The organism is Microbulbifer maximicatervae (SeqCode) (genome assembly GCF_052466985.1).
Genome location: NZ_CP174298.1, coordinates 1,098,259 through 1,155,929 on the forward strand (window position 1 = coordinate 1,098,259; position 57,671 = coordinate 1,155,929).

Sequence of the window (57,671 nt, forward strand, 5' to 3'; positions counted from 1 at the left end):
CGTGGGGGTTTCGTCCATATGTTTCACTAAATGGTGGAGTTAATAGGCTGGAGGTTAAGCAGGATTATCGTACTGTAGGGGTACTTTATGACCCATACTACTACTACGATTATTTTTACGAATATAGTTACTACAAAACCTCAAGTTCAGGAAGTGAGCCTTGGGGCAGCGTCGATATCGGGATCGACTTCAATGGCTACCCGTTTGAACTTCGCTTTAGCTATGGCAGAACAAATTTAGGGCGATCGACATCGATAGAAAATATCGATTATATTGATGACGAAGTTACAGTTATTGAGCGATACCAGGTCAATCAGAAACATCGCTTGGATGTATTTTCAATTACAGGAACTTTGGATTTATCTTGGTATTGCGACAGGTCCTGTATGTATTTGTTGTTGGGCTATAGTTTTGCGGAGCTGGACTGGTCATATACCATGGATGAATTTTACGCTGGTGGTAACTATTATGGGTCAAATGAATTCAGTAAAAGCTATTTCCATGTAGGTCTAGGTGCGCGATACAACTTTAATAACTCTTTCCGTATAAGTGCCGAATACATGCTGCATAATGTTGGTAAGGTGGGGGAGTATTATATAAATGACTTTGACCATATAGAATTTGATTTAAGGAACCTTAATGTGTTGCAAGTTGGTATATCCTTTATATTCTGATTTATACTTCTTGTTCATTTAAAATGAAAGTATGGGTTAAAGCCATACTTTCATGAATATGGGTGCTCAATCTCTCAAATAGTACTAATCGATAAGATCTAAGAGCTTCCTCTTATCAACTTTCCCGACTGCGGTAACCGGCAGACGAGATAACACTTTAAGCTGCTCAGGTAGCTTAAAGCTGGCCAGGCCCCTTTCGGTTAAGAAGTCGCTCAACGTTTGCAAGCTTGGCGCTTTATCCGTACATACGATAGTCGCTCCAACTTGCTCTCCCATCTCTTGGTCTGGCAAAGCAATGATAGCTGCTTGTTGGATGCTGGGGTGGGCGAGTAGATGCTCTTCAATTTCGTCACATGCAAATGTTTCCCCGCCCCGATTTACAACATCTTTTAGTCGTCCAGTAACTACAATATTGCCATTGTCCAGAATGCGTACACGATCCCCGCTGCAATAGAATCCATCTGGGGTAAAAGCGCGTCGGTTATGTTCTTCTGCACGGTAATAGCCTCTCAGTGTATAGGGGCCGCGAGTAAGCAGTTCTCCTTCTTCTCCGGCTTTCACTTCCTGCCCGTACTCATCAACCACTTTTAGAGTATCGAGGGAACTCATAGGTCTTCCTTGAGTATTGGTGATGGTTTCATTGTTATCTTCGCGATGGGTGTAACAAATCAACCCTTCGGCCATACCGAATACCTGCTGTAGTGCACCGGGAAAAGCATCTATCGCAGCATTGGCGTCAGTTGGACTCAGCTTTGAGCCACCAACTTGAAGTAAGCGGAGAGAGCTTAAATCAGCATCTTCCCATTCTGTCGCTGCAGTCCAGACTTGAGCCAGTGCTGGGACCAGGGCTGTGGCGGTTACGCCGTAGCGCTCTATCAGCTCGAAGCAGTAGTCCGGGCTTGCATCTTTGGTGAATATGACTTGCCCACCCATGGATAGCGTGCCCAGAATGCCGGGGCAACCCAGTGGAAAATTATGGGCGGCGGGGAGTACTGCCAGATAGATTTCATCTTTTCCTAAATTACAAGCAGCCGTGGCGCAGGTAATGTTGTAGCGATAGTCATTGTGGGTGCGTGGAATAAGTTTCGGAAGTCCTGTAGTGCCACCGGAAACGAGGAATAGAGCTGGGGCGTTGGGGTCTACTGGAACAGGGGTGAAACCTTGGCATTCTCTTCTGGGCAGGGGGCGGAATGTGTCATTTTCATCTGAGCTGTATATGCCTCGCAAGGTCGGAGATTGCGAAGCAATTTGTTCTATCATGCTGGGGCGACTTCCATCAGTTTCAGCTCCTGAAGTGATATAGATACTGGCACCCGAGACTTGTGCAAAATGGCATATTTCATTTTGGCGATGTGCTGGCAAAGCTAATACAGGAACCATTCCCGCTCGAAATAAACCGAGTAGGGCTGTGATGAAACTGACTTGATTGCTCCACTGGAGTATTGCCCGCTCCCCAGCTTTGTAGCCTTGTTCCACCAGGCCTGCGGCAATACTATCGGCCTCGTTAACTAATTCTGCGTAAGTTAATTGATCCGATAGGTCCCGAACTGCGCATCGATTGGGAAAGTTTTTCGCATTACGCGTGATCAGCTCCCAAATAGGTTGGTTATCCCAAATTCCTTGTTGCTGATAGAAAGCCTCTAGTTCCTTTGGGTGAGGCGTGTAGCCATTAAGTAAATTATTTTCCATGCTGGTCTCTTGAAATGTTTGAGTGGAGCAGGCGGGTGATTTTTTGAATCTTCTTCAGATTTCTAAATTAAGAATTAACAGTTAGTATTCACGGCTTCAAATTTCTTATTGAGATAAATCTATGTCCGGCGCTTGGCTACAAATCCCTCGCCCTCAACCTAAAGCGGCTATCCGACTTTTGTGTTTGCCTCATGCTGGTGGTACAGCATCACTTTACCGGCCCTGGGCGAAATTATTGCCAGATTCCATAGAATTGGTTCTCGTATGTTTACCGGGTAGGGAGCAACGCTGTAATGAAGCTATGCCCGCAGATATGCAAACTTTAATTGCTTTGTTAAGTAGGGCTATCAAACCTGTCATCGATAAACCCTGGGCAGTATTTGGGCACAGTATGGGAGCTACAGTTGCTCATGAATTGGCTCTCTCCTTGTATCGCGAAAAATTGCACGGTCCTGAACACATATTTGTCTCTGCGCGCGAAGCGCCACAATTTCAAAATAGTGGAAACATACACCAGTTAAGTGATGAATCTCTGTGCCAACAACTCATTGAGCTTGGCGGCACCTCTCCTGAGTTATTGGAAATTCCTGAGTTAAGGGCTCTACTACTTCCTGCTATACGCCAGGATTATCGATTGATCGAAACCAGCAATATGTCCTCGGACCAACTTCTAGATTGCCCCATCACCGCGATGCTAGGACGGGATGATCCTGAGTTGAGTACCGTTGAAGCTCAGGGTTGGCAGCAGTGGACCAATGGTGAGTTCCAATTGAATGAATACGCAGGTAACCATTTTTATCTGTCAGATTGCCCCGATCTGGTGGTTGGCCATATTGTTCAGAAGCTCCGCTTGGCCTAACTGTATGTGAAGTTATGTTGGCCGTATAAAATATTTCTGTTTCTTGTAACGCTATCGAAATTAATTGTTGGGAGAATAGGGCTGTTGAGCGGCTCTATATTCTCCATTGTTCAATAGATAGCGGATCTCTACTTCGATTAATCCGGGATCGTTATTTTTAATGATGTTCGAATTATTTCTCTTTAGTAACAAGTAGCACACTCTCTCTCCACCCTGACGCCCAAATCCAAAACAAACATCCCGTTGATTTCGCAAATGATATGTTATAACGTTTCATTATTGATGGGAAGATGAACTGCTTAGGTGATGGAGTTTCTATGCAAGCAACGAAGCTACCAATGGAGTGTGAAAATCTGAATGAGATCCGCCAAGGTATCGATTCCATTGATCGCGAGATCATCAGGCTGTTGCAGCGGCGTATGGGGTATGTTTTGTCAGCAGCCCAGTTCAAGCCGGATGAAACGAGTATTCCTGCTCCAGACCGGGTTGCGGATATGTTGATTGACCGCCGTCGTTGGGCTGAGAAAGAACAACTTTGCGCAGATTATATAGAGCAGCTTTTTACCGGGATTATTCACTGGTTTATCAATCAGCAAAAGCTGCATTGGCGCGCTGAGCGCGGCTTGCCCGTTGAGGAAGGTGTATGAAGGGCCGATCTAAATATGCTGGCCTGGAAGCCTGTTTGCAGGAAGCCAAGTCCAGGGTAAGCCAGGGACAGCCAGAGGTTCTGGCATCGTTTTCATCTCCATGTCATAGACGCAACCCAATAGGGTTGTTTGCCACCGGCTATCAGCACGAAAGGCTCGCGTCTCTGTGGGGTGTGCCCTCTAGAGATGAATATGCTGTGACCTTTGGCTCTGCCTGCGAATTTAGTTGTGCTCCAGGGGAATCTTGGTCTGAAATCCAAGCCAATTGGCAAAAATTGATGTCCTCCGCTGTGGTAAGCGGGGGGCATCGGCCGGTTTTGTGTGGTGGGTTTGCTTTTGATAGCCAAAAAGATTCCTCATCCTTGTGGCAAGACTTTCCCGCAGGGGCGCTTACGTTGCCCGAGTTGGCCCTTTACTGTGAAGGGGATCGCAGTTATCTGGTAATGAATTTTATCGTTACCGATCAAACAGAATGCAATCAGACTGCGGAGCGGGTGAAGGCGCGGTGGCAGCATATTTTGTCTCGTAGCTCTGACCTTTCTGCGAATGACAATTTGTTTTCGGTGGAGTCTGATTTTAGCCAAAATTATGCAGGCCAGATGGCTTGGCAGCAGCGTGTAGTAGGCGCGGTCGAATCAATCAAGCGCAACGAATTCCAAAAAGTAGTTCTCGCTCGTTCTGAATCACTGAGCGCGGATTGCTGCCCGGGAAGTATTCTCGGATATTTACAAGAATCTTACCCCGATGCCTATTTATTTGCCTTTTCCCGCGGAAAAAGTTGCTTTCTTGGGGCTTCGCCTGAGCGCTTAGCGGCTGGCAAAGACGGGCGTATCAGTACCGTTGCTTTGGCCGGTAGCGCACCTCGGGGAAAAGACCCGGCAACTGATTATAAATTGGGGATATCTCTGCTTGACAGCGAGAAGGACCGATTTGAACACGACCTGGTTGTCCAACATCTCCTTTCTATTTTGCGCAAATACTGCCACAGCGTAGCGGAACCTGAACCGCCCCAACTCTGTAAATTAAAGCAAATTCAGCATTTGCTGACGCCTCTAGAGGGCTTGGTGAAAGATGGTGTAAATCTGTTGGATATCTTATCGGATTTACACCCAAGTGCTGCGGTGGGAGGCCTGCCGAGGAAAAAAGCACTGAAGTATATCCGTGAAAATGAAGACCTGGATCGCGGTTGGTATGCCGGACCTGTTGGTTGGCTCAATGCCGAGGGGGAAGGGGAGTTTGCTGTTGCGCTGCGCTCTGCACTTACTACTCCGGGCAAGGTAACACTATTTGCCGGTTGTGGCCTGGTTGAGGCTTCCCTTCCTGCCCACGAGTATCGTGAAAGTTGTATCAAAATGCGTGTTATCCGAGACGCAATAAGGAGCGTATCTCTTGTCGCCGAAGCCGCAGAATAAATCAGAGCCAATCAGTCCGGCCAGTTTGTTAAAGGATTTAGTTTGTCAGGCTATTGATGCCGATATTAATGGCATTCATCCGCAAGCTGACTTAATTGCACTGGGGCTTAACTCAGTACAAATCATGAAGATAGCTGGTCAATTAAGGCAGAAAAAGATCAAAGTAAAATTTGCTGATCTTATTGCAGTGCCTCAATTGGAAGCCTGGCTTTCTCTACCTCAGTTGGCTACTGGAACTGAAGAAAGTACCAGTGAACATTTATCTGTGCAGGGAGTCTTTGATGAAGGCACTCCCTTTGATTTGGCACCGATGCAACATGCCTATTGGATTGGACGAGACCCGAACCAATATTTAGGGGGTGTAGCCGCACATTTTTATCATGAGTTTGATGGCCAGGATGTAGTACCTGAGCAACTGGAACAGGCTGTGCGCTCCCTATTCGAGCGGCATGGGATGCTGCGTGTTCAAATCCTCGATGATGGTCGACAGCAGATTCCCACAGAAGTGAGCTGGCCCGGTTTAAAGGTTCATGATTTCAGGCATCAGGCTGCCGCAGAAGCGGAGCAGAGTCTTATCGCTGTTAGGGAGCAACTCTCCCATCGGCAGCTGGATATATCGCAGGGCGAGGTTTTTGATGTACAGCTCTCATTGTTACCTGCGGAATTAAAAGCTGGCGGCACACGCCTGCATATTAATCTGGATATGGTAGCTGCAGATGCCTTTAGTCTGCGTGTGTTACTGAATGACCTGGCCAAGCTTTACCTGGAACCAGAGCAGTCTCTGGTACCGCTTAATTACAGTTATCCGCGCTACCAGGCTGACCGCAGCGCTCTTCACTCAAAGGAAGAGCGCCGAGCTGAGAAGCAGCAGGCCAAAGAACACTGGCAGGGTCGCCTGGCAGATTTGCCCGGTGCCCCTCAGTTGCCAACCGCAATAGGTGCTGAGTCCAAAGACACTCGTCGAGTTGTTCGTCGCCACTATAGTCTGTCTGCTTACCAGAAAAACCAGCTAGCGGAATTTGCGAGCCGTCACGGTATTACTTTGTCCATGACCCTGGCAGCGGCGCTTGCTGAAGTGCTTACGGTCTATAGCGAAGAATCAGACTTCCTGCTGAATCTCCCCCTGTTCGACCGGGAATCCCTGCACCGGGATGTCAACTCCCTGGTGGGAGACTTTACTTCTTCGATCTTGCTTGCCTGGCAGGGCAGCCAGAGTGGAACCTTTGTTGAGCGCGCACAGCGTTTGCAACATAACTTCCGTCAGGATGTGGCGCACGGGAGTTATTCCGGCGTAGAGGTGCTGCGTGACCTTAGCAGACAACAGGGACAAACAGTGTTTGCGCCGGTCGTCTTTACCAGTGCGCTTGGGTTGGGAGAATTATTTGGCGAGTCAGTTCGCAGCGCCTTCGGAGATGTCAATTGGATTATCTCCCAAGGGCCACAAGTGTGGCTGGACGTACAGGTTATGGAGCTCAAAGGCGGCCTGTCCGTAAACTGGGATGCGCGGGAAGCTGCTTTTGCTCCCGGCGTCCTGGATGGCATGTTTGCGGCCTTTACGCAGTTACTGGAATGCCTGATCGGTAGCCCGGAATTTTGGGCCCAGCCCATACCATCGCTGCTACCAGCGGAGCAAAAGCACCAGCGCCAGCAGGTTAATTCCACAGCCAAGCCATACCAGTCTCACCAATTACACGAACATTTTTTTAGCAATGCCAAAAACTGCCCGGAAGCAGTGGCTCTCTATTGGAACGGTGAACAAATCCGTTACGGGGAGTTGGCCCACAGTGCTTTGGCGATGGCCGCGTATTTACAGCTTCAAAGTGTTGAGCCCGGTGATTTGGTCGGTATTTTATTACCCAAGGGGCCGGAGCAGATTATTGCAGCCTTGGGCGTATTAGCGGCAGGAGCGGTTTATCTGCCACTGGGTATAGACCAGCCACCGTTGCGTAGAGAGCGCGTACTCAAACTTGCTGGAGCCAAGCTGGTTATAGATAACTTGTCTGTGCTCTCTGGTGTCGCGCCTTTATCCAAGCCTGTTGTGGGAGAGGCAAAAGATCTCGCCTATACCATTTTTACCTCTGGCTCTACCGGTGAACCTAAGGGCGTCGAAATTAGTCACGGGAGTGCCTGGAACACCATAGCGGACATTAACGCGCGCTTTTCGGTTAATGAAAATGATCGCGTGCTGGCCGTATCGGCATTGGATTTTGACCTTTCCGTTTACGATATTTTTGGGCTGCTGTCCGCAGGTGGTGCACTGGTATTGGTTGAAGAGGAATCTCGGCGGGATGCAGAGCGCTGGCACCAGCTGGTGTGTCAACATAACGTTACTGTTTGGAATACAGTACCGGCCCTTTTGGATATGCTATTAACCACCGGTGGTGATACTCCAGCGGGAGAGCTGCGCCTGGTATTAAATTCCGGAGACTGGATCAGCCTCGACCTGCCGGAACGGTTAAAACGAGTAAACCCCGGTTGCCGCTTTATCGCTTTGGGTGGCGCCACTGAAGCTTCTATCTGGTCGAACAGTTTTGAAGTCAAAGAAGTTGATTCCTCTTGGCGATCTATTCCCTATGGTTACCCCTTAGCCAACCAGCAATTCAGAGTGGTGGATGCCTTGGGGCGCGATTGCCCCAACTGGGTGACAGGGGAGTTGTGGATCGGTGGTGCTGGCGTTGCTTTGGGGTATCGCGGTGCTCCCGGTATCACCGCAGCCCGTTTTGTGACAGACGAAGGCGAGCGCTGGTACCGCACCGGAGACTTGGGTCGCTACTGGCCAAATGGTTGTCTGGAATTTTTGGGCCGCGCCGATAACCAGATCAAAGTGCGTGGACACCGCATCGAACTCGGTGAGATTGAAGCCGCGCTGACTGCGCACAATGCGATTGCGCAAGCGGTCGCTCTGCTGACCCAGCGAGGTGTGGTTGCGGTTGTAGTTCCAGAGCCCAAAGTGGCGAAATCCAGCACCGCTTCAGAAAAGTGCTTTGTTGATTTGCAGCAATTGCAGGAACCCTTGAGCGACTTGCGGGAATTCCTGACCCAGCGATTGACCAGCGCCATGCTTCCCAGTGAGCTTTGCTGTCTCACTGAGATCCCCCTTACCGCCAATGGCAAAATTGATCGCGGTAGTTTGCAGCAGCTTGCCGATGAATCCCTAGCGCAGCATCAGGCAAAGCAGAACCCGCCGCAAGGTAAATTAGAGCAGCAGGTGGCTGCCGCCTGGAGTAAATTCCTCAATGTTGCTGATATCGCCCGGGACGACAACTTCTTCGCACTCGGTGGAGACTCCCTGTTAGCAACCCGTGTTGTGCGAGATCTGCGTGAGTTTGGTTTTGAAGGTGTCACACTGTCGGAATTGTTTAGCCAGCCAAGCCTGGCCGCCTTTGCTGCGACATTAGCTCAAGACCCTGCTGAGAACCCAGAGCAGAATAACAGCGCCACCGAAATTGCCACTACGCCTTGGCAATCGGATACGGCCAATCGCCACGAGCTTTTTGAACCTACTGAGGTTCAACGGGCCTATTGGCTGGGAAGGGACCCAGAATTTGTTTTGGGTGGCATTGGTTGTCATTTTTATCGCGAATATGACGTTGTTGATCTCGATCTGGAGCGTTTGGAATCTGCGCTGAACGACATGATTGCCCGGCATGAGATGCTGCGGGCTGTATTCGACAGTGAGGGGCGACAGCGCATCCTTACGGATGTGCCGAGATTTTCCATCAATGTTACAGAGATAGACAGTGATCCGACTTCTGCTTTAGCGGAACTGCGGCAGGAATATGCGCAGCAGGTGTTTGAGCCAAGCCGATGGCCGCTGTTTGATGTCCGTGCAGTGCGCTGTGAGCGCAATACCCGATTGGCTATCGGGTTGGATAATTTAATTCTCGACGCTTTCAGTATTCTGCTGTTTTACCGAGAGTTAAATATCCTCTATCAGAGCCCTGAAACTGATCTACCTGCAATCGATCTATCTTTCCGCGACTATGTGCGCAATGTGTTGCCGCAAACTACCGCGGTATTTGATAGTGATCTTGAAGAAGGTCCCCTGGCTGCCGCAAAAACATTTTGGCAGCACAAATTATCAGAGCTACCCCCCGCGCCCCAATTACCCATTATTCGGGAGCCGGCATCCATTGAACGGCCGCATTTCGTGCGTCATCAACAGCATATCGACAAGAGTACCTGGCAAAGCCTGGTTGCACGTGCTGCTGAACAGGGAATCACGCCTTCGAGTCTGCTTCTAACTGCATTTGCCGAAGTGCTTAGCCGCTGGAGCAGTCGCCCTGATTTGAGCCTGAACCTTACCTTATTCGACCGCCGTGAGGTTCACCCGGATATTTATCGGGTAATGGGCGACTTTACCTCTTTGACCCTGGTGGGTTACTGGCCAGAAGCCAGCGACAGTTGGTTGGCAAGAGCGCGAAAAATACAAGGGGAAGTTGGCGCGGCCCTGGAACATCGCGAAATTTCCAGTGTAAGCCTGATGCGGGAATTAGCCCGCCGGCAGAGCGACGCGGAAGCCACAATGCCCGTGGTTTTCACCAGTGCACTGGGTATTCCCGGTGGCACAGCGGCACCGGAGGATGGGCCTCTGCGGGAACCCATCTGGGCCCTGACACAAACGCCGCAAGTCTGGTTGGATCACCAGGTGGTCGAAGTCGAGGGAGGCGTTTTCTTAAATTGGGATGTGGTCGAAGCGCTTTTCCCTGAGGGGATGTGCGCGGAAATGTTCCAGGCCTATATCGGCTTACTCCAATGGGCGGGTGACGCTGAATGGGATTCCACACCGCCTGATTTATTACCCAAGGCTCAACGGGAACTGAGAACCCAGCTTGAAAAGCGTACCGCAATTGACCCAACGGATAATTTGTCGCAGCGATTTTTCCAGCGGGCAAAAGCAAATCCCGACAATATCGCCTTATATTGGGGAGACGATAATTCTCTGAGTTATGGCGTTCTGGCAGAACGTGCTTTGCGTATCGCTGCCTGGTTATTGGAAAGCCAGGTTTCACCTGCCGAGGTGGTGGCCGTTAACCTGCCGAAAGGACCCGACCAGATTGCCGCTGTTTTGGGCGTACTCGCAGCGGGAGCCACTTATTTACCTGTCGGTATCGATCAACCGCAGGCGAGGCGTGAGTCAATGTTGCGCCGTGCCGATGTAAAAGTGGTGCTCGACCAAAGTGCAATTCAACAGGCCGAACAGTTCGCTCCTATAGATGAGCCTATTGCAACAGAAGCTGAGCAACTGGCTTATATCATTTTCACTTCCGGCTCCACAGGTGAACCCAAGGGCGTCGAAATTAGTCATGGTGCCGCCTGGAATACCATTGCGGATATCAACGAACGTTTCTCTGTTGATGAAAATGATCGTGTACTGGCCATTTCAGCCCTGGATTTTGACCTCTCTGTTTACGATATTTTCGGACTGCTATCGGTCGGTGGTGCGCTGGTATTGATTGAAGAAGAGGACCGACGGGATGCCGAGCGCTGGCATCAATGGGTATGTCACTACGGCGTCACCATCTGGAATACGGTACCGGCACTACTGGACATGTTACTCACTGTCGGTGCCGGTACACCGCCTGGCAATTTGCGTTTGGTATTAAATTCCGGCGATTGGATTGGCCTGGATTTACCCCAGCGATTAAAACAAATACAGCCCGATTGCCGTTTTATCGCACTGGGGGGCGCCACGGAAGCTTCTATTTGGTCCAACAGTTTTGAAGTTATAGACGTTGACCCAAGCTGGCACTCGATCCCCTACGGATACCCCCTGGCTAACCAGAAATTCAGGGTAATGGATACCCAGAGGCGCGACTGCCCTGACTGGACAACGGGTGAGCTGTGGATTGGCGGTGACGGAGTCGCCATGGGCTATCGCGCGGCTCCCGAGTTAACCGAAACGCGCTTTGTCACTGTCAATGGTGAGCGCTGGTATCGCACAGGGGATCTTGGGCGCTATTGGCCGAATGCCTGCCTGGAATTTTTGGGACGTGCCGATAGCCAGGTCAAAGTGCGTGGCCATCGTATTGAGTTGGGTGAAATCGAAAGCGTACTTACTCGCCAAGTGTTTGTGCAGCAGGCCTTGGTGCTGGTTAATGCACAAAAGTTGGTTGCTGCCGTTGTGCTCGGGCCCCAGTGCCCAACAGATTTTAATACTGACGACCTACGGGAATACCTTCGCTCCCAGCTGCCTTCTTATATGGTCCCGGATTTCGTTGTGACTTTGCCGGAAATGCCCCTGAGTGCAAATGGCAAAGTGGATCGCGCTCTAGTTTTAAAGCAAGTAAATGCAGCAGAAAAGCCGGAACAACAGAAAGCCCCTGAACTGGTAACAGACAACGAACGCTTGGTGGCGCAGATTTGGCAGGAGCTTCTCAGCTTGCCAAAGATTAACCGCGATCAAAATTTCTTTGAATTGGGTGGCGATAGTTTATTGGCAACCCGGTTTATTGACCGCCTAAAACAGCAGCACCGTTTGCTCCTTCCCCTCAGACGTTTATTTGCCTCTCCGAGACTGGCAGATGTTGCCGGTGCCCTAAGCACAATGGAACCGCCAGTGGATATAGATGCGGATATGGTGGAAGAGGGCGTGATATGAATTTGATAAGTAAATTATTTTTCAGCGATTGGACGGAGTTTTAACCCCATGACGGCTATGGAACTGATCGACGAACTACAAGGGCTTGGGGTTGAACTTTGGACCGAGTCTGAACAATTGCGTTTCCGCGCAGCCAAAGGCCTGCTGACCGAGCAGCACAAGCAAAGGTTACGGGAGCATAAGTTACAAATTATTGAAATATTAAACGCTGCTCAATCAGGCGCTGACAATGACTCTGGTTTGGGGGTGGTGGTCGAGGCCGACACAGAAAATCGGCATGAGCCTTTCCCTTTAACCGATGTACAGACTGCCTATTTGTTGGGGCGGCAAAATGCATTTGGCTATGGTGGCGTTGCCTGTCACGGCTACCTGGAGCTGGAATATCCCGGATTAAACCCAAAAGGTTTGCAGGAAGCCTGGAACCAGCTGATTGAGCGTCACCCTATGTTGAGGGCGGTTATTGAGCAGGAGGGATATCAGCGGGTCCTCCAGGAAGTGCCGCACTACCAGATGATCAGTCAGGACCTCACCGGCATGGATGAGGAAGCCTTGGAACTCGCCCTTAAATCGGTGAGAGATGAACTGGACCACCGTGTGTACACCATTGGTGAGTGGCCGATGTTCGAGCTGCGCCATACCCGCACGGATAAAGGACATATCGTACATTTCTCTATGGATGCACTGATCGCAGATTGGGCCAGTGCGGGCATACTGTTCAGCGAGCTTGATACTCTGCTAGCGAATCCCAGTGCCTCCCTACCTGCACTGGAAATTGATTTTCGCGATTACCTACTGGCCGAACGGAGTCTACTGGACAGCCAAGGCTACCAAAACGATCGCCGCTATTGGTTGGACCGCCTCGATCAACTGCCGGCAGCACCTGAGCTACCGGTATTGCCGCCAGCCTCAGAAGCGGAATCTGTGCGCTTTAATCGCCATCACTACCGCTTGGATATTACCCATTGGCAGAAACTGAAGCAGCGAGCCGGTGCTGCTGGACTGACCGCATCAGTTGCCGTACTGGCTGCCTACGCCGGGGTATTGCAGCGTTGGAGTCGTCAGCCACGCTTCAGCCTGAGTCTTACATTATTAAATCGATTGCCCTTACACCCTCAGGTCAACCAGTTGATCGGGGACTTTACTTCGGTCAGTGTGTTGGCGATTGGTGATTCCAATGGAAAAACCTTTCGCGATTGGGCGGCAGGCATTGGCGAACAGTTGTTCAATGATATTGATCACCGCTTGTTCTCCGGCGTGGAATTACTGCGGGAGCTATCCCGTGCACGAGGACCGGAGGCCGCATTGATGCCGGTGGTATTTACCAGTGCTATTGGCCTGGGAGATACAGAAAAACCTGCCAGCGGTAGAGAGTCTGGCAGAGGAATTACCCAGACACCGCAAGTCACCTTGGACTGCCAAGTGAGAGATGACGCCGATGGTCTGGAAATCAACTGGGATGTGCGCCAGGGCGTTTTTCCATCGGGCCTGGTGGAAGATATGTTCGCGGCATTTACCGGCTTGTTGAATGAGCTTTCCACGAGTGGCGATGGGCAATGGCTGAGTACATCTCCGGTTTCTTTACCCGAGTGGCAGCAACAGGAGAGGCATCAGGTTAATCAGACCGATGGACCTGTTCCTTCAGAGTTATTGCATCAGGGCGTATTTGTACAGGCAGCGGCGACGCCGGAAGCTATCGCCATTATTGATTGCAATGGCAGTGTGAGTTATGGCGACCTGGCAAAAAAAGCGGCGGGCATCGCCAAAGCTCTGGCTAAAGAAGGTTTCCAGCTGGGTAGCCGTGTCGCTATTGCAATGCCGAAAGGGCGAGAGCAAATAGCGGCGACTCTTGGTGTGCTCCTGGCCGGTGGTATCTATTTGCCACTGGATGCGGCACAACCGGAAATACGGCTCAATAAATTATTGCTCAGTGTAGAGGCGGAACAGGTCCTGACTCTCAGTGACCTCGCCAGCCAAGTTCAGTGGCCATCAGAAGTGCAGGTGATCAGTGTCGATACCCTGGCTCCTGAAACTGAAATTCCGCTGGCCAGCAACGGTGACCCGGAGCAGCTCGCTTACGTTATCTATACGTCCGGTTCTACCGGCGATCCCAAAGGGGTGATGATTAATCATCGGGCCGCTTTGAATACGGTGCTGGATATTAATCGGCGTTTCGAGGTGGGCTCGAGCGATCGTATCTTGGGTTTGGCTCAACTCAGTTTTGATTTGTCGGTCTACGATATTTTCGGCCCCTTGGCAGTGGGTGCGACTTTGGTATTGACCGATCCGGCCCGTGGCGCAGACCCTTCGCACTGGGCGGAGGTCATGGATGAGCACCGGGTGACATTGTGGAACTCTGTTCCTGCGCAGTTACAAATGCTGGCTACCTATTTGGATACAGAACCTCGTCCATTGTCTGAGTGGCGATTGGCAATGCTGTCGGGAGACTGGATTCCGGTTACTTTACCGGAACATATCAGGCGCCATGTGCCAGCACTCGACCTGATCGGTATGGGTGGGGCTACAGAAGCTGCGATTTGGTCCAATTACCACCGTATTGAGAGAGTCGACCCTGCTTGGAGCAGTATTCCCTATGGCGTGCCGCTGACGAACCAGGGCTTCAGGGTATTGGATAGCCAATTGCGCGATGCCCCTGTGTGGGTAGCGGGTGAGCTGATGATTACTGGCCTCGGATTGGCCGATGGTTATCTCGGTGATGCGGCGCTCTCTGAACAGAAGTTCTTTTCTCATCCGGTGGATGGCCAGCGCCTTTATCGCACTGGTGACTTGGGCCGCTATTTACCCGGTGGTGAACTCGAGTTCCTGGGCCGTGAAGACGGACAGGTAAAAATTCGCGGACACCGTATTGAGCTGGGAGAAGTGGAGTCTGCATTGCTGGCCCACCCCGCAGTGTCAACAGCGGCGACGGTGATTGAAAAGAAAGAGGGAGACTCGCGAGCGGATTTAAATCTGTTGGGTTTTGTGGAAAGCCGTCGCTTAGATGATGCAGAACCGGCGACTATTGATCCCGAGCTGGTAAATTCAGTGCGTCAGTTTGCGCACTATCAGGCTGGTGAGCCAGAAGCTGTCAGTGTCGGCGATTATGTCCAGGCACTTGAAAATGCATCCCTGTTATCGATGCTTCACGGTCTGGTGGAATTAGGGGCGTTTACAAATTGTGAGCAGGGATATAGTTCAGAAGAAGTTCTCTCCTTAGCCAAAGTACATGAAAAGCATCACTGGTTAGTGCGTCGTTGGTTGGACCTTCTCGTTAACGCAAAGCTGCTCAGCTTATCCACTGCCAGCTCCAGTACTGAGGAAAAATACACGCGAACCCAAGAAATTGATGCTTCCGCTGTTGATGCTGTGTGGAAGCGAGTTGAGCAGGGGATTGAAAGCGGTTTTTGTAATCGGGAATTCCTGCAATATCACCGGGATCATATCGAGTTATTACCGCAGTTATTAGCGAATCAACAAAACCCATTTGAGTTGTTGTTCCCCCAAGGCGACCAGCAGGTGGCTTTGGCTCTCTATCGAGATGATCTTATCGCCCGCTATAACAATGCCGCCGCTGCCGCATTAATTAACCGTATTGCCGCCCAGAGCGATAGAGGGTTAAGGGTTCTTGAGCTGGGTGCGGGCACAGGGGCTACCAGTGCTTCTGTTATTCCTATGTTGGATGGATATGACGTCGATTATCTATTCACTGACATGACCGCATTTTTCCTGACTGAGGCTCGCCGCCAATTTAAAGAGTGGCCTTGGGTGCGCTTTGGATTAATGGATCTCAATACCGACTATCGCGCCCAGGGTTTGGCTCCTAATAGCGCAGATGTCATTTTATGTGCAGGTATGCTCAACAGCACCCGAGATCCAGAGGCGGCTATTGCCAATGTTGTGGAGTTACTGGCACCCGGAGGCTGGTTAATCCTGACTGAGCCAACGGTGGATCACGCCCATATCTTACTTACCCAGGGCTTTATGATGGACCCGGCGGGTGATGATCGCGCTTGTGGTGCGACCAAGTTCCTTTCTATCGGGAAATGGCAGTCGCTGTTGAAAGCCAATGGAGCCGGACAGATTCTTTCCCTGCCTGAAGATGACCATCCTTTGTCTGCCTTCGGCATGAATCTACTGGCCGCGCAGATGAAAACTGACAGACAGGATTTGAGTGCCAGGACACTGCGGGACTTTTTAGCGAATCGGTTGCCCACACATATGGTGCCCGCACATTTGCAAGTTCTCGACCAGCTACCGCTCACCGCCAATGGCAAGATCGATCGCAAAAAGCTGGCTGGTTGGCGCCCAGCAACGGGGGATACGCAAGAGGCTGCGAACTCAGAGCAAATGGACCCACTGGAAACTGCTCTGTGCAAACTCTGGGCGAATGCGTTGGGTCTCGATAATGTCGGACGCCAGGATAGCTTTTTTGATCTCGGTGGTGATTCGCTGATTATGGCGCGGGTTGCAGGGCGATTGCTGGAAGAAATTCCGGAAGCGAAACCTTTCACTTACGACGCCTTGTTGCGACACATGCTCAACGGACCAACGGTTGCTGCATTGGCCAGAGCCCTGAGAGTTGAGCCGGATGCTGTTGCCGAGGGGCAGGAAGATACTGAGAGCGACACTTTGGTTGCCACTACCCGCGAGGGCAGCAATTCCTTGATGGTTCCTTTCAGTCATATAGGCGAGGGTAAAGGGGCCTCTAAAGAAGGGGCGCCGGTACGGATTATGTTCCATGCAGCCCTGGGTACCCTGGATTATTTCCAGCACTTGGGCAAAGCGCTTGCGGCTCAAGATCTGGGTCCAGTATTTGGGATTGCGGTAGCGAATACGGAAGAGTATTTGTCGATCGATGCAAAAGAATTAATCGAGCGCACCGCCGACGATTACGCCCAGCGAATAATTGACGAGGGCTACCAGCGCTGCCAGTTAATTGGTTACTGCCTGGGTGGTCTGCTGGCGACGGAAGTTTCGCGGAGATTGCTGGAGCGCGGCGTCGATGTGATTGACCTGAGCCTGATCGACAGTATCCCAATGTTTGTGGATACCGATGAAGAGCTGGCTTTCGAAGCGATTTTTGCCCCCAACCTAAATCTCGATCCAGTAAAAGCGGTATTTGGTGAGCATATCGAGAGCGAAGACATTTCCCGCGCGATCGAGACCTTAATGCAGAAACACAACGGTCGTGTTCCCGCCGGTGCAATGGCAGAACTCGACGGTGATGCAGGGCTTAAAACGGTCGCTGAAGCTGTGCGACAACGCTCACAACTTACCCAGGAACAGCGCCTGACCGGTTATACCGAGTTAGCCTCTGCCCAAGCGGGTGTGCCGGTCGAAGCCGCGATGATACCGGGGCTTTTCCGGGTGTGCCGACACAGTATGCGCGCCGCCTGTTTTGACCTTCCTCCCTATATTGGCGATATGACGTATTTGCGCTGCCAGGAAGAGCAATCCTTCGGTGTCACCGCCGGCGTAGGGCATATGGCTGCGCCTTATTGGCAGGAAGTTTGTCTGGGTGATTTTGAATTAATCGATGTGCCGGGCAATCACTTTAGCGTTATGGAACCGCCGCAGGTTGCCACCGTCGTCGAGCATTTGGCAAAACCATTACAGCGCGGTAAAGCGGGTAAATAGATGGCTGAGCAAATTTTGCCAAAGTCTGACCTGCGGGAACTGATGCGTCCATTTCGTGGCCTCGTGGGGCTGGGGGTGGCGCTCGGTGCTTGTGGTGCGCTCACTTCGCTGATCCCTTTTATCGGTATCGTTGAGTTGGCTCGCCTGCTCCTTGCGCCGGATATCAGTGATATTGCCGAGGCGATTATTCCTGTTGTGTTGGCGATAGTTGCCGGGCTGGCGATGGGCTGGATTTGCACCGTAATCGGTTTGTGGTTAACCCATATTGCCGACCAGCGTATGCAGGCGGAACTGCGACGTGCCCTGGTGCGGAAATTGGGGCAGGTGCCTCTGGGTTGGTACAGCGAGCACACTTCCGGTGCGGTCCGCAAGGCCGTGCAAGATGATCTCGATGATCTCCACCATATGGTTGCGCATCATCAGGTGGAGTTGGCCGCTGCGTTTGCACTGCCGCTGGCGGGCTTGGGCTACTTATTCTGGCTCGACTGGCGCTTGGCCCTGTTAGCGGTAGTTACCCTGCCAATTTACCTCGTGTCCTACGCCTGGATGATGCGTGGTTTCGGGGAAAAAATGCAGCAGCTGGATAAGGACTTTGGCCGGGTCAGTGCTGCGATTGTTGAATTTGTCCACGGCATTGCGGTGGTCAAGGTTTTCTCGCAAACCGGTCGCGCCCACAGGAATTATCAACAGGCCGTCGAGGATTTCAGTCGCCGTTATACAAGCTGGGTTACACCGCTTGTGCGTCTGGAGGCAGTCACCTCTCTGGCCCTGTCGGTGCCGGTCATTATGTTGGTGAGTCTGGCCGGAGGCGCTTGGCTGGTGGTGAATACAGGCATTCAGCCGATTGATGTTCTCGCAACAACGCTGATCGCTGTGATGATTCCCCAGACGATTCTCACCTTGAGTCAGGGGCTGACCGCCCAGCAAAAAGCCAAAGCTGCCGCAGGCAGGATCGATCAATTGTTGGAGGTTGAGCCTCTGGCTGTTACCTCTGAACCCAAAGAGCCCAAAGATGCAGGGCTGCTCTTTAAGCAGGTCAGCTTTGTCTATACCCAGGATCGGCCGGTATTAAGCGATATTACTTTGCGCTGTCACCCCGGCTCGATCACAGCTTTGGTGGGGAGCTCCGGTGCCGGGAAATCCACCTTGGCCAAACTAGTTCCCCGTTTTTATGACGTGGCCCAAGGTGCTGTGCTTCTGGGAGACGTCGATGTCCGTGATATAGATCCGGACAATTTATATCGACATGTTGGCTTTGTACTTCAAGAGGCTCAGCTATTGGCTGGCACTGTGGCAGATAACCTGCGCCTTGGGCGCCCGGATGCCAGTGACCAGGAGTTGGTAGATGCAGCGCGCAGTGCCTGCATCCATGAAAAAATTTTAAGTTTCCCCCAAGGTTACCAGGCGGTTATTGGCAAGGATGCCTTTTTTTCTGGTGGAGAAGCGCAGCGTTTAAGTATCGCGCGGACGCTTTTAGCAGATGCCCCTGTGTTGATTTTGGATGAAGCCACAGCCCATGCCGATCCGGAGTCCGAAGCTCAAATTCAGCAGGCATTATCCTGCCTGGTGCGTAATCGCACGGTACTGGTGATTGCCCATAAGCTGCACACCATCACCGGTGTTGACCAGATTGCGGTCCTGGATGGTGGCCGCTTGGTTGAATGCGGAACTCATCGACAACTATTGTCTGAGGGAAATCACTACGCGGAATTATGGCGTTTATACAACAGTGCGGAAAAGAATGAAGAGGCAATTAGTAGTGAGGCTCAGGTCATTAGCGGGGTCTCATCATGATTCGCAGTTTGCTCGCCATTCTCGGACCTGCGCATCGCCGTGAAGTTGGCATTTATGCGGTATGGCTTCTCGCCTATGGGGTTTTGCAGGGCATCGCGGTGACACTTCTGGTGCCTCTGCTCAGTGCACTGTTGGCCTCTGAGATGCAGGTGGTTGGCTTTTGGTTGATCGCTCTGTTCTCGGTTGTTGCGATCGCCTGCGTTGCCCGTTACCAGCAAACCATTAAAGGGGCTGCGCTGGCCATCCTGGTTTTGAAAACTCTGCACAATCGACTGGGTGAACACCTCTCTCAACTTCCTCTGGGTTGGTTTAACTCCGAAAAAGTGGGTCGTTTATCCCGCAGCGCAACTGGGGGAACCTTGATGGTAACCAACGTATTTGCCCATTTGTTACCTCCTGTTGTCAGCGGTGTTGTTACTCCACTGACAGTGGGGGTGGCAATGTTGTGGTTTGACTGGCGCTTGGGGCTGACCGCTTTGTTGTTCGTGCCCCTGATTTATATCGGCCACCGCTGGTCCGCCCAGTGGATAGGCGCCATGGAAACGGAAGTGGATGCTGCCGGTGCTCGCGCCAGTAGCCGGGTGGTGGAGTTTGCGCGCAACCAAGCGGTACTCAGGTCTTTTGGCAAAAATGTCAGCGGTTATCCCCCACTGGAAGAGGCGATTGCCGGGCAAAGCAGAGCGGCGGGTTCCATGTTGCGGCAGACCTTCCCCCGTTTATTTGCAGGGGGATTTATGGTGCAACTCGCCTTTGCCGCAGTGATTGCCGTGGGTATTTGGCTCACGCTCAATCAACAACTTCCCCCTATTGAATTGGTGGCTTTGCTAGCTTTGGCGGCCCGATTTACCGGTCCTCTGGCGGAACTCGCCGGACGCAGTGGTCTGCTGCGCATGGCCGGTAATGATTTACGCAGACTGGCCGCTATTCTTTTTGAGCAGCCGCTACCTCAGCCATCCAAATCTCAGCCTTTTACCGAGCAGGGTGGGTTGGTTGAATTTTCAAATGTGAATTTTAGCTACGAGTCGGGGCAACCGGTATTGAAGGATCTTTCCTTTAGGGTTTCTCCGGGTACCACTACAGCGATAGTCGGTGCATCAGGCTCGGGTAAAACCACCATCACCCGTTTGTTATTGCGTTTTTTTGATACCGATCAGGGCCAGGTAAAAGTGGGCGGGGTGGATGTGCGGCAACTGCGCACAGAAGACCTGATGCGGCAGATCTCTATCGTTATGCAGGATGTGTATCTGTTCAGCGACACCCTGGAAGCGAATATTCGCTTGAGCTGTCCCGAAGCCAGTCAGGAAGAACTGGAACGTGTGGCGAAACTGGCTGGCGTGGATGAGATTATCGAGCGTTTGCCCCAGGGATGGCAGACGCAGGTAGGTGAGGGGGGCGCTGCACTTTCTGGTGGCGAACGCCAGCGGGTTTCTATCGCCCGTGCCCTATTAAAAGCTGCACCTATTGTTGTACTGGATGAAGCAACAGCAGCACTCGATCCGCGCAATGAAAAGTACCTGAACAGTTCCCTGCAGCAATTAAAACAAGGGTCCACTGTCATTGTGATCGCCCATCAATTATCCACCATTATGAACGCGGATCAAATAATCGTACTTGAAGAAGGTGCGGTGGCTGAAGTTGGCAATCACCGCAAGTTGTTATCCCAGCAGGGTCTGTATGCACATTTTTGGCAACAGCGCAGCCGTGCTACTGGCTGGCGTTTGGTTGAGTCCGATATGGAGGTAAGCCTATGACAATTGCGATTTTAGGTGGTTATGGCGATGTGGGTGCAGCGGTTACCGGTTATTTACAGTCCCTCGAGTTGGGTGCTATGCGTATCGGTGGTCGCAACGCACATAAACAGCCGCTATCCAGTGATTCGGTAATTTCTTATCAGACGGTGGACTACCTGGATGCAGCCTCACTGGATCAGTTTGTATCTGGCTGCGAGGTTCTGATCAATTGTGCAGGACCTTCACATTTAATTGGCGACAGGGTTGCCAAAGTTGCGGCACAAGTGGGAGCAGCCTATATCGATGTTGCTGGCGATGAAGCCCTCTATGAGCAACTCGATGGATCCTATTACCAGAGCCATGGTCTGACCGCAGTTTTATCAGCCGGCTTACAGCCGGGGCTCAGTAGTCTGCTACCACGCTGGCTGGCAGAGCAGGAGTTTTCACAGGTAGAGAGCCTGATCAGCTATTTCGGCTTGCGCGATCGATTTACCGATGTCGCCGCCGATGATTATTTGCAAGGTGCCAATGAACAGCACAGTAAACCCTTGGCAGCCTGGCGCAATGGACGCCGGGTGAGTGGAATATTGAAACGCCGTTCCGATGTCGAGCTGCCCTTTTTTCCTGAATCTACCACTGTGCTTCCGTATTTAAATAGCGAGGGCGAGCGCCTAGCTCAGGATTTATCCCTCTCTGATGGTGATTGGTATAACGCGGTTAGCGGCTCTTATATTTTATCCGCCTTTAATACTGCCCATGGTTTTAGCCGCGATGAAGCGCGTGCAGCCCTGTGTCGGGCCAGTGAACTGGATCTGGCGGGGCGCGATCCCTATGTGCTGATGCTTTTGCAACTTACCGGTAAATACAACGAGCAAGAGCGCACTCGCACAACTGCGTTGCGGGGCACTGGCAATGCAGATCTAACAGCAGCGGTAGCCGCAGTCACCACTATGGCTGTACTTCGCGATGAAATCCCACCGGGTTGTCATTACTGCGCCCAAGTATTGCCGCCGGCATTGGCGATGGAACGCATGTCGAAGATTGGGGCATTCAGTTTTTTAACCACCCTGGAAACAAGTATTGAAGATATGGTGTGCCTTGAGGAGGGAGCCATTTGAAAAACCTAACACCTCCACCCGCCGATACCGCCCATGAGGCTGGGCTGGCAGCTTTACCCGCTGAGCTTGCTACAGACAGTGGTTTGGCAAAACTGCCGGCTGCAATGCAGAGGCTTGAGTTTATCAGCCTGCGGGCGATTATGGAGTTATTTTCCTCCAGCGGAGTGCTGACTCCAGAGAGTGTTGGGCGCGGCAGTGAGGAAATTATTAATACGCTAGGTGCGGCCTGCCGACACCATTGGCTGGTTCGCCGCTGGCTGGTGGCCTTGGTTGAACGAGAGTTTTTGAGGCTCAGTAGTGGCAACTACTCCTGGGAGCAAATTCCTGAGAGTGCAGTCGGAGCAGATAAATTACCGGAGGCCTACGGTGCGCTGGGATTCCCCCCTGAAATGGCCGAGTCACATCAAAAGCTCCTGACGCATTTGTCTGAACTGGTGCGGAATCAAGTCTCCATTAATCAATTGCTGTTCGAGAATGGAGAAATACTAACGGCACTGGCCGCCTACCAGAACAACTGGTTTACGACGTATCTCAATTATGCCGCAGCGTACATCGTAAAACAGGCCGTCAAGCCAGGGCCTATGCTGAGAGTGCTTGAATTGGGGGGAGGTGCAGGCCTAACCACTTCGGCAATTTTAGATACTTTAGCCGGAAGGCCGGTTAATTATCGCTTTACCGATGTATCGCCAGTATTTACCACTGCGGCACAGAAAAAATTTCGCAATCACATCGGTTTGCGTTGCAGCCTGCTCGATATCAATGTCGATTTTTCTGTGCAGTCAATTGCACCGGCAAGTACCGATATCGTTGTGGCTGGCAATGTTTTGCACAACGCTGCTCATATTGGCCAAACGCTAAAGCGTATTCGCAGGTCGCTTGTCCCTGGTGGCTGGCTATTGTTTAGCGAATCCACTCGGGATAACCACGCCATGTTAACGGCTATGCAGTTTCTGCTTTCCCCTGCTGAATCCGGGACTCTTTTGGGCAGTGAAGATCGGCGAGGGGGCTCGGATCAGGTATTTATCGATAGCGCAGCCTGGCAGGAAGAGCTGGTTAGCGCTGGCTTTGAGAATAAGTACTTCCTGGCACCCTCGACATCGCCGCTATCAGTAGCCGGCCAAACCTTATTTGTTGCAAGGGCGGTTTAAGGGACTGTGATGAAAATAGAAGCAATAGCAGCAAATATTTTAAGTGGTTTGGAACAGTTGGGTGAAGATCCCGCATTATCACTTGAAGGCTGTGACTGGAGTGGCAGTCAGGTGCTGGCTTGGACTGGTTCCGTGGTTGCAAATCTCAGTGAGCAGCTTGCAGAACAGGGCTCACAGCGAGGCAAAACACTACTCTGGCAAGCTGATAATTCTGGGAATGGGTTGCCTCTGCTGATGCACTTGGTGGCACTAAGGCTGGGTATCGGGTTTGAACTTGTGCCTGAGGCGAACCCAGAGAAGGATTGCTTGACCTTAGAGGTACAAATCCCGAATGCGTTAGAAGGCCATCGAGGTGAGTTTTCGGTATTGCTGGCAGAAAACACCACCGTGGAGACAAACCTGACCTTATTCGAAGCGCAGCAAGAAGCTCTGGGGCCTATTCAGGGAAAGGTCGCCGTATTTTCTCCGCTCAATGAATTTGCTCGCTTTGGTATTTTCGCAGCATGGAGTTGTGGGCTGCCTGTGCGATTGCAGGACCCCGCTATCAACCCAGCTAAAGCGCTGGTGGCTCTGGAGCGTTCAGGGTTTTCCGGTGCGGTATTGACGTCAACTTTGCTAAAAGGCTTGGTCGCACACCCGGCATTGGCCTTGACCAATCTCAAAAGCCTGCAATGCCTTTTGTATGAAACCGATGTCTTGCTATCACAATCTCTGTTGCGGGATATTCAACGCTTATTGGCAAAAGATATTTCCGGTTGGGTCTGTACCGATAAAGGTATAGAACCTGTTGCAAAGGCCCAGCAAGCCCAGACCCAAAAGCTTGCGACTCTTGTTGAAAGTGTTGCGAAACACCCTGCGGTTGCCAGCTCCGTGACAATTCCCCTTGCTGGAGAGAATCGCTGGGCAGTCTTTGCGCAGCCCAAAATGCGGGCAGAGGCCAGTAACCTTGATATGGCAGGGTTGTTCGAGCGAATTAATACCGAGCTGGATGCGGAATTTGCCCATATTGATTTGGAATATGCGGTAAAGATTACGGAACAACTTAACGCTACTGCTTTGCTATCCATGCTGAATGCTTTCAGCCACCTGGGATTGTTTTGCGATCGACATTCAGTACACAGCTTAGCGGAAATACTTGAATCCCCTCCGGTGGCTCAGCAGCACCGAGCTTTGATCAAGCGCTGGATCAAGGTTTTGCAGGAGCAGCAGTTACTTCGTACTGATGGCGAGTATTGGTCGCCAGAGGTAGATCCAGACAGCTACAGTGATGCTGCCCTGGCTCTGGCATGGACTCGGCTGGAACAGGAATGGCGGATGCTGTCTGGAGCCAGTAAAACGATCGATTACGCCCGCGCTAACGCGGAACAATTACCAGATCTGATTCGGGGTAAGGTTCAGGCTGTGCATCTGTTGTTCCCTCGTGGAAGCACGGAGTTAGCGAGTGCGCTTTACCGGGAGGGTATAGCGGCCAGGTACCAGCAGCATTCAGTAAGAGCTTTATTGAAGTCCATCTTAAATAATTGGGAAGGCCAGCAACAGACTCTGAAAATACTGGAAGTTGGCGCTGGCACTGGGTCGACTACCCAGGCTCTACTGCCAGTGTTGGATAGTGCCAGTGGCCATATCAACTTTGAATTCCAGTTTACGGATATCTCTGCGGCTTTTCTCGACAGCTTTTTCGCAAAACATGGGGATCAGGAGCAGCGCCCCTGGTTGCACCGTGGATTGTTTGATATTGATCGTTCACCGCGCAGCCAGGGATTTTCCCCCAATAGCTTCGATGTAATTATTGCCGGTGGTGTTTTTAACGCTGCCCGCGACACAGATGCGTCATTGCGCAGGGCAGCCGAGTTATTGCGCCCTGGTGGTTGGTTCATTATGACGGAGCCAACCAGTGAGGAGTTCTGGGTGATGGCATCACAGGCGTTTATGTTGGTGGATGCCGTCGATGAGCGCACAGATACCGGTGCAACCTTCCTGTCACTTTCCCAGTGGCACAACGCCATGGATGCTGCCGGCTTACAGCTGGTCATGGATTTGCCTGTCTCCGAACACCCTTTGTCCAGGCAAGGGCATCGCTTCTTCGCCTGTAGAGCCAAGCAAAATCAAGTGCGACTGACAGCAGATTGCCTGGCCGAATATCTCGATCACTTTAATTCTGAAATCTATATCGAAGTTTTGGACCAATTGCCTCTGACTCTTGAGGGTCAGATAGACAAGAACCAACTAGAGCAATGGGCCGTGTCCATGGCTGAAAACCGGGGAGAGTCAAATGGGAATTGATAACCGCAAGCGGGTTGTCGTTGCAGGGACAGGTTTTGGTCGTATTTATCTCGAAGCCCTGACATCGTCCAGATTACCCGGCCGAGAACATTTTGAACTCTCTGGATTATTGGCTCGTGGCAGTGATTATTCCAGGAGCTGTGCCGAGCAATATGGAGTACCGCTCTATACCGAGGCAGAGCAGGTCCCCGATGATATCGATATTGTGTGTGTTGTTGTGCGTTCTGGTGCAACCGGGGGCGAGGGTTCTGAAATAGCACAATCGTTTCTTAAACGAGGCATTCATGTATTGCAGGAGCATCCGGTCCACACCAAGGAAATTACCGCCAACCTGCTAGCTGCAAAGCAGGGGAATTCGGCCTATGCCGTTAACACCCTCTACCCCAATTTGCGCCCCACCAGGCAGTTCCTGGCTGCGGCAGAATACTTGCGTCGGCACCAGCGCCTGGAAATGATCGATGCTATTTGCAACAGCCAGATGGCCTATCCGCTATTGGATGTTATTGGTCGTGCAGTGGGCGGGCTTCGCCCCTGGTCTTTTAGCGAGCCGGTGCAACCAGAGGGCCATCCTTTTCAAAGTCTGTCGGCTACCTTTGGTGGTGTGCCCATGACTTTGCGTATTCAGAATCAGGTTCATCCACAGGACCCTGATAATCATTCCCTGCTATTACATCGGCTTGCTATAGGTGGCGAGGCTGGGGTTTTGACTTTGACTGATACTCACGGCCCAGTGCTCTGGAATCCCAGGTTGCATTCGCCAAGGGACCAAACCGGCCGGCTTATTTTAAAGGGCGAGGGTACAGAGCGGCTGGCCGTTCCCAGCATGGTTACCCTGGGCGATACGGAAATGCGTAGTTACCACGATATTTTTGCCCTCACTTGGCCGGAGGCGGTTATTGAGGCTCTGCACTCCCTTTGTACTGATATCGCACAACCCGAGAAGCGCAAGCAAAGTGGTCAATGGGCATTGAGTGTCTCAATGGCGTGGAGTGATTTAACGGCCCGAATCGGTATGCCGACGTTGATCCAGCCAGGGGAACCGGAGCCGGTATCAGTTCAGGCACTCGCGGATATTGTCGGTCAGGCTTGCGACTAGAGTTTTAAGAAAACACGAACAGCACAAAAAAAGTGATTACGGAATTTTTACTTATAAAACGGGGTTAGGAGGAGAGATGCAAAATCAATCAGGGTTGATCATCGAAGGGCTCTTTAAGACATATAAAAATGGGGTGAAGGCGTTAAACGGCGTTAACTTGGAAGTTGGCCCCGGCATGTACGGATTACTTGGGCCTAATGGTGCCGGGAAAAGTAGTTTGATGCGTACCTTGGCTACCCTGCAAACCCCGGACAGTGGTCGGATCATGCTGGATGGTGTGGATGTGCTGGCAAAGCCGGACTTTATGCGCAGTAAACTGGGCTATTTGCCGCAACATATCGGCGCCTATCCTGGAATTGCAGCGCGGTCATTGCTGGAGCGTTTTGCCTGGCTCAAAGGCTTCACTGAAACAAGCGCAAGACGCCGTGAAGTGGATAGGCTATTGGAGCAGGTCAATTTGGCCGATGTAGCCGATCGAGCCGTATCAACCTATTCCGGCGGTATGCTGCGTCGTTTTGGTATTGCCATTGCATTGATTGGCGAGCCGCGCCTGATCATCGTTGACGAGCCAACCGCTGGCCTGGACCCGGCTGAACGCAATCGCTTTCACTGTGTTTTGGCGGATGTCGCGGCGGATGCCATTGTATTGCTCTCTACTCATATTGTTGAAGATATCGAAAACCTGTGCCAGCGCCTGGCCATATTGGCCTCTGGGCGTATTGTTGTTGAGGGCACAGCCCCGGAGGTCACAGACCCTCATATAGGCAAGATGTGGCAAGCACTGATTCCCCGTGGCGAATCACTTCCCGCATCCCTGCACAATATTGCCAGACCCGATGGTACCCAGGTAATCGTACACGGGGAAAAACCCGCAGACTCTCGTTTTACTGCCCACACGCCTCGCCTGGAAGATATTTATCATCTGGCTATTGAACAGGTAAAAGACCAGCGGGAGGCTGCATGAACAAGCTGGCGCTTATTGCCCATGAGGCAAAGCTGGAGATAAGAGCCGGATTTAGCAGCGGCATCGTGGCTTTAGCCTTCTGGGGGCTGGTGATCTACCTGCTTCTGAATTTGGTCAATGCCGACTACATGCAAAAAATGGGGGCCACAGATATTCCCCGGAACTCACCATCACTCATTTACCTGATGGGTGCGGGATGTATGTTCTTTCAGTTTTTTGCCTGGGCCTGGGTTTTCTCGCAGCCTATTTTGCGGGACCGCAAAGCCAGTCTGCATGAAGTGATCTATACAACACCGAATTCCCTGAGCGTAATGCTTTGGGGGCGGTTTCTTGGCGCAGCGGTAATAGGAGCCATATTAAGTGCATCTGCGCTGGTAGGATTTTTGGTCTCGCCGGTATTGGTGTGGATGGGCTTGCTGCCCGAAACAGCGATTGGCCCAGCGCCCTGGAAAGCCCTTGGGTTTGCATGGATCTGGTTACAGATTCCCGCGAGCATCGGTATTGGCGCTCTGTATTTTGTCGCTACGTTGCGAACTCGCAGCCTGGCCGGTCCTTTTGGACTCGCAGCGGCTTTAATGATGCTGTGGATGTTTGCTGTGATCGTTCTTCGGGGTGGCAATATTAATCCGCAGCTGGCTGCGGTAATGGACCCCTCGCTATTTACTTTCGTTTATACGGAGGTTACTTCCTGGACACCTCTGCAAAAATCAACCTCGCTACTGCCGTTTACTTTGGGTTCGGTACTGAATCGAATTCTATGGTGTCTTGTTCCTTTGCTTGCCTTGGCGGCTTGCCTGAAATACTTGCGAAGGGAAACACTGGTACTGGAAGGGGCTGCCAAACCTGCCCGGGCGAAGGCCGCTAAAAAGGCAGCCACTCGCAAGGTTAAAGATTTCTCTCCATCTAAGCCCGATACCGCATCGGTTGGCCGCGCCTTGCGTCAACTCATGCTGGAAGCTCGCTGGAGATTATTTCACGTATGGAGTAGTCGCGCTTGGTGGGTCGGTGTTGCGGTCCTGGTAATAATGGGGGTGGCTAGCTCGTTTACCCAGATCATCTGGCACGCTGAAGGGCCTATGGCACCGCGCTTGGAAATGCTATTGCCGCTTCTCAAGGATGTTATTTTCCTGGTTATTGCTTTTGTAATCGCCGCATTGACTGGCTTGGTGTGCCGCAGGGATCAGGTGCCTGGGTTTGACGACATGCTGTCTGCAACCCCCGCGCCCGACTACACACGATTATTTGGCGTTGCCCTTACCGTATTCGCCATGACGGTGCTGTTGGCCCTGTTGCCGGGTCTATCGGGCATTATTGCTGTGCTTCTCACCTCTCCGGCATCTGTCGATATCGTACAGGCGTTCACTTATCAATTGCTGATAGTGACAGCTCCTTTATTGGAGTTGTCGATGATGGTGCTTTTGGTGCATGCACTGTTCCGCCATGCGGGCTTTGCCTATTCCATGTCAATGTTTGTGACCTTTATTCTGGTCCTCAATCATGAGCTGGAGCTGGTGCATTACCCGCCCTATGAAGTGGGTATCACCGCTCATATTCAACTGTCAGCACTCAGTGGTTGGGAACCCTGGATCGGTTATTTATTGGCCTTGGATGGATTTAAAGTTGCGCTTGCCCTATTGATGATCGGCCTGTCTGCTCTTTTGATTCCCCGTGGACTGGATAGCCGCATGTCTCAGGGTTTTGCCCTGATACGTTCACGTCTTATGGCCCCTCAGGGCGCTCTGGTGGCTTGTTCCGCTTTATTTCTTCTCGGTCTCGGTTCTGTATTGGGAGATAGGCTGGTAGTGCAGGGCGGGTATCAATCACCAGAGCAACTCAAACAAGAAGATGCCCTCTGGGAATCTTATTGGCTGCCGAAAGCGAGTGGGTTTGAGGTGTCCGGTGGTGAATTGAATATCAATATCAACCCGGATAACCAAACAGTAGAAGGTGAGTGGTTATTGCATAAAGTTCATGTCGAAGGGCAGGGCTTGCAGTTTGAATTACCCCACGGATTTGTATTGGTTAAGGCCTCAGTGGGCGGGCGTGAAGTCACACCGGATCAACGTTACGACCATATGTCGCTGCCAGTATCAGGCTGCTCTGATCAGGGTTGTAATATCAAACTGTTGTGGCAAATGAAGGCGCCGGGGTGGTCCGCAGAGGGAGAACCCTCAGGGCTGACTGCCAGTGGAGTCTGGTTACAAGCGAGCGATATTGTTCCGCGTATCGGTGTTGACCCCGAGCGTATCTTACGTGTGTCAGCGGAACGTGAAGCACTGGGCTTGAACCCTGAGTTCAGTCTGCCGACTTCGCAACTGGCCACAACCCTTGAGGGCGCGGCCCCATCGGGGGACTGGCGCTGGCAGATCCAAATCCAAAGAGATAATAAAAGTGTCTTTAGTGAGCAGGGCAGTACCCATGGCCCCTTGGATTTCTCCATTCAATGGGCACCCAATACGAAACTAGCGGTATTCGATGGGTTTGATATTTCCCATGATTCCGATCGCTCAAATATGGTTTCTGCCATTGCTAAAGACGTTGGGCAGATGCAGGCCTGCGTGAGCCAGCGGCTGGGTACTGATATCGAAATTAAACGGATTGCCCAATGGCCAAGAGGACTTGGAGAGACACGGGCCAGCGGTAATTTGCTGCAATTGTCCGAGGGGCCTCATTGGGATATTGCCGATGAAGGTACAGGGCGTTGGCTGCGGCGGGTCGATATCGCCCGAGCTTTGGCCCGCCAGCATTTACTGGAAAGTTCGGACATACGACGTATTGCCGGCTCCGCGTGGCTCAGCGATGGAGTTTCCGGAGCGATTGGCCTGCTTTGTGTAGCGGAAATCGATGGCATCGAAGTGCTTGATGATGTGCTGGTTCGATACTCCGATAAGACGACCAGAGACCTGGCTGGCAGTGAGGTACCCGTTGAGCGCTTGAGCACCGCACCGATTTCCGGTTGGACTCGCTACTATGCGCCGGTGGCCGCACTGGACTGGACGCTTCTGCAATCTCCTGAGTCCCTGTCCGCGTTACTCGATGACATCAAGCAGCAGAAGAATATTGAAAATGTACTGAGCGCTTATGTCGGTGAGACACGGACGCAAAATATGCTCGGGGCTCCTCTGTCATCAGCTCTAACGGTCGAGTACCTGGAGTCCGGTCAAATACGCCTGGACGGACAGCGTTGGCGCTGGGAGAAGGGTGGATGGCAACCGGTCGCACAAACGGCCAGCTACCGTTTGCTAGCCGATATCAATGAGTTGGATTCCGAGGTCATCAATGGAAAAACGCTGATTGAGCGTCTGCCCTCGGAGAAAGTTCTAGCGCTGGATATCTGGCCTTCCTATCAGCGGGACCCTGCACAGAATTTACTGGCTGAGAGTTCTGAAGTATCGAATATCAATTAATAGCCTAAGTAATAGAAAGGAAATTCAATTTATGCTCAGCTTAAACCTAGATAAGAAAGTACTTGCGAAACAAATTTCGCTAATATCGGCAAGTCTGCTATACGCTTCCGGAGCCTACTCTGCGGCGGAAGGAGCGGAAAAGGAGAGTTCTTCCGAAACAGAAATGGAAGTCGTTGAAGTTACTGCCCGGCTTACAAAAGAGAAAGCCAAGGATGTTCCCTTCAGCTTGAGTGTTGTTAGCGAAGAGGATTTGAAAAACCGATTGCTGCTCAATTTTGAAGATGCATTGCGCAGTGCACCTGGAGTAGATGTTTATTCTTCCAGTGGTGCGGTGGATGCAAATATCCGTATTCGCGGGGTTGGTTCACTGACTCAGGTAAATAAGGATGATGGCTCCGTTGTAGTGAACCTTGATGGCGTATCTATGCCTGCGGGAAATGTGTCCCTTGGGACCCTTGATATCGAAAGACTGGAAATATTAAAGGGTCCTCAAGGGACCTTATTCGGGCGCAACAGTGAAGCTGGCGCTATTAATATTACCACTAACAAGCCAACCGAAGAGTTTGAAGCTTACGGACGTGTAGAGCTCGGAGAGGATAACCAGAGTTTATATCAAACTGTTATCAGCGGCCCATTCTCTGAATCACTCCGTGGCCGAGTAGCCATCCGACATATCAGTGAGGACCATTGGGTTGAGAATACGACTAACGGCGATCCAATGACTGAACCCAAAGACCTGGCTTTCAGAGGTAGTCTGGAATGGGATTTGGGTGCGAAAACATCAGCCTTATTTATTGCTGAGAAGCAACAACAGGAAGGCTTTCTGAACCTTCAGTTATTACAACCTTTCGGTGATGACCCTGGCAGTGAACACACACCAGGAGCTTTTGACGATAATGAAAAAACCGTTGAGCGATTTTCCACTGAAATCAATCACCAATGGGCTAATACTCAACTGACTTCTATCACTGCATTGGTCAACACGGATTTTAGTTACCTAACCGGTTTTGACCAAGAGACTGCCCAAGCAGTGTTCAATTTCCCAATGGAGTATCTTCGTGGCGATAGCCAGGACGAGCAGACCATCAGCCAGGATCTACGCTTGTCCTCATTGCCTGAGGCATCTACATTCTGGGTGATTGGACTCAATCTACAAGAAGGTGAAAGAAGTTTTGACTCAATTGATTTGGTGTCCTTCGCCAATCAATACCGGGATTACGATACTGATAGCCAGGCTATTTACGGTGAGACTACATTACCTGTAACTGACTCCCTAAAATTTACAGCTGGATTACGTTACACCCAAGAGAGTAAGAAGTACGCCGGTGAGTATTCCAGCTACGGTATGGATGGCAATCTCTACGTTTCTCAAGATCAAAGAGATTTGGACGATAGTTATACAACTGGCCGCTTGGCTCTTGGTTATTCGCTGTCCAATTCCACAAATATCTATGCAGTTGCCGCACGAGGCTATAAATCCGGTGGGTTCAATGACTTTGCTTTGCAGTCTGCCGATAGCGTTGCTTACAAGCCCGCAACTGTCGACACCTTCGAGCTAGGCATTAAAAATGAGTCAGACAGTTTGAATATCAGTGGTGCTGTATTCTTTAGCTCAGTGGAAGATGATCATTTGTTAGGCTTTGATTTTGCTTCCTATTCCTCTGCTGCAGTAAACGCAGATACGGAGACATTTGGTGCAGAGCTTGAGGCCGATTGGTTTATTACCGAGCAGTTTAGTATTGCCGGTGGCTTGAGCTTCCTGGATACGGAAATTACAAAAGATGTGTATGGTGTTTCCGGTGGTGACGTTTTGGCGGGTAATGAAGTGCCTGACGTACCCAGCTGGAGTGCTAGCCTGGCATTGAATTACTACCAGCCTCTGCCAGACTTTATGGGGTTAAGCGCACCGGCTCTCAATACTAACTTGACTGTACGCCATGTAGATGAGCGCCCGGCAGATGCACAAAACCACTTTAACCTGGATGCTTACAGCAAGGTGGATCTTCGTGTAGCACTGCAAACGGACTCTATGGAGCTTTATCTGTTTGCTGACAATCTGCTTGATGAGCAGTATCAGTTATATGGCTACACCAATGCGATATTTGCCCCTGATGCCAGAATAGGGGCGCCGGCAAAAGGACGTCGTGCGGGAGTTGGAGTTCTATACCGTCTGTAATGAGATTTCGACAGTTTAGTTAACGACTGTTTTATCTATCTTGATGGTGAGTGGATCAATCTCTGTAGAGATTGATCCACTAAATAGCTCAGAGGCTCCTTAGCTTGCTGGGTTGATTGTACTCCCATGCAATAGAGTCGGGTCCAAATTTTCTCTCAGTCCACTAACCTCTATACCCGTAACTTTGGTTGTAGGCCCGGGTTTGATATTAAATGTGGAATCTTTATCGATTAAACGTTGTACAGTTTTCCAGTCCTGTTCACTGACTTCCATGTGCACTTTACTCAGGCCAGTAGCACCATTTTTATGGTTTGTTTCTTGAGGGTACTGAGGTGGGTTATATGGACTTACAATAAATGGCAGTCGCTCAGAGCGAGGATAAACAAAGCGGAAGCTGGTTTTTTGTCCGTTTGGCTTGGTTCGTTGCCAGGGAATCACTCGCCCGGTTTGAACACCCTCACGCTTCATCGCTGAAAGATCATTATCAAAATCGTCACTGACTAAGGCAACATCACAAAAACCTTCCCCTTCTTGCGACCAACGTATCATCCTACGTCCTGCGCCCCGGCCGGCTAAGAGATCAATAATCCATTTGAAGTATTGAGCATTGGATGGTGATGTCAATAACTCAATAATAGCCCCTTCACTAAACCAAATATGGGCGTGCTGGGCGTTCTTTTCTTTTGTGGCGTAATCCACAGAAAAACCGAGCTGACGAAAATCTTGTACAGCTTGATGAATATCCTCCACCCAGAGTAAAACGTGGCTACAGCGTGTTCTCATAAGAGTGCCTTTTGTCTAAAATAGTGTTGTTTGTTTGGTTTTTATTTTTTAGGCGGCAGTTGTTAGTTAATCATTTCTTGTGGTTGATTTAACCATACCAGAAATTACGATAAGGGTGATTTAACTTTTGCCGAAATTTTAATAATTATGAAAGTAATATAATCTACTTGGTGATTCTTTCAGAAATTGTATGGGCCGCTAAACAGTGTAGGGATCAACGGCCCGTACTGCGAATCGGGTATCTATTTCTAAAAAACACAAAAGATTGGTGTGACTTGGATCGGGCAGAAATTATTCTGAAACCTCAGGTTTCATCCCCACGCAATATTTGGCGGGAACCTCATCTAAGCTAAATGCCTTCATCAGTTTTCTGCTTGCTCCCACATAGGACTCTGCCGTTGCACCTGACCAGTAACCCGTATCACAACTCAGGGAAACACAATCGCCTCCAAAAGTTACAAAAGACTTATCCCGTACAATCTTGCATGTGCATATGGCTTTAAGTGGATTCATCGGGTCGACAATGCAGGGTTGATCCAGGCAATCAGTCCACGGTTTACCTTCGGGGCAGGAAAGTACAGGCTTGGTGGAAGCCTGCGCGAAAGAAAATGTCGATAAGGCTTTTTTGACGTCGTTTGAGTCAGTCTCAGGAGTCCGGTTTTTACATTCAGAAAACCCGAAGTTCAACCCCTTATTAACGTCACATCTGCAAATTGCATTTGAATCTGGATTACTGGGATCTGGAATGCATGGGGCAGATGTGCATAGAACATACTCATTATTACAAATGATGCCCTCACTATTCTTGATTGAGTTATGACTATTCTCTTCTGCTGCCGTTTTAGCTCCCATAAAAGCAAGGGAAATCAAAATTATTGTGAATAGAAGTGACAGTTTCATCATGAGCAGCTCTTTAATACGTTAATCGCCAAAATAGAATGTAAGCTGATATTTCTCAGATGAAGACGATTGAAGTGTCGTTTTTTCGATTGGACTTGACTTCATCCCCCTCGATATCTCATGGACTATCAGCCCGTTTACGGTGCCTCTGTTCTATTCGACAAGGGATCTTTGGAGTTAAAAGATACACTGGGGCCGCCGTGGGAGTATGGTTGGGAGGCTGAAGGTTTTAGCGGTAAAATTTGGGATCGAGCCCTGGCTCCATCCTTGGGGCCACAAAAGAAGTGGGTAGCGGATAGGTCAATGACATATAGATAAAATTCAAGTTAGCTTGCGGTGGTTTTGGCCAATTTCAATAGTCCAGCTTTCAGAGACACCGGAGGCTTCAGCGAACTGCTCCCAATTTGCTACCGCACTTGCGACCTGATCAATTATCTCCATTGGGCGCTTAATACTGATGGATTCCCCTAATGTTATTAAGTCATCTAAATTGAAGTGATCACGCTTTCCGTTAATACTTATCTGGTGTTGACTTGTCCAAGCTCCGCCAGGATTGTGGGCATAAGTCAGGTCAAAGGCTGGTGAAAGAGACCATTCTCCGGCTGGGTCCATAAGAAATGCAATATTCTTTGTATGATCATCTTGATTCCTGGCCAATACGTTGAAGACCATACGGCGATATTGCTGAACGGCTTCATTTTTAGGCAGATATAGTTCACGCATTATGCTGAATACTTGCTCATAGGAGTGTGCGCCTGCCATGTTGAAATCCAAGTGCGCAATACCACATAGAGACTGCATATGAAGCTTTTGCCCGTTTACCCGATCAAAGCGCCGCGTCATAAAATGCGCTCGGCCATTTTCCTCCAGTAGCCCGCACTCCGCCATATTGATACCCGCTTCGCGAGCCATACGATGATAGGCGTATTCAACCCGCCCATAGCCATCGCTTGCCCTGAATTCAAGATCTCCCGCGCCGTCAAATTTTAAAAGCCAGTAGTCATAGCCTTTAGGGGCGGGGACCTGACCAGAGCGAATATCCCCCTTATCATTCATGGCAATAACTGCTTTTGCACGGGCGCCTCCGGCACTGGTTCCTACGCGCAAAATGTCCAGCAAGGAGCCTGATTTTTCAGTATCACTATGTCCAAATTGCGTATTGAGATCCGTCTGCCTATTGGTAATTGCGGCAGCTAGATTGACTAATTCTTCAACGTTCAGGTCGACAGAATCTTTGAAGGTGCCGTCCACCGCCGGTTGAAATTCAAGCGCTCCCATGCCACGAGTACCGGTGTAACAGAGTCGCTCAATAGGGTTGAAGCTCTCTGGAGTTCGCCCTTGGCGTGCGAGCCAGGCATCAATCACCGCATTGCCGAACTTGTCAGGCAGGCAATCGGCGAGGAGTCCCGGTAATCCTTTAAATGTTTCCCGACCGAGGCCGCGAAATGTATATGGCTCATTTGAAGCTTCAATAGGCATGGTTATCGGAGCTATATCCAGCCCCCGACGCAAGAACTCCGGTGCATACTCGAATGAACCATAACCACTGTCACCCCAGTGGACAGCGCCTACCAACTCGCCCCACAAGTGAACTGTTGCGGCATTTGTCTGGTTTACCATTCCGGCTTGCTCCTTTTCTTATTGCTGTTCAAGGGCAGGGTATCGCGCTGATTCTGTGAGCTGCGGCTGGCTCTCTGCCGCTGTTTACCTTGAGTAGCAATTTGCATCGGACTTACTGCCGGTTCAGGTAAGAAGCTATCCAATGAATCAAGTTGGCGAAGTACTCTCAGCGCAGCAACAAGGCTATCAAGCCTGCCACGACCAGCCTCCAGCCCTTTAATGGTGGAGGTGGATAGGCCTGCACGCTCAGCCATGTCATCCTGAGTAAGGTTCATTCGTAAGCGGTAGTTTTTGAGACGATTGCCCAGCGACTCAAGTATTTGCTTATCTGATTGACCGTGAAATCCCATATAGTTGCCTTTCCACCCTTTGATTAGGTTTTGTCGAGCTAAAGGGTGCTTTTTGAGCTATTATAGTCTACAAAGGTTAAAAGTGTTAATAGTTGGAGTTGCAGCTATTAATGCTTGAATTGATCGTTTACAGGTGTTATTCAGGCTATTATTTGTATTAATCCTATTATTTATGGAGGCCGCCTCTACCGGAAGCTCAACTTCTGCTGGCGATAAGAGAAACACCTGTTCTACATAAGATTTGATGCCATAGGCGGGCGACTACTTTCCTCGGGGATGATTAGGCTCCACTGCTGCTATTAGATTTCTTGCCGTTGCCAAATGGGAACAACTAAGAGGTTTCTATGGAGATTTACATTAGCTACTGCCATGAACAGTGGCCGCAAATTAACTAGAAGCAAATTGTTTCCTTATATTGTTCTATGGGTAAACCAACAGTAGCTGACCGTTACAAAATTTATCCCTGTTAACTTTAAGTTAGGAGGAAGGTTTTTGTATACGCTCCCCTATAGTTTGTAGAGGATTGTAAGCTGCTCTATAGGTATGGTAGGAGTTCTTTAGATTTGGTAGGAGGTAAAGCTTATATATTGATAGCTAACAGGGCGACGATAAGAGAAAGTACATAGATTAACGACGGGGCAATGCTTTGGAAACCAAAACAAATCAACTGCTGTAGACGCTCTTTAGGCCTTAAAACCTCTTGTACTTTTTATTTCTTCAGGTTTCATACCTAGAGACTCAAGAAACCTCTGGTGTTGTTCAGGTTCCATTTCCTCAAACTTATGGTGCCAAGCGAGCATAGAGTCTTCATCAAACCCTGCCGCTCTCATTATTTCTACCCATCGATTCTTAGTGACCATTTGATCTTTAAGCAAACTTGGCTCTTTTAATAGGGCGACGATCGCTCTCTGTTGTTCTTTAAGCTTGTGAATTTCGCTCTCCAATTGGTAGAAATGATCTTCCAGAATCCGAGACTGAGATGAAGTGTTTTGGCCATCAAGTAATCGTTTTATATCGTTCAGAGATAGGCCGTAGGAACGATAGGCAACAATAGCTTCCAGCCTTCTAGTTTCATTTTGGCCATACCAGCGATAGCCGTTATCTGAGCGCCGTGTGGGCGCAAGTATTCCTTCTCGTTCATAGTAAAGAATCGTTGCCCTGGATATACCACAGTGCCTGGCCAGTTCTGTAACAGTTAGCATAAATGCTCCAGATAGGTAGAGCAGGTGATGATCAACCCTGAACCTGTAGACAGGTCAAGTCGGAAGGCGATACCTTGAATTGCTCTTATGGAAGTGTAAAGGAGATTTGAACCGCTCCGTAGAATCCCTTCTTTTGTGCTAATGAAAATGACACTTACCGTAGGTTTGTGTATATGGCGAATATATGGTCATTTATTTGCTATTGACTCGTCTATAGATGCAGGGTTCAAAGTTCTGGGCTTTAGCAATCAGCGAGAGATGTTTTTGGTTATGGGTCACTCAATTAGCAATATTAAGAAGTCACTATTCTGGCTTTTGGACTATCACCCGGAGGTCGAAAAATATCCCAGTTTGTTGATGAAGCACTGCATAGAACATACGGTGTTGTCTGAAAGAGCTGGCTTCAATAGTGTTTGGTGTGCAGAGCATCACTTCCAGCATCTGGGACATATTCCCAACCCTGCTGTTTTCCTTTCAGCGCTTTCCCAATTGACTAAAAGGATACGCCTAGGTTCGGGAGTTTCTATCTTACCCTTAAGGAGCCCGATTCAGGTGGCAGAGGACTATGCCATGTTAGATATTTTGTCTGCGGGGCGCCTCAACATGGGAGTGGGTACTGGTGGGCAACTCTTGGAGTCAGAAGGAATGGGGTATGACTTTTCAAGCCGAGGGGAGAGATTTAAGAATAACCTAGCTGAGATTCAAAAGCGCTGGAAGCTGGCTTTAGAGGGCCATAGAGGAGTTGAGTCCTTAAATATATCTCCTGTGCAAAAGCCTTCTCCCCCAATTTACATCGCGAGCAATAACCCCGAAAGCGCATATAAAATTGGAAGGTCGGGATATGGCCTGATAACAATTGTTGCGCCTTCAACCGAGAATATTGATGAAATCGCTGTGCGAATTGAGCAGCATCGTCAGGGATTGGCTGATAGCGGCTTTGGTAAGGACCATGCGGAAAGTGTAGTTACCATCTTCTCCCAGGTGGGGGAATCGGAAAAGGACGTGAGGTATTCAGTAGAGCCTGCATTGGCCCGTGTGATTTCTTATCTTTCCGGTAACAAAGTCTCAGATGCTTCGGGGATATACAACTGTATGCGTGATAAAGGAACTGGGCTTTTTGGTACTCCAGCGGAAGTTCAACAAATGATCGCTCGTTATCAGGATATTGGTGTTGAACATATGGCATTTATCAATCGATTTGGTGGCTTGGATTGGTCTGTTGCTTTACGTAGCCTCGAATATTTAGGAGACATTTAAGAGGCGATCTATAAGCGCTGGGATCAAGGTCTCAATAAACCGGCCCCTGATTAAGGGGCTCATCCCCTTCACTTAAGAGCAATTCAATAGAGAGTTGTCCGCTTTCTTTCCTACGCACCCAGCTTGCTGCCAGTAAAAATTGCTGATAGATTCTAAATGTGATCACATTTCAGCTGGGCAAAAATGTAAATAAGTTAAAGGGAAGGGATAGTTTATGGTGAGTCCGATTGTAAGGGCCGGGGTGGAGCAGAGTAATGAAGTCGCAGGACTGGTAACAAAATTGCTGCAAGCCCTTGTCGGTCATAAGCGCAACATCGATCCAGAGGTGATGGCAGTAACGGCTAAGAAGCTGTTATCACAAGATAATGGATTCCATGCTTTCCTATATCATGTCGATGGAGCTCCTGTAGGAGTTATTACCCTATCCAGATCTGCCGCTATTTATGCCGGAGGCAACTACGGGGTAATCGAGGAGCTGTATGTTGAACCAGGGTTCCGCTCGCAGTTTATTGGCAAGGCTCTTTTGGCTGAGGCGATCAGCTTTGCGAAGGAGGAGGGCTGGCCACGGTTGGAAGTTAGTACTCCAGAAAGAGAAAACTGGCAACGAACAATTGATTTTTACCTCCGAGAAGGTTTCCTCGAGAATTCGGTCGGGGAGAGGTTGAAGCTGGAGCTGTAGCTCTTAACCTGAAAAGGAAAAGGCCGCTTTGGAAAATGAAAGTCGTATTGGTTGAGTTTGATCTGACAGGGTAATTCAAAAAGTAGCGCTGTCTGCCAGATCAAGCTTGAGCCAAAGGGCTCAGTGGTGTGTCAAACCAGAGCTGCGACTAGCCTCAAACAAAAACCATGACCGCTTTTCTGCCTGATCAATATACTCTTCCAGCAAGCTTGCGGTAGCAATATCTCTATGCTCATCACAAAGTTCGTGGACTTTACGCATACTTGAGATCATTTCCCGGTTATCTTCGCCTAGCTCTAACAACATATCTTGCGGATCTACATACTCGGCATCATTATCTGAAGATCGCTGTAGCTTAGCGATATGGCCAATGGAGCGAAGTGTAGTGCCTCCTAGTTTGCGCACGCGCTCCGCCAGTGCATCGGTCATCTCAAATACTTCATCGGCTTGATCATCGAAAAGCAAATGATAGTCCCTGAAGTGGGGGCCGCTAACATGCCAGTGAAAGTTCTTTGTCTTCATATATAGGCTGAAAGTATCTGCCAGCAGGGTATTAACGGCGATAGTAATGCTGGCCCTCGCACTCTCACTTAAATCAGACGGGGCGGCTAGCCTGGATTGTGTGCCTACCGCTTCTCCAGTTGCTTTTCTCATATCAAACCTCATAAGTTATGACAAAGGGACAGGTGTGGCAGTCGTTGTCTCCATGGCACTAGATTAGACACCTATATGGCGACTAGCCATTCATAAAAGGTTGGAAGCCAGAGAGAACCAGCACATTATTTTTTCATCGGTCTTATACTGGTTGATATATCTCAAGCGTATATGGAGGAGTCTGTTTGAGATACAAAGCGGATCAATCTGATTTATTCTGAGGCTCTTACGATAAGTAATGCAACTACGGAGAATTTCTAAGTGGTCAGCAGCTTCCGCAAAGACGAGTTATCTAGAGGATTGTGTAATCTTTTGACGGAAGCATATCTAAAGGTAAAAGACCTTGGTTATGATGAGATAGTTACTGAGTTTGATAAGGTTGAACGCACACATGCCCCGCATATTCAAGAATATCCAGATTTAATATTAGAAACAAAGCGGCGTGTCGCTGAAATGAAATTCTTATTGCTCTCCTCAGATAAAGGCTTACCTTTTGAAGTTATTCAAGGTCTTCACAAGGATGTGCGCGACTTGGGGTATTTAAACATTGATAGCGAAGATACGCTGGAAACAATTTTTTGTCGGCACTGCTTAAACCACCAAAAGTATGCTCTTGCGATTGAAGTTGCTACTGCTCTTAAAAAGAGTGTTCTCTCTGAGCTTGATAGCTCTCGTGACAGCAAAGAGGCCTATGCCTATAAAGCTATAGCCAGGTGTGATCGTTTAATTTCACTGGCGAAAGAACACCTGTAAAGACCAAGATATAGCAGCTATACAACTCGGAGAAATTAGATTTGCTGCTGATTTATCAAACGGTGAATGGTTAGCTCAAGTAAGTGGCTGATAACTAGTGTCGATTAAAGTAGTAGATTTTTTCTTTTCTTTCATGCTCGCAAGAGCGCCCATCCCTCATTGAATCAACTTACCAATAATCAAAAGTCATAGTTAAATAAAATATTTTTGATGTGATATAACATCTCCTTATACTTAAGAGATAAGGCCGTATTTTTTGTCATAAGTGATCTGTTAATCCTCTTTGGCTATGTCTCTCGTGAACCATTCCACACTTTTTTGCGGAAAAATATTTATTACCAAAGTTTTTTGTAGAGATTTAAAACTTGTCATCGCAGTCCACATGAGTTTCGAGATCTCCATTGAGGACAACAATTTCCAAGTCGTTATACATTTGTACCAAGTTGAAACAATGGTACTAATTTCGCTCAAGCTAACTAAATGATCCTAAATTCAGCAGTTTTTGGGCTTTCCCTTTATAGAATTTATTTAGCTAAAGCGGGGCGGTTTAGGAGTAACCGATATCGAATAATTTTTTGGTATTGGAATAAATATAACTTCGGAGAAACCACAATAATGAATTTATCTTTAAAATTTCTTTTACAAAAGACGGCTTTAGCAAGTGCATTCTCATTGCTATGCACTGCGCCTTTTGGTGCCTATGCGGAAGAAGCGGATAACAAGCTGCTAACTGATCGCATTATCGTTAAGTACAAAGAAAGCGCTAAAGTTGGACGGGCCGCTACTATGGCTCAGGAAACTGTGGAAAAAGCTTCCCGTCGCGCTGGCCATAAAATGCACCATCTGCGCCGCATAGCTACTGGCGCTCAGGTAATGCGCCTGGAAGGTCGAAAAAATAGAGCCGAAGTAAATGCAATTATCGATCGCCTGAGGCAAGACCCGGATGTGGAGTACGCAGAACCAGATCTGATCTTGAAAGCAGTGGCTGTACCTAATGACCCAAGTTACCTCAATCAGTGGCACTACTATGAATCTACCGGTGGTTTGAACCTTCCATCAGCCTGGGATACCACTGCGGGTAATGGGGCTGTGGTCGCGGTACTCGATACTGGTTATCGACCCCATGCAGACCTGGCGGCCAACATTTTGCCGGGCTACGACATGATCGACGATACCTTCGTTTCCGTAGATGGCGATGGTCGCGATAGCGATGCCACCGATCCGGGTGATTGGTATAGCTCTGGTACTTGTGGAGATAGCTCCTCAAGCAACAGTAGCTGGCACGGTACCCATGTTGCCGGCACTATCGCTGGCGTTACCAACAATAATCTTGGTATCGCTGGTGTTGCCTATGAGGCCAAGATTGTTCCTGTCCGTGTGCTCGGCCGTTGTGGTGGCTATACGTCAGATATTGCTGACGGCATCATTTGGGGGGCTGGCGGTTCTGTCAGTGGACTGCCTGCCAATGCGAATCCCGCCGACGTACTCAATCTCAGCCTTGGCGGCAGCGGAAGCTGTGGTACTACTACACAAAATGCCATCGATACTGCTCGCAGTCTCGGTGCGACGGTTGTTGTAGCCGCTGGCAATAGCAATGCTAATGCAAGCCAATTTACTCCTGCCAGTTGTGATGGGGTGATCTCAGTGGCTGCGACTAATCGCAGTGGCGGTCGTGCTTACTACTCTAACTACGGCAATGTAGTAGATGTTGCAGCGCCGGGTGGAGCACAGAGCTTCGCCAATGACTCCGACGGCGTCCTCTCTACCTATAACAATGGTGCTACTGACCCCGGCAGTGATAGTTACTATTACATCCAGGGCACCAGTATGGCGGCACCTCATGTGGCCGGTGCTGCAGCATTGCTCTACTCTGTAGACCCTACCTTGACTCCAGATGAAGTTGAATCAATCCTCACCAGTACCGCACGGAGCTTCCCAGCTTCTTGCAGCAGCTGTGGTTCAGGTATTGTCGATGCAGCAGCGGCCGTAGCCTTGGCTAATGGTGGAGGCGGCGGTGGTGGCGGTAACGACGGCGGTGAACTTGAAAATGGTGTTGCTGAGACTGGTATCGAGGGTAACAGTGGTGATGAAATTAACTTCACCCTAGAAGTGCCTAACAACGCTACAGACTTGTCTTTTGTAATGTCCGGTGGAAGCGGCGATGCTGATCTCTACGTTCGCCATGGCAGCGCCCCCACAACCAGTACCTATGACTGCCGCCCCTATACTTCAGGCAATAATGAAACTTGTGATATCGATAACGTACAGGGAGGAACCTATCACGTCATGGTACGTGGATATAGCTCCTTCTCTAACGTTAGCCTCGTAGGCAGCTACACCGCAGGTGGTGGCGGTGGCGGTAGCGACAGTTGGGAAGAGACAAATCTCAGTGGTTCCCGCAACAGCTGGCAGCACTTCACTATCGACGTTGATAGCGGAGCTTCAACACTGAGCGCCGTAATGTCTGGTGGCAGTGGGGATGCAGACCTCTATGTTCGTTTTGGCCAAGAGCCCACCCGCACAGCGTACGATTGTCGTCCTTACGAGTGGGGTAATGATGAAAGCTGCAGCATCAGCAATCCAGACGCAGGTACCTGGTATATCAGTATCCGCGGTTACTCTGACTACTCTGGAGTTTCTTTGAGTGCTAGTACTGAGTAAATGGGCCAACTCCCACTCGACAGGTTCCTGTGGGGTGGGTTGATAGCTGTTCTACTCAAATAATGCCAGTCAGTTAAGCTGACTGGCATTTTCATTTAACACGTTGATCTCCGCAGAATCCTTTCCCAGTTATATTGCCGGCAATATCACCAATTCTGTGATGATCATTTCCATTGCTCGATTAAAGCTCGTTTTATCAGAGTGGATTAACTTCAAGCTCCAGCCTTTTCTTTAAAGTTGATAAATTTCGAAAAGTATTTTGCAGCCTTTCTGTGCACAGTGATTGGAAAGCCCTTAGTTATCTCTATATCGGTGCAAAGACAGATAAATAAGTTTGTTTAGGTGGAGGCTGTCACAAGAATAGAAAGAGGCCGGCAATCACCTAAGAAGGATACATCGGTTGCCACTACTATCCCTGTGGGCAAAATTGAAACACTGGTACTAATTTTGTCTCGATATCCAGCCATGACTTGCTCAGGCATATATCTTGCGTAAAGCCTAACGTGCCCTGTCATAACAGGGACAGTGGTACTAATGGTTAGGATGTTACACCCCGTCGGCTAAATCATCATGGAGAGATAACAATAATGAAGTCACTGTTGAAAAAATCCACTCTAGCAGGTGTGTTTTCACTTCTATGTACAGGCTCCTTCGCCACCCAAGTGGATAACCTAAGTAGTTCCCCAACAACTGACCGGATCATTGTGAAATACAAGCAGGATTCCACGATCGGACGGTCAGCGAGCATGACTCAGGAAACTGTGGAGAAAGCCTCTCGCCGTGCGGGCCACAACTTGCGCCACTTGCGGCGCATGGCGACGGGTGCACAAGTCATGCACCTGGGGAGCCGAAAAAGCCAAGCCGAGATCAACCTGATAATCAACCGCCTAAAACAAGACCCCAATATTGAGTACGCTGAGCCCGACTTGATGATGCACCCTATGGCGGTCCCTAATGACCCCAGCTATTACGACCAGTGGCACTACTTTGAAGCTGATGGTGGACTGAATTTGCCCGCAGCCTGGGATGTAACTCAGGGGGAGGGCGTGGTAGTAGCAGTTATTGATACCGGTTATCTCGCTCACACAGACCTCATGGACAACTTGCTGCCTGGTTACGACATGATTTCGGATTCCGATATCGCTGTAGATGGGGATGGCCGTGATAGTGATGCCAGTGATCCCGGGGATTGGTATACCGATAGTTACTGCGGAAACCCACTGTATCCCGAATTTGATAGCAGCTGGCATGGCACTCATGTGGCCGGCACCATTGCTGCCGTCACCAACAACAATATGGGTATCGCTGGGATAGCCCATAAAGCAAAAGTGCTCCCCGTTCGAGTACTCGGCCGCTGCGGCGGTTACACATCTGATATTGCTGATGGCATTGTCTGGAGCGCTGGCGGCTCGGTTAGTGGTGCACCAGCCAATGAAACTCCGGCTCAAGTGTTGAACTTGAGCCTGGGGGGCTTTGGCCTCTGTGGAAGCACAACTCAAAGTGCCATCAATACAGCCCGTAGCCTGGGCGCCACAGTTGTTGTTGCCGCAGGTAACTCTGGGCGGAATGCATTCTGGTTTTCGCCGGCTAACTGTTCAGGAGTCATTACAGTATCCGCGACCAACCGCTCCGGAGGACTTGCTTACTACTCCAACTACGGCAATGTGGTCGATGTCGCTGCCCCCGGAGGTGAAACTAACTCGGTGGAATCCGATGGCGTTCTCTCTACATTAAACAGCGGCGCGCGAACTCCCGGTAGTGATAGCTTCGCTTACTACGCCGGCACCAGCATGGCCGCTCCACATGTTGCCGGTACAGCCGCACTTATATATTCAGTCAAGCCCGATGTTACACCAGATGAGGTTGAATCCATTCTCACCAGTACAGCCCGAAGTTTTACAGGCTCATGTCGGCGCTGTGGGTCAGGCATTGTTGATGCGGCGGCAGCCGTTGAGGCCGCTATAGAGAATTGAACTGTCGAAAGGCGCTAGCTTAATAAAAGACCGACATTTCGTCGGTCTTTTACACTTTCCCACTAAAGGATCTAGCCAAGTACAGGGGTGAGGTTAATATTCATCCTTGTTCCCATGCGGGAAATGGATCATTCAATGTCGCCCAGTATTCTTTGCCTCGTAGCACTTCGTCCTCGCTTAGCAGGCAGTCATCAAGCGCTTTTGTCATGCTGGTTTGATTCAAACTCTGGCCAATAAATACTAGTTCTTGCCGCATATCACCAAAGGGTTCTACCCATTGTTTTTCAATGGAGCTGCGATAATTTTCGTCTGTGGGCCAGTTTTCTTTGGGGACAGCTTTCCAGAACATCCCAGCGAACCCATAGTGGGCAATACCTCCCGCTTGACTCCACTCGCCTGCAAACTCAGGGCGGGACGCCAGCCAAAAATACCCTTTGGAGCGAATTAACTTGCCGTGCCTCTCAGTATTGTGCAGAAATTGATGAAATTTTTCTGGATGGAAGGGTCTACGTGCTTCGTAGCTGAAACTGCTAATGCCATACTCTTCCGTTTCAGGAATATGTTCACCTCGCATCTCTTTGAGCCAACCAGGTGCTTGCTGCGCGCGCTCGAAGTTAAATAAGCCGGTACTTAGAACCTCGTCAATATCGACTTGCCCTTGAGAGACCGGAACTATTTTTGCCTGCGTATTTAGAGTTCGCAGAATGGCCTCTAGGCGCTCAATATCAGAAGGGCCAGCTAAATCTGTTTTACTGATCAGAATGACATCTGCGAACTCGACCTGGTCGATCAGCAAGTCAGTTACACTGCGTTCGTCGTCTTCGCCTAATGATTCACCAGCATCCTGTAAAAATACGGCCTCGTCATAGTCCTTTAAAAAATTGACTGCATCGACCACCGTCACCATTGTGTCCAAACTGGCAACATCAGAGAGAGAAACACCATTTTCGTCGGCAAAAGTGAAGGTTTCTGCAACGGGTAAGGGTTCAGAAATCCCTGTTGATTCAATAACGAGATAATCAAACCGTCCTTCCTGCGCAAGCTTAGTGACTTCCTCCAGAAGGTCTTCCCGCAGAGTGCAGCAAATACAGCCATTACTCATTTCAACAAGCTTCTCCTCACTACGGTTAAGAGAAACTTCGCTCTGTACTTTCGTCGAATCAATATTGATTTCACTCATATCATTGACGATTACAGCAACTTTTTTGCCTTCGCGATTGTTCAGTATGTGGCTAAGTACGGTAGTTTTACCGGCACCTAGAAAACCTGAAAGGACGGTGACAGGGAGTTTGTTTGTATGTGCCATTAGCCTCTCCGCACTCTGAGTATTCATCCATGTGTACTAGGTTAATCAGATGGTGTGCAATGATATATCGTATCTGTTGCGGGTCAAGCTATTTCATTTATATGAGGGTAGGGGTAGGGCGGTGGTATTACCGCTCCTCCTTTACCCGCTTACTCCGCCCACTTTCATGCCGCTCCCGCATATCGGAATCAATGTAGCGATCGGTCGTAGCCATACTTGCATGGCCCGCATCATCGCGCACATGCTCGCGGGGGCGGTACTTCACATCTTCAGAAATACCCGTATGGCGGAGCCAGTGAACAGTAGCAGCCTTAAGATCTTCAGCATCCTCCCCTAAGCCTTCTTCAACCATCCGTTGGTGGGCAGCATCAAAGCAGTTTTGAACAATCAGGCGAACCTGTCGGGTACTGGTAACCGGTCCCTTGCCACGGGACTTGTGCACCAGAGGTGTCTGCTCATTAATGCTGGGCAGAGCAGGGAGCTGCAAATAATTTCTGTAGCGCTTCAAGGCCTTCAACATTTGATCGCAAACAGTGATCGCCCGGCCTTTGTTACCTTTACCCGTAACGTGAAACCACCAGTTTCCGTCGCGATCTTTCTTGAAATCACCCATAACTGGTGCCGATCTTTCATCCGCAACCAACTCAGAGATTCGCAAATACATAGCGAATAGGGCGTTCATAATGAATAAAGTTCGCTCGTGATCAGTTGGTGATGTCTCGGCCATGATCTCAGCAGTCTCCAGGACATAGTCCCACTGCAAGTTGCTGATTCGGCGCACAACCTGGCTTTGTTGCTCACGTCGAACAAACTTACTTTTCTGGCGAATCAGTGCCACAGGATTGGCTGGAACCAAGCCTTCTTGATAGAGAAAATCGAAGAAGGATGATAATGCAGTAAAGGTGCATTTGATCGCTGCCTGGGATGGCCGGAACTCCTTAGGAGAAGCTGTCTTGCCAGCACGAAACTCAACTTTGGATACACTGACTACGAATGGTCGCCAATCGGCATTCACAACGCGCTCGCCATTTTGTGTTTTGAATCTGGCAACATTTTTAGTTCCGATCCAGGCAATTGGCGGCTCAATGCAAAACTGCACAAACTCCTCAATGTGTTCGCGCTTCAGAGTCATTATTGAAACTTCTTCAATGCGCCACGCCCATTGCAGCAAGCGCTCAAGTTCACGGCGGTAGCTGTTAAATGTTGCCTGGCTGCCGTTGTAGCTATAAAGAAACTTAAGCGTGAACTCCAGATCGGTATCAGCACCGGGAATCTGCTTGCTGAGATAACGGCTAGCTGAAAAGCTGGTGCAGCGGAATGGATTCTCAAGATTGCTCAGGTTGTCGATGATTGGTGCTGGTGGCCGGTTGGAAGCAGACATAGAAATATGGAGTTGTTGTTGGAATGCGGTGGACTGCCAAGTAAAGTACTTAATCAGTATTCATAAAAATCCGCTATTAATCAATAAGTTACCATAATTTTTGCCAGCTAAAGTACTTAATTGAACGACCAGTATAGGTCTTGGATAAGGTCTTCAATCCCGCCTTGTCTTCAACTACTCCTAGTATGCTTAGAGATAGTTTTTAGCGATGGCATAGCATACCCCTCTCACTAGCCCGGAATTCGACGTTCCAACGATATAAAGATACCGGGAAAGATTGATATTGCTGTTTATACAAATACAAATGGTATCGACATCCCGCTCTGTGCAATTGAGGTTAAGGGGTTCAATCCAAGTAAACAGTTAATCATTAAAGACCTTGAGCGAAACTCTGATTATTTTTGTTTAGCTTCGCATTCCGGGGCAACAACCTTACCCTTTGCCGTTTTTATTGCACTACATAGCTATAAAAGGGTTTGGGATGACAAGAAAGAGAAGTCAAATATTTTAAAAGTCAAAAATCGCTATGAGAAGTACATTTCTGGCAACAACAACCTAAAAAGTCTGCACCAGAAAGTGGGTGCCTTTACAATTCGCCGTGGGGTACTTCCAGACCCCAATGATCCATATATTCAAGAGCATGGATTGCAAGGTAATGAAGACTATCACTTAGTAGGTGTCGTCATTACAACGAAGAAAAATCTAACGATTCAAAGCACGCCGGCGTAGAAAAGCTGCGCCGGTGTTTGAGGTCTTAGGCTTAAAAACATACGTTGCAACCTGTTGCAGCTTGTTGTAGTCTTGCGGGCATGAAGACAGCAAAAATCTTATCCGATGCAAAATCGGCCCCCTCAAAGAAGTCACTTGAAGCTCACCGTGAGGCAATTCTACTTCTACGCGCGAAAGGATACACATGGCGTGAAATTTCAGATTTTCTCGCTGAAAGAGGAGTTAATGCAGACCACACCAAAATATATCGCTTTTTCAATAAACCCAAACCAAAAGCTAACAGGAAGTTAACCATGAATGTAATCAGCTCTCAAGAATATGAAAATGCGTTACAACAAATTTCAATCAGCGACAAACAAAAATTGATGCTGAAAGCCCACTATGAGGCTCCGAATAGATCAATCACTTACACTCAATTGGCACAGGCTGCTGGATACGATGATTATGCAGTAGCCAATCGTCAATTTGGACAACTTGGGCGAGACCTTGGAGAGGCTGTTAGTTTCCATTTTGCTGACGCTGAAAATCGCCCAGGAGAAAAGTTTTATAGTAGTTCTATAGGCATGCCTAATGCCTATACAACCGGTGAGTTTCAGTTGGTAATGCATCATGAACTTTCTAAAGCAATTCAAAATCTGCAAATGTTTTGAAAATCTAACAATCGGATTCACTCATATAATATAAAGCTTACGCGCACCATTGAACCTGAAACGATCGATAAAATATTAGCCACGGATGCAGTTGAACTTGCAGGTAGAATGACAAGCAAGGACACTTAAGGAGGTCACGGGTTATGGAAAGGGATCATGGCTAAGTTGTTGGCGATTGTTGAAGTCGAGAAGGGTAGATCCATTCGATGTTGCGCTGAGGTCTGCAATAGACCCGTATATAAGCGGATTCACGTTATTGAAAAAGATGATAGATCGATCCTGGTTCTGGGCGCTACGGTGCTCGCCTAAACGCAACATCTCCATCACCGACCACGCCCTGGAAGACCGTATCCAGAGTTACCTATACGCGGGACACTTCAAAAAGGTCGAGCGGGTTTTTCCGATGTGCCGGCAAACGGTCAATCGAAACATTCACGCCTTGGTGTAGCGAGTAGGGGGCGCCCCTTTGCGATTCATTTGTTGTTACACGGACGGCCGTTGAATTACGCATGTCAGTTGTTGAGGCACAAATCGGTGGACAGTACAGAGATTTACACTAATGTGCTGACCGACGATGGGGCGCATTTTTTGGAAGGGGTGGATTTTCATTAGGTACAATAAAGTCCGTCGTTACTACTGGCGTTGTTATACATCTACATCCCTTGATACATAGAGTGTAAAAATATTCTTAGCAGCTGATCTATGTCTTTAACACAAATTAATAATTTAGGGAAACCTGAGCTAAGCGAGCGTATTGCCCAGTTTTCTAATCTAAATGAGAATGTTTCTGGTGTGTTTCGAGGTGTCTACACCAAGACGAATAACCAATGGTCCATACTGCAGGCTGTTATTACCCTGGATGACAGCACGATCCAGCCCGAGGTTAAATCCTGCCAATATCGATACCCTGAATACCAGTTTATTTGCCAGTCAATCAGTGGATTTACCTTGGCTGAGCTCATGAGCAGTCTTGATGAGAACGTCGATATGCCTCTCTCCGGCATTCCCTTGTTTGGCAAGCGTGAATCAAACCCGAATTGGACAGAGAATCTGATTCCGAGTCACGCCCATGATGGGCAATTCCCTAAGCGACGCTTTTCTGCCCGTGTATGTTCCGATGTACATTGCCACGATAGTAAGTTGGTGGCCCATGGCATGCCATTCCACATGTCGGCCTTTGAGCGGATAACGGAATTTCTCGGGCTGGGTAAGTTCTATGGCTCCAGTGATGGCAGAAAAGGCGAGTTGTGTATTGATATCCCTGATCGGCGAGGTCGTCTGATAATGTCCGCTCAAGATATTTGCTTTCACACCAATGTGAGCGATGCGTTGTCCGTGGTAGGGGCTATTAACGATGAGCCTGTTGCTTTAACGAGCCCGCTGGAGAAGTATGGCTTTGAGCCGGAGAAGGCCATGGATGTGGAACTATGGCTGGTGACGCAGACTAATGAAATTCTTGACTACTGTTCTTCAACCGAATGGGAACATCGATACGGAGCTGAATCTAATAATACAGACTTGGAAAAGCTACTGGGCATTATCTCAGCAGGGGAGAGTGAACATTGCGAGTTTAAAGCCTATATAGATCTTGTCACCAAAAAGAACGCCAAAGCTTGGGACATAGATAAAACGGTGTGCGCGCTTTCGAATCACCAAGGAGGAAAGCTGTTTATCGGCGTTGACGATGAAACCCGTATTATTGGCATCAATGAGGGGTGTCAAAAGCACTACCAGGGGAAATCGGATACAGAAAATGCCGAGTCTTACCAAAAAGCGATCGTGAAACGCTTACAGGAATCACTGAACAAAAATCAGTGTTTCGATACCTATTTAATAGAGCACAACAAATTGTTTGTGTTAGTCCTAGATGTTCATAAAGCCAATGGCCTAAATTATCTACTGGCCACGAAAGAAGCTTATATTCGACGCGGAGCCTCTTCCCCGAAGATGACGCCGACGGAAATGCAGGCCTTTCCTGTAGCGCGGGATGTGCTTGGACGAGAATTGTTGGCAGCTGATGTTGGTTCTGAGTGGGGAGCTTACTAATGATTGATACCAATGTACCGCTAGCGCGAAAATTTTCGCTGGTTACTCCCAATAAAGATAGTGAGTTTGAAGATGGTTGGCGTGAAGCCTACGGGGCTCAGAAGTATCCAAAAATTTGGACTGACTTAGAGTCTGAGTATCGAGTGATTGTGCTCGCCGATGCAGGCGCAGGAAAAACCCATGAAGCGAAAAACAGAGCGCAGCGAGGGGATGAAGAGGGCCGCCCCAGCTTTTTCATCCGCATTGAGGATATCGATGCGGATTTTGATGAGGCATTTGAAGTCGGTACATCAGAACAATTTGAGGAGTGGCTTGCCTCCGTTGATGAAGCTTGGTTTTTCTTGGATTCTGTAGACGAAGCTAGGTTGGACAATCCAACGGCATTTGAAAAAGCGATAAAACGTTTTGCAAAACGTATTCGCCCGGCGATGTATCGCGCACATATTATTATCACCAGTCGCCCTTATGCGTGGCGTTTTAAAAGCGATACGGAGTTGGTTGAACGGCACCTACCTTTTGAGGCTCTGAAGAAGGAGCCGAAACAAGAGGTAGAAGATGCTTCGTCGGAAAATAATGAGAAAGAAGAAAGCCCGGTCAGAATTTACAGGCTGAAAGCATTGGATGTTGATGACATCCGTTTCTTCGCTCGACACCAAGCTACTCCTGATATTGAACAACTAATCGTTGATATCCAGCGTGCTAACTTGATGGAAATGGCATCCAGGCCCTTTGACCTTGGGGCATTGCTGTCCAAGTGGCGGTCAGATAGAGAGCTGGGAGGTCGTCTGCAATCGTTACAGCACATGGTGGACATTCGACTGACTGAGATCGATCCTGGTCGAAAAGAGCGTCAACCTCTCAATAAAGGGCGAGCACGTGATGGAGCTTGTCGATTGGCCGCTGCGGTTACCCTGTCCAATGAGGCTGGTATTCTGGTGCCGGATATTGTCCACGAGAAAACGGGCATTGATGCTGAAATAGTTTTGGCTGACTGGGAAAACCCAAACGATGTGCGAAAGCTGCTTGAGCGAGGCATCTTTAATGACATCCTTTATGGTGCGGTGCGTTTTCGGCACAGTGATATCCGTGAGCTGCTGGCGGCTGAATGGCTCCACCACCTACTGCAAACAGGTAACTCCCGACGAAAGATCGAATCACTTCTTTTTCAGGAGCGATACGGGGAACAAGTCGTTGTCCCGCGATTCCGACCCATTCTCCCATGGTTAATTCTCTTTGATGATGCTATACGAGAGCGAGCGCTTTCGATACACCCAGAGATCGCCGTCGAAGGTGGCGATGCTGCTTATTTACCGCTGCCCATCAGACAGCAAATTCTCAACGATATCGTCAGCCGAATTGTTGCTGACGAAGATGATCGTGGTGCTCGTGACAATGGGGCTATAGCACGAATTGCCCAGAAAGACCTATCTGATGATGTTTTGCGTCTTATCACAGAGCATAGTGCCAACGACGATGCGATTTTCTTTCTGGGAAGACTCGTCTGGCAGGGTGATATGGAAAATTGCATTGAGCCTTTAATTTCGATAGCTGTAGACTCAAACAGAAATATTTACCCACGAATAGCTTCTATACGGGCTGTGGCGACGGTTGGCTCAAGGGAAGAACTCGTATCGCTGTGGCTGTCTGTTAATACCAAGCCGGAGGTCATTCCTCGCAGACTACTCGTCGAGTTGGCAGAGGAAGCGGTCGTTGACGATACAACTGTAGATTTATTGTTGGGCTCCCTTGACAAATTACCTCCCTATGAGAAATACGAAACATCGGGTTTGGACCGAGCCATTCATACATTCATTGATAAGTTCTCAGGGCTCAGTTCTCAAGAAAGTGAGCCATTGTTGGCAAAGTTGTGTGTTGGCTTCAATGAACTCCTGAACCGAGCTCCTCATCACCAGCGCCGTGAGTGCCGTGTGTCCACGGAGTTTAGCTGGTTGATAGGGCCCGCTATTCAAGTCATAGAGCGCCTAATCTCAGATCGCGCTGATGTGTGCTTTGACAAAGATGTCATTGAGATACTCCTAAAAATACCGGCTATTCGCGATTGGGCTGGAGAACAAATCAATGAATACAAAGATAAGCTCCACGAGTTGATACCCGCATGGAAAGCGTTTAACGATGCCTACTTTTGGCGAAGTATTGAAGAAGCAAGAGTCAGACTTACTGAAAAAGACAAGCGACTTACAGATGTGTGGGAAGTACTTTGGCGTGGGCATTATTGGCAATTTGAAGCGGACAGTTTTGTCCGTATTTTAGAGTTTATCACAACCAAGCAGTTTGAAGATGATCAGCTGGTTGCACTTTCATTGGCGTTTCGAATCTATGTGCAGTCTGATCGGCCTGCTGAATGGAAAAATCAACTTGAGGAAGTGGTAGTAGGTGAGAAGGCCTTAGCGGCTAATCTACAGAAGCTGCTTAATCCGCCGGTAAATGAAGCTCATGATAAGTGGGAGCGAGAACATCTAGAGCGAGAACGGCAATATAAGAAGGCAGGAGTTGAACGAGGGCTGAAAAGAGCTCAATGGATTGAAGGACTACGTGCTAATCCCGAGGTAGTACGAAACCCACCAGACGTTCCTCCAGGGGAGTGGACAAACGATCAGTACTGGTTACTTCTTGAGGTTTATGGAGAGGGGTTGAGAACCTCTCGTGCTAAAGATTCAAATTGGCATTCGCTGGTCGATGAGTTTGGTGTAGATGTAGCCCGTGCGTTTCGAGACTCTGCAATCAACCATTGGCGGCTGTACAAGCCTGAGCTTGGGTCTGAAGGTGCTGACATCTCATCTACGCCTTACTCGCTGATCTTTGCTATGTTGGGCCTGGAATATGAAAGCAGGGAGGTGGACAACTTTCCTTCCAATTTGAGCAAAGCCGAAGCTTCCCTGGCATTGCGTTATCTGACGCGAGAACTCAATGGGTTTCCTAGTTGGCTTGAAACCATGCATAAGGCTTACCCAGAGCAGGTCCTCGAAGCCATCTGGCAAGAACTCCATTGGGAGCTGGTCAATACACGCGTTGATAATCCGATGCACTATATCCTACAGGACACTGTATACCATGCGCCTTGGCTCCACGGTCAGTTGACACCTCTTCTCCAGCAATGGATTGAAGAAAATCCCGTTTCAGATTGGGAGGTGTTGCGCCACTGCTTTCATATCTTGGATACCGAACAGGTTCCCCTCGAATGGTTGACCTCTTTCGCTCAATCAAGAGTGACTGCTAGCGATAGCGCAGAAGACTTTGCCAAATGGTATGCCCTATGGGTGGATACTGACCCTGAAACTGGTATTGCTGCGGTCAATTCTTGGCTTGGAGGCATGGAACCTGATGCAGCAACATTAGCTGCGCAACAGTTTGTTGTACAACTTCTAGGTAGCAGGAGAGGACGGGTTGGTTGGGCATTTGCTCAAAAATTTAAGACTGTACCTTACCTTACTGAGCTTTACGTTCTGATGCACCAATACATTCGCGTAGAAGATGATATTGATCGGGCAGGAGGGGGCGTTTATTCACCTGGCTTACGAGATGATGCTCAAGATGCCCGTAGCCAGATGCTTAACCTTCTGACGGAGATTCCAGGTAAGGAGACCTATAGTGTTCTACTGGATTTGTCTCAGTCTCATCCGGTAGAAAGTCATCGTGCGTGGATGCTTAAGCAAGCGAGGCGCCGTGCAGAACAAGATGCGGATGATCTTCCTTGGACTAGTGGGCAGATCTATGACTTTTCCTCACTAATGGAGAGAGAGCCTGCTACGCATCGACAGCTTTTTGATCTTGGAGTGTTACATCTCAACGACTTCAAAGATTGGCTGGAGCAGGGGAATGATAGCCTTTATGCAACCTATCAAAAAGCCAGCGATGAAACGGAGATGCGTAAAATAGTCGCTTATTGGATAAATGGACATGCGCAGGGGCGTTATACTTGTGCTCAAGAAAACCCATTGGCTAATGAACAGCGGCCGGATATCTGGTTGCAACATCCTAATATACTATCGCCAGTACCTATTGAGTTAAAGTTGCTGGATAAAGGTTGGTCTGGACCGGACCTTTGCGAGCGCCTTCGTAACCAGCTAGCAGGTGATTACCTACGAGAAGAGACGGCCGGCTGTGGAGTTTATCTATTAGTTTGGAAAGGCTCTAATCCGGGGCGTCGATGGGAAATTGATGGTAATCGAGTAGAGGTGTCAGGGTTACAGGTCGCACTTACAAACCACTGGAAGAGTATTTCTCACGAATTTCCTAATGTTACTTCGATTGAAGTTATCGTAGTAGATCTCACGATAAGGGCCATTAAATCAGATTTAAAATTTTCCCAATCTCCAGTAATAATCCCGCTTTAAAACTCGCCCTGTAACAAAAATAGGGGGAGGGCTTCAGCTTTCCCCCTTTACCAAGCCTCGGCTGGATGTAATCAATCAGTCCAAACCTAAGATCCGAATCGACTAAAGTCACGTGACTTAGCTTTGAGCTAGCTCATAGGTTCTCTTTTGATTAGCTTCATCAACGTTAAATTGCCAGTGAATTTCATAGGTAGATTCATTTATAAACCTAGTAGCACCGTTGCTTTTACGGCTCACTTGTTCAAAAGTTTTGCGGAGTTGCGTGAGTAATTTGGTTTTGGAAAAGGCTTTGATGCGCTCGAATGTTTGAAGCGAAAATACCAGGAACACAGGAACATAGGAACACAGGAACACAGGAACACAGGAACACAGGAACACAGGAACACAGGAACACAGGAACGTAAGGAGATTACTTGGCAGGAACTAGAGTAGATGGATGCACGATTAAGTGTTTTAGTTGCCCAAAATTAAGTACTTTATTTGGACGTCCAAGCTGCAAATTATAAGAAAAATAGCCCAACTATAAAATATCCGATATTCACAAATATCGGAAATAATGGGGGCCCTGGTGGGGCCTAGGTTTGAACTTTTTTCTTGGCGGTCTTTTCCGATATCCATGTGTCCCCTTGGCCTGAGTATGAACGGTTCTTGTGTTCAGGTCTAATCTGGATGCAATCAAGCTCCCCGATGATTTCCTGTAGTGCTCCCATAACGCTCTCCGTTTGTTTTTGATCCTGAGTAACCAGGTCAGGGTTTATGCTCGCGAGGAACTGCCGGAGTGGCTGAACTTCGTTAGCGAATATTGTTAGCTGCACATCAAACATGGCTGGGTTATCTACCAAGATTCCAGCTCCTGCACATCCGTCGCAAACTCTCCACTGTCGATCAATGCCTGTCCCTGCGCACTTACTACAAAGCCTCACAGAACCAGGACCATCATCAACTTTGGTCTTAATTTGAATCATTTCGGTCTTGCCGACTTTAGAGGAAGCTTCTTTGGAGGGGCAAAATATAATAACAGAGTATATCTGGCGTGTGAGGCTTACAAAATATCAAACTAAAGGGGCCATTCTTTCAGTATATCACTAGTAATATACTGGTCAGGCTCATACTTACTTAGAAATCTTTTGAAATCCATCC

General features: G+C 49.3%; 35 protein-coding genes (2 of these 35 only partly in view). 24 read left to right on the plus strand and 11 right to left on the minus strand.

The window, feature by feature from the left end; translation table 11 throughout:
* On the plus strand, positions 1-674 hold the 3' portion of the coding sequence (locus ACJJI3_RS04840) for a hypothetical protein (protein WP_444941678.1). 85 nt of this gene lie to the left of the window's left edge; the window shows 674 of its 759 coding nt (coding positions 86-759); the start codon falls outside the window, past its left edge; the stop codon is at positions 672-674.
* Between the two features lie 84 nt (positions 675-758).
* On the opposite strand, the gene ACJJI3_RS04845 is transcribed toward ACJJI3_RS04840, so the two are convergent.
* The gene (locus ACJJI3_RS04845) at positions 759-2,363 is read right to left on the minus strand and encodes a (2,3-dihydroxybenzoyl)adenylate synthase (RefSeq protein ID WP_444941679.1); all 1,605 of its coding nucleotides are present in this window, start codon (positions 2,361-2,363) and stop codon (positions 759-761) included.
* A 121-nt stretch (positions 2,364-2,484) separates the two neighbouring features.
* On the opposite strand from ACJJI3_RS04845, the gene ACJJI3_RS04850 reads away from it, so the two are divergent.
* From ACJJI3_RS04850 to ACJJI3_RS04915, 14 genes are all read left to right on the plus strand, one after another.
* Entirely contained in the window at positions 2,485-3,222 is a 738-nt protein-coding gene (locus tag ACJJI3_RS04850) for a thioesterase II family protein (RefSeq protein ID WP_444941680.1), read from the plus strand.
* Positions 3,223-3,539: 317 nt separating this feature from the next.
* Positions 3,540-3,869, plus strand: coding sequence for an isochorismate lyase (locus tag ACJJI3_RS04855; RefSeq protein WP_444941681.1), 330 nt, complete (start codon positions 3,540-3,542; stop codon positions 3,867-3,869).
* Complete coding sequence (locus ACJJI3_RS04860) at positions 3,866-5,281, plus strand: isochorismate synthase (protein ID WP_444941682.1); 1,416 nt, start codon at positions 3,866-3,868, stop codon at positions 5,279-5,281. The genes ACJJI3_RS04855 and ACJJI3_RS04860 overlap by 4 nt, the downstream gene beginning before the upstream one ends.
* The gene (locus ACJJI3_RS04865) at positions 5,259-11,882 is read left to right on the plus strand and encodes a non-ribosomal peptide synthetase (RefSeq protein WP_444941683.1); all 6,624 of its coding nucleotides are present in this window, start codon (positions 5,259-5,261) and stop codon (positions 11,880-11,882) included. Before ACJJI3_RS04860 ends, ACJJI3_RS04865 begins: the two co-directional genes overlap by 23 nt.
* A 48-nt stretch (positions 11,883-11,930) precedes the next feature.
* On the plus strand, positions 11,931-17,516 hold the full coding sequence (locus ACJJI3_RS04870; RefSeq protein WP_444941684.1) for a non-ribosomal peptide synthetase: 5,586 nt from the start codon (positions 11,931-11,933) through the stop codon (positions 17,514-17,516).
* Positions 17,517-19,310 (plus strand): ABC transporter ATP-binding protein, encoded by a 1,794-nt coding sequence (locus ACJJI3_RS04875; protein WP_444941685.1) that lies wholly within the window; start codon positions 17,517-17,519, stop codon positions 19,308-19,310.
* Positions 19,307-21,061: an ABC transporter ATP-binding protein gene (locus ACJJI3_RS04880; protein ID WP_444941686.1), complete on the plus strand. Its 1,755-nt coding sequence runs from the start codon at positions 19,307-19,309 to the stop codon at positions 21,059-21,061. The genes ACJJI3_RS04875 and ACJJI3_RS04880 overlap by 4 nt, the downstream gene beginning before the upstream one ends.
* Positions 21,058-22,158, plus strand: coding sequence for a saccharopine dehydrogenase NADP-binding domain-containing protein (locus ACJJI3_RS04885; RefSeq protein ID WP_444941687.1), 1,101 nt, complete (start codon positions 21,058-21,060; stop codon positions 22,156-22,158). Before ACJJI3_RS04880 ends, ACJJI3_RS04885 begins: the two co-directional genes overlap by 4 nt.
* On the plus strand, positions 22,155-23,306 hold the full coding sequence (locus ACJJI3_RS04890; RefSeq protein ID WP_444941688.1) for a class I SAM-dependent methyltransferase: 1,152 nt from the start codon (positions 22,155-22,157) through the stop codon (positions 23,304-23,306). Before ACJJI3_RS04885 ends, ACJJI3_RS04890 begins: the two co-directional genes overlap by 4 nt.
* A gap of 9 nt (positions 23,307-23,315) precedes the next feature.
* Entirely contained in the window at positions 23,316-25,589 is a 2,274-nt protein-coding gene (locus ACJJI3_RS04895) for a class I SAM-dependent methyltransferase (protein WP_444941689.1), read from the plus strand.
* Complete coding sequence (locus ACJJI3_RS04900) at positions 25,579-26,685, plus strand: Gfo/Idh/MocA family oxidoreductase (protein WP_444941690.1); 1,107 nt, start codon at positions 25,579-25,581, stop codon at positions 26,683-26,685. Before ACJJI3_RS04895 ends, ACJJI3_RS04900 begins: the two co-directional genes overlap by 11 nt.
* Positions 26,686-26,761: 76 nt before the next feature.
* Positions 26,762-27,649 carry an ABC transporter ATP-binding protein gene (locus tag ACJJI3_RS04905; protein WP_282932862.1) on the plus strand — a complete coding sequence of 296 codons (888 nt, stop codon included), beginning with the start codon at positions 26,762-26,764 and terminating at the stop codon, positions 27,647-27,649.
* The gene (locus tag ACJJI3_RS04910; protein WP_444941691.1) at positions 27,646-31,056 is read left to right on the plus strand and encodes an ABC transporter permease; all 3,411 of its coding nucleotides are present in this window, start codon (positions 27,646-27,648) and stop codon (positions 31,054-31,056) included. The genes ACJJI3_RS04905 and ACJJI3_RS04910 overlap by 4 nt, the downstream gene beginning before the upstream one ends.
* A 31-nt stretch (positions 31,057-31,087) precedes the next feature.
* Positions 31,088-33,232: a TonB-dependent receptor gene (locus ACJJI3_RS04915; RefSeq protein WP_413662052.1), complete on the plus strand. Its 2,145-nt coding sequence runs from the start codon at positions 31,088-31,090 to the stop codon at positions 33,230-33,232.
* A 99-nt stretch (positions 33,233-33,331) separates the two neighbouring features.
* Here ACJJI3_RS04915 and ACJJI3_RS04920 read toward each other — a convergent pair whose 3' ends face one another.
* From ACJJI3_RS04920 to ACJJI3_RS04940, 5 genes are all read right to left on the minus strand, one after another.
* The gene (locus ACJJI3_RS04920; RefSeq protein WP_444927896.1) at positions 33,332-34,015 is read right to left on the minus strand and encodes a VOC family protein; all 684 of its coding nucleotides are present in this window, start codon (positions 34,013-34,015) and stop codon (positions 33,332-33,334) included.
* 291 nt (positions 34,016-34,306) lie between these two features.
* Positions 34,307-34,918, minus strand: coding sequence for a hypothetical protein (locus tag ACJJI3_RS04925; RefSeq protein ID WP_444893936.1), 612 nt, complete (start codon positions 34,916-34,918; stop codon positions 34,307-34,309).
* Between the two features lie 318 nt (positions 34,919-35,236).
* Positions 35,237-36,535: a type II toxin-antitoxin system HipA family toxin gene (locus tag ACJJI3_RS04930; protein WP_444941692.1), complete on the minus strand. Its 1,299-nt coding sequence runs from the start codon at positions 36,533-36,535 to the stop codon at positions 35,237-35,239.
* Positions 36,529-36,885, minus strand: a complete 357-nt coding sequence (locus tag ACJJI3_RS04935) for a helix-turn-helix transcriptional regulator (protein ID WP_282932855.1) — start codon at positions 36,883-36,885, stop codon at positions 36,529-36,531. The genes ACJJI3_RS04930 and ACJJI3_RS04935 overlap by 7 nt, the downstream gene beginning before the upstream one ends.
* A gap of 683 nt (positions 36,886-37,568) precedes the next feature.
* Positions 37,569-38,087, minus strand: a complete 519-nt coding sequence (locus ACJJI3_RS04940) for a MerR family transcriptional regulator (RefSeq protein WP_413662048.1) — start codon at positions 38,085-38,087, stop codon at positions 37,569-37,571.
* Between the two features lie 147 nt (positions 38,088-38,234).
* Here ACJJI3_RS04940 and ACJJI3_RS04945 point away from each other — a divergent pair, with 147 nt between their 5' ends.
* The gene (locus ACJJI3_RS04945; protein WP_413662047.1) at positions 38,235-39,344 is read left to right on the plus strand and encodes an LLM class flavin-dependent oxidoreductase; all 1,110 of its coding nucleotides are present in this window, start codon (positions 38,235-38,237) and stop codon (positions 39,342-39,344) included.
* Between the two features lie 214 nt (positions 39,345-39,558).
* Positions 39,559-40,023: a GNAT family N-acetyltransferase gene (locus tag ACJJI3_RS04950; RefSeq protein WP_282932853.1), complete on the plus strand. Its 465-nt coding sequence runs from the start codon at positions 39,559-39,561 to the stop codon at positions 40,021-40,023.
* 120 nt (positions 40,024-40,143) lie between these two features.
* Here ACJJI3_RS04950 and ACJJI3_RS04955 read toward each other — a convergent pair whose 3' ends face one another.
* Positions 40,144-40,677: a Dps family protein gene (locus ACJJI3_RS04955; protein WP_282932852.1), complete on the minus strand. Its 534-nt coding sequence runs from the start codon at positions 40,675-40,677 to the stop codon at positions 40,144-40,146.
* A 261-nt stretch (positions 40,678-40,938) separates the two neighbouring features.
* On the opposite strand from ACJJI3_RS04955, the gene ACJJI3_RS04960 reads away from it, so the two are divergent.
* The 3 genes from ACJJI3_RS04960 (at position 40,939) to ACJJI3_RS04970 (ending at position 46,064) form a co-directional block, all read left to right on the plus strand.
* Positions 40,939-41,430: a hypothetical protein gene (locus tag ACJJI3_RS04960; RefSeq protein ID WP_444941693.1), complete on the plus strand. Its 492-nt coding sequence runs from the start codon at positions 40,939-40,941 to the stop codon at positions 41,428-41,430.
* Positions 41,431-42,045: 615 nt separating this feature from the next.
* The gene (locus ACJJI3_RS04965) at positions 42,046-44,091 is read left to right on the plus strand and encodes a S8 family peptidase (protein WP_444941694.1); all 2,046 of its coding nucleotides are present in this window, start codon (positions 42,046-42,048) and stop codon (positions 44,089-44,091) included.
* Between the two features lie 587 nt (positions 44,092-44,678).
* Positions 44,679-46,064: a S8 family peptidase gene (locus ACJJI3_RS04970; RefSeq protein WP_444941695.1), complete on the plus strand. Its 1,386-nt coding sequence runs from the start codon at positions 44,679-44,681 to the stop codon at positions 46,062-46,064.
* Between the two features lie 100 nt (positions 46,065-46,164).
* Here the strand turns inward: ACJJI3_RS04970 and zigA are convergent, their stop codons facing one another.
* Together zigA and ACJJI3_RS04980 are read right to left on the minus strand one after the other, a co-directional pair.
* Entirely contained in the window at positions 46,165-47,370 is a 1,206-nt protein-coding gene (gene zigA / locus ACJJI3_RS04975) for a zinc metallochaperone GTPase ZigA (protein ID WP_444941696.1), read from the minus strand.
* Positions 47,371-47,497: 127 nt separating this feature from the next.
* A complete protein-coding gene (locus ACJJI3_RS04980) occupies positions 47,498-48,751 on the minus strand; it encodes a tyrosine-type recombinase/integrase (RefSeq protein WP_444927858.1) in 1,254 nt (417 codons plus the stop codon).
* Positions 48,752-49,560: 809 nt separating this feature from the next.
* Here ACJJI3_RS04980 and ACJJI3_RS04985 point away from each other — a divergent pair.
* The 4 genes from ACJJI3_RS04985 (at position 49,561) to hyoA (ending at position 56,531) form a co-directional block, all read left to right on the plus strand.
* Positions 49,561-50,130: a hypothetical protein gene (locus ACJJI3_RS04985; RefSeq protein ID WP_444941697.1), complete on the plus strand. Its 570-nt coding sequence runs from the start codon at positions 49,561-49,563 to the stop codon at positions 50,128-50,130.
* Positions 50,131-50,286: 156 nt separating this feature from the next.
* Positions 50,287-50,439, plus strand: a complete 153-nt coding sequence (locus ACJJI3_RS04990) for a hypothetical protein (protein WP_444941698.1) — start codon at positions 50,287-50,289, stop codon at positions 50,437-50,439.
* 393 nt (positions 50,440-50,832) lie between these two features.
* Entirely contained in the window at positions 50,833-52,176 is a 1,344-nt protein-coding gene (locus ACJJI3_RS04995; protein WP_444941699.1) for an AlbA family DNA-binding domain-containing protein, read from the plus strand.
* Complete coding sequence (hyoA, locus tag ACJJI3_RS05000) at positions 52,176-56,531, plus strand: NACHT domain-containing antiphage protein HyoA (RefSeq protein ID WP_444941700.1); 4,356 nt, start codon at positions 52,176-52,178, stop codon at positions 56,529-56,531. The genes ACJJI3_RS04995 and hyoA overlap by 1 nt, the downstream gene beginning before the upstream one ends.
* A 575-nt stretch (positions 56,532-57,106) precedes the next feature.
* Here hyoA and ACJJI3_RS05005 read toward each other — a convergent pair.
* Positions 57,107-57,496, minus strand: a complete 390-nt coding sequence (locus ACJJI3_RS05005) for a hypothetical protein (protein WP_444941701.1) — start codon at positions 57,494-57,496, stop codon at positions 57,107-57,109.
* A 92-nt stretch (positions 57,497-57,588) separates the two neighbouring features.
* A protein-coding gene (locus tag ACJJI3_RS05010; protein WP_444941702.1) for a hypothetical protein crosses the window boundary here: on the minus strand, positions 57,589-57,671 show its 3' portion. 346 nt of this gene lie beyond the right edge of the window; the window shows 83 of its 429 coding nt (coding positions 347-429); its start codon lies beyond the right edge, outside the window; its stop codon occupies positions 57,589-57,591.

Bases quoted from the DNA above. Each gene is read 5' to 3' on its own strand.
- ACJJI3_RS04895 (WP_444941689.1), top strand. From the start codon at position 23,316: ATGAAAATAGAAGCAATAGCAGCAAATATTTTAAGTGGTTTGGAACAG.
- ACJJI3_RS04970 (WP_444941695.1), top strand. From the start codon at position 44,679: ATGAAGTCACTGTTGAAAAAATCCACTCTAGCAGGTGTGTTTTCACTT.
- ACJJI3_RS04845 (WP_444941679.1), bottom strand. From the start codon at position 2,363: ATGGAAAATAATTTACTTAATGGCTACACGCCTCACCCAAAGGAACTA.
- ACJJI3_RS04980 (WP_444927858.1), bottom strand. From the start codon at position 48,751: ATGTCTGCTTCCAACCGGCCACCAGCACCAATCATCGACAACCTGAGC.
- ACJJI3_RS04885 (WP_444941687.1), top strand. From the start codon at position 21,058: ATGACAATTGCGATTTTAGGTGGTTATGGCGATGTGGGTGCAGCGGTT.
- ACJJI3_RS04955 (WP_282932852.1), bottom strand. From the start codon at position 40,677: ATGAGAAAAGCAACTGGAGAAGCGGTAGGCACACAATCCAGGCTAGCC.
- ACJJI3_RS04915 (WP_413662052.1), top strand. From the start codon at position 31,088: ATGCTCAGCTTAAACCTAGATAAGAAAGTACTTGCGAAACAAATTTCG.
- ACJJI3_RS04910 (WP_444941691.1), top strand. From the start codon at position 27,646: ATGAACAAGCTGGCGCTTATTGCCCATGAGGCAAAGCTGGAGATAAGA.
- ACJJI3_RS04855 (WP_444941681.1), top strand. From the start codon at position 3,540: ATGCAAGCAACGAAGCTACCAATGGAGTGTGAAAATCTGAATGAGATC.
- zigA (WP_444941696.1), bottom strand. From the start codon at position 47,370: ATGGCACATACAAACAAACTCCCTGTCACCGTCCTTTCAGGTTTTCTA.
- ACJJI3_RS04860 (WP_444941682.1), top strand. From the start codon at position 3,866: ATGAAGGGCCGATCTAAATATGCTGGCCTGGAAGCCTGTTTGCAGGAA.
- ACJJI3_RS04870 (WP_444941684.1), top strand. From the start codon at position 11,931: ATGACGGCTATGGAACTGATCGACGAACTACAAGGGCTTGGGGTTGAA.
- ACJJI3_RS04905 (WP_282932862.1), top strand. From the start codon at position 26,762: ATGCAAAATCAATCAGGGTTGATCATCGAAGGGCTCTTTAAGACATAT.
- ACJJI3_RS04925 (WP_444893936.1), bottom strand. From the start codon at position 34,918: ATGATGAAACTGTCACTTCTATTCACAATAATTTTGATTTCCCTTGCT.
- ACJJI3_RS04985 (WP_444941697.1), top strand. From the start codon at position 49,561: ATGAAGACAGCAAAAATCTTATCCGATGCAAAATCGGCCCCCTCAAAG.
- ACJJI3_RS04945 (WP_413662047.1), top strand. From the start codon at position 38,235: ATGACACTTACCGTAGGTTTGTGTATATGGCGAATATATGGTCATTTA.
- ACJJI3_RS04930 (WP_444941692.1), bottom strand. From the start codon at position 36,535: ATGGTAAACCAGACAAATGCCGCAACAGTTCACTTGTGGGGCGAGTTG.
- ACJJI3_RS04850 (WP_444941680.1), top strand. From the start codon at position 2,485: ATGTCCGGCGCTTGGCTACAAATCCCTCGCCCTCAACCTAAAGCGGCT.
- ACJJI3_RS04995 (WP_444941699.1), top strand. From the start codon at position 50,833: ATGTCTTTAACACAAATTAATAATTTAGGGAAACCTGAGCTAAGCGAG.
- ACJJI3_RS04875 (WP_444941685.1), top strand. From the start codon at position 17,517: ATGGCTGAGCAAATTTTGCCAAAGTCTGACCTGCGGGAACTGATGCGT.
- ACJJI3_RS04935 (WP_282932855.1), bottom strand. From the start codon at position 36,885: ATGGGATTTCACGGTCAATCAGATAAGCAAATACTTGAGTCGCTGGGC.
- ACJJI3_RS04940 (WP_413662048.1), bottom strand. From the start codon at position 38,087: ATGCTAACTGTTACAGAACTGGCCAGGCACTGTGGTATATCCAGGGCA.
- ACJJI3_RS05005 (WP_444941701.1), bottom strand. From the start codon at position 57,496: ATGATTCAAATTAAGACCAAAGTTGATGATGGTCCTGGTTCTGTGAGG.
- ACJJI3_RS04880 (WP_444941686.1), top strand. From the start codon at position 19,307: ATGATTCGCAGTTTGCTCGCCATTCTCGGACCTGCGCATCGCCGTGAA.
- ACJJI3_RS04900 (WP_444941690.1), top strand. From the start codon at position 25,579: ATGGGAATTGATAACCGCAAGCGGGTTGTCGTTGCAGGGACAGGTTTT.
- ACJJI3_RS04950 (WP_282932853.1), top strand. From the start codon at position 39,559: ATGGTGAGTCCGATTGTAAGGGCCGGGGTGGAGCAGAGTAATGAAGTC.
- ACJJI3_RS04990 (WP_444941698.1), top strand. From the start codon at position 50,287: ATGGCTAAGTTGTTGGCGATTGTTGAAGTCGAGAAGGGTAGATCCATT.
- ACJJI3_RS04965 (WP_444941694.1), top strand. From the start codon at position 42,046: ATGAATTTATCTTTAAAATTTCTTTTACAAAAGACGGCTTTAGCAAGT.
- hyoA (WP_444941700.1), top strand. From the start codon at position 52,176: ATGATTGATACCAATGTACCGCTAGCGCGAAAATTTTCGCTGGTTACT.
- ACJJI3_RS04920 (WP_444927896.1), bottom strand. From the start codon at position 34,015: ATGAGAACACGCTGTAGCCACGTTTTACTCTGGGTGGAGGATATTCAT.